Raw genomic sequence first — 48,965 nt, 5'->3', positions numbered from 1 at the left:
GATCCAGGCGCCAATGCCGCGGCCAGTATCCGGCACTGATCCTCTTCACTCCAACGACGACGACGCTCCGGCCCAGTCAATAACGTCATCTGGCTCATGCTGTGCTGCTAACCACGCTCGTAAGGACGACCTTAAGAGCGCAGCCTCGCTACCATGCCATGCTCGCGCAAGGCGGCCCTCGCCGGAGGCGTACGCTAGGGCGGACGTGTTGATTACATCGAACGCTTCTACAGCCCACGGCGAACGCATTCGACATTGGGATATATGAGCACTGTCGAGTTCGAGGAGAAAGCTATTTTGGCTTAACCTGGTGTCCGAAAAACCGGCAGCATGCCAGGTTCAGCGCTCCTGATTCAAGATTATTCCTCACCGGCACCGTGCCGATACGTCGAACAAATACATCCACCTCACACATGGAGATGAGGCAGATGACCCGTGAATTTGACGTTGCACGACTTTCCCACCTTATACGACGGCTGGTTCGCGAAACCGGCATTGGAGAAAACGACGCACGAAATCTCGTTGTGGCGATCGGAGCCGAATGGCCTTCGCTCGTTCGGGAAGCTCGCCTACGAACTGCATAGAGATCACGTAGGTTACGGAAGTCGCCAATAAGGCCGCGCCACCGCTCACGCTTTAGGCCGCCGAACTGCGTTCGGAACGCATGGCCGGCGCTCATCCGCGAAGCAGTGCAGCCGGTGATCCTCGTGCTTGACGTCCGGTCAGATGGCGGTGACATGCCCTCGTGTACTAAATAGCGCCGCCGTCGAAGAAATTCATGGTCAGCGGAAGTTCACGGTCGACGCAGAGGTCATCCCGTAGCGCGACCCGATGTCGGGAGTCCGGTCGACACGCGCCGGGCGCTAGGCCTGACTATCACCGGACCGCCGATCATGATACGAGGCTTAGGAAAAACCGCGAGACACGAAGGGTCGCGTCATCGTCCGTCCGTATTTCTAGCCGACCGACCTTGCCCAGCGGAGCACGGAGCGCTGCCCTTATGTCACCGGCGAACTCGTTGGTCTACGGAATTTGCAGGCGAGGATTTGCTGCCCCGCTCTGGCGTGCGTCGGTCTTGCTAACATACCGGTGCCGGTCACTTTGGCGTTAGCCGCGCAAGGGATTTTGTCCCTATGTGTTTCGCATGCTCGCGTGCCAAGACGACTGAAATAAATCGACTTTCATCATTTTCGAGATACGCTACCTTGGCGTGCGGGAAGTAGCTTGCAGCGGTCGGGAGTCCCGCCCCACCGTTGAAGGAGGAGAACGTCATGAATATGCGAGGACTGCTGGGAGCGATGATGCTTTCGGCCACTACCGCGCTGACCGTAGGCACGGCAACATACGCCCAAGACCAAGCGCCGGCGAAGCCGAACATCCTCGTCATTTTCGGTGACGATATTGGCCAGACCAACATCTCGGCCTACAGTTTCGGCCTGGTGGGCTACAAGACGCCCAACATCGACCGCTTGGCCAAGGAAGGCATGATGTTCACGGACTATTATGCCGAGAACAGTTGTACGGCCGGCCGCTCGACCTTCATTACCGGCCAGGTCTGCTTGCGCACGGGGCTTTGCAAGGTCGGCATCCCTGGCGCCACGGTCGGCCTGCAGGACCGCGATGTTACGATCGCCGAGGCACTGAAGCCGCTCGGATATGCGACCGGCCAGTTCGGTAAGAACCATCTCGGCGACCGTGACGAATATTTGCCGACGAAACATGGCTTCGACGAGTTTTTCGGCAACCTCTATCACCTCAACGCCGAAGAGGAGCCCGAGCGGCCTTATTATCCCAAGAATGATACCGAGTTCGTCAAAGGCAATTCACCACGCGGCGTGCTGAAGGCGAGCGCCGATGGCAAGATCGAGGACACCGGCCCTCTCAACCGCAAGCGCATGGAAACCGTCGACGACGAGACGACCAGCGCCGCGATCGATTTCATGAAGCGGCAGCACGCGGCGGGCAAACCCTTCTTCACCTGGATGAACACCACCCGCATGCATGCGTTCACGCATGTCCGCGAGTCCATGCAAGGACAGAGCGGCATGCCCGGCAACGAATATGCGGACGGCATGATTGAACATGACGGCGACGTCGGCGAATTGCTTAAGGCTCTCGACGACATGGGTATCGCCGACAATACGCTCGTCGTTTACACCACCGACAACGGCCCGAACCAATGGTCATGGCCGGATGCGGCAACCACGGCGTTCCGCAGCGAGAAGGATACGAACTGGGAGGGAGCCTTCCGCGTCCCGGCATTCGTGCGCTGGCCCGGCAAGATCAAGGCAGGCGAAATCTCAAACCAGATGGTTTCCGGCCTCGACTGGTTCCCGACCCTGCTGGCCGCCGCCGGCGACACGGACATCAAGGATAAGCTGCTGAAGGGCACGGACCTGAATGGCAAGCAGGCCAAGGTGCACCTCGACGGCTACAACCAGCTTCCTTATCTCACCGGACAGGACCCCAAGTCGGCTCGCAGTGAGTTCTACTATTTCAACGACGATGGCGAAATGGTCGCCTATCGCTACAACGACTGGAAGATCATTTTCTGCGAGCAGCGCAAGCCTGGCGGTTTTGAGGTCTGGGCCAACCCATTCACCTGCCTGCGCGCGCCAAAAGTCTTCAACCTGCGGATGGACCCCTACGAACGGGCTGACATCGTCTCGGATCAATACTACGACTGGCTCGCCAAGAACGCCTATCTGATCCAGTATGGCGTGTATCGGGTCGCTCCGTTCCTGCAGACCTTCAAGGACTATCCGCCTAGCCAGCGTCCCGCGAGTTTCAGCGTCGACCAGATGATCGAGGCGTTGATGAACTCGCTGGAAAGCACGGCCAACTAGCCGCGTCAAAGGCGGATGCACGGTGTCTCCCAAGCCTGGAGCCCGGATAATTTGCAATCGCCGGTGTGATCATCCCCAGCCGAGACCGATCGCATCGCGGGAAGAGAACGTGAGCCAACGCAGGGCGGCAAGCTGTGTTGGCCCAAGGTCCAACGCGCCTTGGCGTTTGACTTGCCATAACATTGCAATCGACAGTTGGCGCGTGGCTTACGCCAGAGTCGGAACCGGTGGCTGACCGAATCTTATCTGAGCTGCGAGGTACCTGGGTCTTTCGAAATAGTTGTTCCGCAGGTTGCAATGTCGGCGGTTGGGGCACTACTGAGGAGTGAAACATGGGTAGATCTCACAAACCGAACGATAGTGGAAGTGAGCAGGCCATTCCCCTGAACGTGGACAGGCGAAGCCTGCTGATGGGCGGCACGATCTTGGCGGCCGCGGCAGTTTCGGGGGCATCGACACGACCCGTGCACGCACAGACGCAGGCATCGACCGCCAACAGTAAGCCCCCGAACGTCCTGGTAATTTTCGGCGACGACATCGGTATTCCGCAAATCAGCGCCTACACGATGGGACTGATGGGCTACCGCACGCCGAACATCGACAGGATCGCGGCCGAAGGCGCGATCTTTACCGATTCCTACGGTCAACAGAGCTGCACGGCGGGTCGTGCCTCTTTCATCCTCGGCCAGGAACCATTCCGCACAGGCCTTCTGACCATTGGTATGCCCGGCGATCCGCACGGCATACAGGACTGGATGCCGACGATCGCCGATGTCCTGAAGACCAAGGGTTACTCCACCGGCCAGTTCGGCAAGAACCACCTCGGAGACCAGGACCAGCATCTGCCGACAAAACACGGCTTCGACGAGTTCTTCGGCAACCTCTACCACCTGAACGCCGAAGAAGAGCCGGAAGGCTACTTCTACCCGAAAGAGCCGGAATTCCGGAAGCAATACGGTCCGCGAGGTGTCATCAAGTCCAGCGCGGACGGAAAGATCGAAGACACCGGACCGCTGAACACCAAACGCATGGAGACGGTGGACGAAGAGTTCCTCGCTGCCGCCAAGGACTTTATCGACAGGCAGGCAAAGGCCGACAAACCCTTCTTTGTCTGGTTCAACACCACGCGCATGCACGTATTTACGCATCTCAAACCCGACTCCGTTGGCAAGACGGGCAAGGGCATCCATGCAGACGGCATGGCCGAGCATGACGGGCATGTCGGCCAACTGCTACAGCAGTTGGACGACCTCGACATCACTGAAAACACCATCGTGCTCTACACCACCGACAACGGGGCGGAACTAGCGCTGTGGCCGGATGGCGCACAGACGATGTTCCATGGCGAGAAGGGCACGACATGGGAAGGCGGCATGCGCATTCCGATGATGGTGCGCTGGCCGGGCGTCGTGAAGCCTGGCACGCAAATCAACGAGCCCGTCACGCTGATGGACTGGATGCCGACATTCGCGACTGCGGCAGGCGTAGGCGACGTCAAGGAGCAGATGAAGCAGGGCTTCCAGAGCGGGTCCAAGACGTTCAAGGTTCATCTTGACGGCTACGATCTTACTGCTTTGCTCAAGGGCGAAGCGAAGGAGCCGCCCAAGAGACGTCGTCTACTATTTCGACCAGGGTGGCAACCTCAACGCGATCCGCTGGAACGACTGGAAACTGAGTTTTGCCACTGCTGGCCATGGCAACATCGCGACCGCCACTCGCGAGGTGCCGAGCTGGGCATTGATCGCCAACTTGCGCATGGACCCCTATGAGCGCGGCATGGAAGATGGCGGTGGGGCCATCGAGTTCCTTGCCCGCAACATGTGGCTGCTGGTTCCGATCCAGGGCAAGATCAAGGACTTCTTCTCGGATTTCGACCAGTATCCTTTCCAGACGGGTAGTACGCTGAACGCGAGCGGCATCAACTATGGTTGGCTGCAGCAGCAGGCGGCGCTCAAGCGGCTCGGTGAACTTGAGCGACTGATGCCACAGTAGTCGCCGCAAGAACCGAGGAGGCGACCATGCCGCCTCCTCGCCGGATATGTGGTCGTGAACATCTGCGGGGTCGCGCAAGCCGGCGAAAACGCTTCGATGACCATTGGCGCCGGCGACGGTTGGAAAAATCGGGAAGGAAACCATGACCGCGCATGACGACATTGTCGCCCTGGGCACGCGCATCGGCCAGTCGATCATCGGCCAGGAGGCGATGGTCGAAAGGCTGCTGGTCGGATTGCTCGCCGACGGCCATCTGCTGGTCGAGGGCCTGCCGGGGCTGGCTAAGACGCGTGCCATCAAGAGCCTTGCCAAGAACCTCGATGCCGAGCTGTCGCGTATCCAGTTCACGCCCGACCTGCTGCCGTCCGACATCACCGGCTCGGAGGTATATTTCAGCGAGGGCGGCAAGGGCGAGTTCAAGTTCCAGCAGGGACCGATCTTCGCCAGCCTGATCCTCGCAGACGAGATCAACCGCGCACCGGCAAAGGTGCAGTCGGCGCTTCTGGAAGCGATGGAGGAGCGGCAGGTCACCGTCGGCGGCCAGAGCCACCCGCTGCCCGATCTTTTCCTCGTCATGGCGACGCAGAACCCGATTGAGCAGGAAGGCACCTATCCGCTGCCCGAGGCGCAACTCGACCGTTTCCTGATGCATGTGCAGGTCGGATATCCTGACGAGAAGTCGGAGGCCGCGATCATCAGGCTGAACCGGGCGGAAGAAAACGAGGCCAAGTCGGGCGGGGCCAAGAAACCGGCGGAGAAGTTGGCGCAGAAGGCGGTATTCGACGCCCGCGCAGAGATCGGCAAGATCACCGTTTCGCAGGCCGTCGAGAATTACATGGTGGCGCTAGTCTTCGCGACGCGCTACGCGGCAAAACTCGATCCGGACCTGGCAAAATGGGTACAGGTCGGCGTTAGCCCGCGAGGCGCCATCGGACTCGACAGGGTGTCCCGGGCCTATGCTTGGCTGAAAGGGCGCGACTACGTCACGCCGGACGACGTCAAGGCGATCGTCCACGACGTATTCCGCCACCGGCTGATTCTTTCGTATGAGGCGCATGCGGGCGGGGTCACCGCCGACCAGGCAATTGACCGCGTGGTGGAGCGCGTCGCGGTGGCCTGACGGAGGCAGAGATGGTCCAATCCCTTTCCGCGCTCGCACGATCGACGGGTGTCACCCGCGTTCGAAACGAGAGCGAACCCGGTGCCAAGGGGGTCTACGTCTCGGTCGAGGATCTCGTTGCGCTGGAGGCGGCGGCACGCGATTTCACCTTCCTGCGCAAGGCGCCGGTGCGCCGGCTGCTGGCGGGACGTCATGAATCGCGCATGCGCGGCAGGGGACTGTCGTTCGAGGAACTGCGCGAATACCTGCCGGGCGACGACATCCGTACCATCGACTGGCGGGTGACGGCGCGCACCGGAAAGCCGTTCGTGCGCGTCTATGACGAGGAGAAGGATAGGCCGGCACTGATCCTGGTCGACCAGCGCATCAACATGTTCTTCGGCAGCCGGCGTTCGCTGAAGTCGGTTGCCGCCGCCGAAGCAGCCGCGCTATGCGCCTGGCGAATCATGAATCTTGGCGACCGGGTCGGCGGATTCATCTTCAATGATACGGATATCGATGAGTTGCGGCCGCACCGCAGCCGCGACGCGGTGATCGCGCTCGCCTCCACGATTGCGCGCCGCAATGGCGAACTCACCGCCGCGTCCACCGTGCCGCGTACGCCCGCGCAGCTCGACCACGTGCTGGCGACCGCAAGCAGCATCGCCCGGCATGACCATCTGGTCATCGTGATCAGCGACTTCGACGGGCATGGTCCGGCGACACGCGATATGCTGCTCGCCCTTGCCGCCCACAACGACGTCATCTCCATCCTCGTCTACGACCCGTTCCTGCTGGACTTGCCGCAGTCCGGCGAGATCGTGGCGAGCGGCGGTGCCCTGCAGGCGGAACTTCCCTTCGCAAAAGGCGGTGTTCGCGCGGGCATAACGGCTTTCGCACGCGATCGTGGAAAAGAGCTGCGGTCCTGGCAGCAGGAGCTTGGCCTGCCAATGCTGCCGATCTCGGCCGCCGAAGAGGTCGCGCCGCAGCTTCGGAAACTTTTGGGCCAACTCGCTTCTCGGGGCAGGAGGCGCTAGCGATGAACGAAGACGCCGCGCCTGATCTCGACGCCGCGACGCGCGCCGCTCTGCAGAAACTCGCCGACATCGCGCAACCGCCTCCGGTTTCATGGATTCCGCAGACCTGGGGATGGGTGGTGCTCGCACTGCTGGCCGCCGCGCTGCTTCTCTGGGGTGCTTGGCGCTGGCACAGGCGTCGTGTGCGCAACCGCTACCGGCGCGAGGCCCTGGCCGAGCTCTCCGGGATTGAGGCCAAGCTGGGCGGACCGGCCGGACGCGTGGCTGCGATGGCCGAGGCCGCTGCCCTGCTGAAGCGCGTGGCGCTTGCTGCCTGGCCGCGCGAGGCCGTGGCGTCGCTTTCCGGGGCGGACTGGGTCGCCTTCCTGCGCAAGACCGCCGGCCCATCGTCCTTCACGAACGAGGCCGCCGCGCTGCTCGACGATGCCGAGTATCAGCGAGGTCAGGCCGTGCCGGAGGCCGCAGAAAGGGCTTTCCTCGCCGCGGTACGCCGCTGGATAGAGAGGCACCATGTACCAGCTTGACCATCCCTGGCTGCTGGCGCTGCTGCCGCTGCCATTGCTCGTCTGGTGGCTGCTGCCGGCCTATCGTGAAGAGACGGCGTCCGTGCGGCTGCCCTTCTTCGACGAGATCACGCGCGCCGCCGGCGTCTCGCCGACGCAGGGCTCGGTGGTGCCGCGCACCAACTGGATGCAGAAGCTGATCGCGCCGATGTGCTGGGCGCTCATCGTGCTTGCGCTTGCGCGGCCGCAATATGTCGAGCCGCCACTGGAGAAGACGGAACCGCAGCGCGACCTCATGCTGTCGCTCGACCTGTCGCAGTCTATGGACACGCGCGATTTCCGCGACACCACTGGCCAACTCGTCCCCCGCGTTGACGCCGTCCGCAAGGTTGTTGCCGATTTCGTCAACCGCCGTCCCGGCGACCGGATCGGGCTGATCGCCTTCGGCGACGCGCCCTATCCGCTGGTGCCATTCACGCTCGACCACAAGACCGTGCAGTCGATGCTGGCCGACACGCTGCCCGGCATGGCCGGCCCGCGCACGGCACTCGGCGATTCCATCGGCCTGGCGATAAAGATGTTCGCCGACAGCCCGGCGCCGGACAAGGTGCTGGTGGTGCTGACCGACGGCAACGACACGGCGAGCAAGATGCCGCCGGACAAGGCTGCCGACATCGCCAAGCAGAACAAGATAGTTGTCCACACCGTCGGCATCGGCGATCCGAACGCCACCGGCGAGGATAAACTCGACCAGTCGGCACTCCGCAAGATCGCCGAGACGACCGGCGGGCGCTATTTTTTCGGCGAGGACCAGAACCAGCTCGCCGACATCTACGCCACGCTCGACAGCATCACTCCGGCCAACCAGAAGACCCTGTCCTGGCGGCCACGCATCGAACTCTTTCACTACCCGCTGGGCGCGGCCCTCATCCTGCTGATCGCCTATCATGCCGCGATGTGGCTCGGGACTACGTTGCGGCGACCCTCGACTGCGCCGGTCCGCGAGGCCGAGGCATGATCGCCGATTTTCATTTTCTGCGCCCGTGGTGGCTGCTGGCCTTGATCGCGGCCGTCGCGCTGCCCTGGCTGTTGGCAAGGCAGACCGACGTCAGAACACGCTGGCGCGGCATGATCGCACCCAACCTGCTCGACCATCTGGTGGTTACGCGGCAGGCGGCTCGGCACCTGCATCCGGTGCATCTGACGGCGGCGGCAATCGCGCTCGGCGCGATCGCGACGGCCGGGCCGACCTGGGAACGCGAGCGTCCGCCTTTCGTCGAGGACACCGCGCCGCTCGCGATTGTCGTCGACCTGTCGCAGACTATGGACGCTACCGATATCTCCCCGTCCCGGCTGGAGCGTGCGAAACTCAAGGTCCAGGACATTCTCGACCGGCGCAAGGGCGCACGCACGGCTGTCTTCGCTTATGCCGGCTCCGCCCACATGGTGCTGCCGCTGACCGACGACGCCGCATTGATCAAGACCTACGCAGCCTCACTCGCTACGCGCCTGATGCCTGTCCCCGGCAAGGATACCGCCAAAGCGCTGCAGGCGGCCGAGGCTGGCCTCGCCAATGAAGGGGCGCCCGGTACGATTCTCTTCCTGACCGACGGCGTGGAGCAGGCTGCCCTCAACGCATTCTCCGGCTATCGCGGCCGTCAAGACCTGATTGTGCTCGGGATTGGCACGGCCGAAGGCGGACCGGTCAAGATCGGCGATAGCGAGTACCTGACCGATTCCGCCGGGGCGCGCGTCTTCGCGAAACTCGACGTGGACGCCCTGAAGGAACTGCAACGGCAGTCCTCCGTGCAGGTCGCGACGGTGACGGCCGATGACGCCGACGTCGAGTGGATCGTGCGGCGCATCCAGACCGCGTTCCAGCAGAAGGCCGCCGAAGGGGCGACCCGCTGGCGCGACATGGGCTGGTGGCTGACCATTCCGATCGCCGCCCTCGGCGCCTTCTGGTTTCGCCGTGGCTGGAGCGTGCAATGGAGCGGCGCCTTGCTCGCCGTCGTTCTCCTTGCCTCGCCCGACTGGGCGGATGCGGCGGAATGGAGTTTCGCCGACATGTGGCTGACGCCAGACCAGCAGGGCCGGTTCGCCTTCGAGCGCGGCGACTATGCAGGCGCGGCGGAACGGTTCCGCGACCCGGCCTGGCGAGGCGTCGCCCTCTATCGCGCGGAAAAATTTGATGAGGCGCTGGATGCGTTCGCACAGTCCGGAACGGCGGAAGCCTACTACAATCAGGGCAATGTGCTGATGCATCTCGCCCGGCCCGAGCAGGCCGTGGCCGCCTATGGCCAGGCGCTCAAGGCACGGCCGGACTGGGCCGATGCCAAGACCAATCTCGCCGTCGCGGAAGCGCTTGCCGCCGCCAAGAAAAAGGACGACGAAGAGCAGGAGGCACAGGATCCCAACGAAAAGCCCGACAAGATCCAGTTCGACGACAAGGGCAAGAAGGGCAAGGCCGGCACCGTCGACGCCGCCCAGCAGACCGCCGATATGTGGATGCGCAACATCCAGGTGACGCCGGCCGACCTGCTCGCCCGCAAATTCGCCATCGAGGCCAAGGGCGGCAAGCCGTGAGGCGCGCCATGCCAGCCATTCGGCATCTGGCGGCGGCCACGTTCCTGCTGCTCGCGTCGATCTCGGTGACCTATGCGGCGGATCCGTTCGCCCGCGCGACCGTCAAGGCACAGGGCACGATCTATCCCGGCCAGCAGATTACGATCGACGTCGACGTGTTCGTGCCCAACTTCTTCATGTCGCCGCCGCAATTCCCGCTGTTCGATCTGCCCAATGCCGTGGTGACGCTGCCGGACTCGGGCGCCGAGAACCTCAACGAGACCGTCGACGGCGAAAGTTTCGCCGGCGTCAGCCGCAGCTACCTGGTCACGCCGCAGGCGGCGGGCGACTATGTTCTGCCGCAGGCCGAGATTACATTCACCTATGCCGCCGTGCCGGGCCAGGCTTCGCCGGGCAAGGTAACGTTGCCTCCCACAAAATTCACGGTGACCGCCCAGCCTGGCGTGGAAGCGGGCGGCGCATTCGTGACGGCGGCGCGTGTCGGCGTCGAGCAGGCGCTCGACCGCGACACCCAGACAATCAAGGCCGGAGATTCGCTGGTTCGAACCGTCACAGTCACGGCCGACGGCATGCAGGCGATGTTGATCCCGGAGCCATCCTTCGACGCGCCCGATGACGTGCGAATCTACCGTCATGACCCCAAGGTCGAAGACCAGCGGACCGCGCGTGGCGAGTTCGTCGTCGGTAGGCGCACCGACACTGTCACCTACCTCTTCGAGAAAGCGGGGAGCTACACGCTTCCTGCCGTGGAGGTCCACTGGTTCGATCCAAAGAGCGGCAAGGATGAAACGGCATCCGCACCGGCAGTCGCCGTAACCGTGTCCGAAGCGGCGGCGAGCGAATCCGTGATCGCACCGCCAGCGCCGGTCGAAACGCCGAGATCCGCGTGGGCAGGCATCGACTGGAGATGGTGGCTGCCGGTTGCCGGTGTCGCTATGGCCGCACTCTTAGGGGCAGGCTGGTTTCTACTCTCGGGTTTGCCGCGGATTCAGACGCATCTTCAAGCAAGGCAGGCCAAACGGGAAAATTCGGAGCCCGCCTATTTCCGCCGCTTCGAGCAAGGCTGCAGAAACGGCAACCGCCGCACTGCGTACATCCTTCTCGATGCCTGGGCACGACGTGCCGATCTCGGACCGGTTTCGGAGTGGCTCCACCGTCACGGAGTAATCGAGGCGCAACGCGCCTACGCCGCATTCGAAAAGTCGATCTTTGGCAAAGAGGGCAGTGCGGCACCCGATGTCGGCGTGCTCTGCGCGGCTATAGCGCGAACGCGACGTTCATGGCTGGGGAAGCGGCAGCAAGATGCCCCGAATGTCCAATTCCTCGCGCCGCTCAACCCTAGATGGATCGGCGACACCGATTTTCACGACGATGCCTAGAGTGGGAGCTTTGGAAATGGAATGGAACATGAGATCGTGTATCTTCCGTTCCAATATTAGTCAAAGTAGTTCGGCCCCAATACCAAGATTCATTGATCAGAACCGTCGGGCCCGCGCGCGGAGGCCGAGCGACTTGATTCGCCATGGCTGCTCGACCAGTTTGTTCCAGGCGTGAGGCGCGGCAGGTTAGCATCAAGTTGTAGACGATGGCGCTGGCCCTCGCTCCGTCGACGGTATAGCTGAACAACCAACTTTTCCGGCCAGTGGCAAAAGTCCTGATGTCGCGCTCCAGAAGGTTGTTGTCGATCGGCATGCTGCCGTCCCGGTGCAGTCGGCCCGCAGATCTCCATTCCCGAATGGGCCGCATCGAGAAGGCGATGCCTGACATCTTGGAAGCGCCGACAACGGGACGAAATCAGCGTAACGAAGGACGAAAATTACTCTTGCCGATGCCCCGTTCCGATCAGTCGCCGGCTTGGGTGCGTTCATAGAGCGTGGCGCCGCCATCCGCGTCCACGCCAACCAGGCTGACGTCGTAGCCCCATAGCCGGCGAATATGGCGGAGGGTCGCGTCGCGGCCCGCTTCCTCCAACAGGATACCGTCCTTGACCTTATGCTGCAGGCGCAGGTGCCGGTCGCCAAGCAGGTTGACGTCCACTACCTGGATGTCCGGCCGGTTCGCTGCAATGTCGTAGCTGTCGGCCAGCGCCGCCCGTATCGCCTCGTAACCGCGTTCATTGTGGATCGACGCGACTTTGTAGTACGCCTCGCTGGCCTTATCGCCGAGAACGAAGAACCGCCATTTGCGGATCAGAGCTGGACTGAGATACTGGCGGATGAAGGATTCGTCGCGGTGGTTGGACCACGCGTCGAGCAGGGTTTCGCGCCAGTTGCCGCTTCCCGCGATGGAGGGAAACCAGTCGCGATCTTCAGGGGTGGGTTCCGTCGCGATGCGCTGAATATCCTGCATAATGTCGAGGCCCAGCGCATAGGGATTGATGCCTGAATAGCGCGGATCGTCGAAGTCCGGCTGGAAGATCACGTTGGAATGATTGGCGAGTATTTCTAGCATGGAGCCTTCACTGATCATACACCGGTCGAACAGCGTGTTCATCAACGTGTAATGCACGAAGGTCGCGCAGCCTTCGTTCATGACCTTCGTCTGCCGCTGTGGGTAGAAATACTGCGCGACAACGCGGACAATTCTAAGGATTTCGCGTTGCCAGGGCTCGAGTATCGGGCTGTTCTTTTCCAGGAAATAGAGCAAATTTTCCTCGGGTAGTTTGAGCGCGTCCCTGCGCTCGGCCGCGCTCTCCTCGGCGCCGCCATCCTTGCCGGCTTTCGAAGCAGGCAAGGTGCGCCACAGATCATTATAGGAGCGCTCCTCATAGTCGAGACGATCGCGAAAGTCCTGCTTCTGCTTTTCGAGGGAAAGCTTCGGCGGGCGGCGATAGCGGAACACGCCTTGCTCCATTAAAGCATGGGCTGCGTCGAGGACGACCTCCACTGCGGCAAGACCGTGGCGTTCCTCGCAGCGGGCGATGTAGCCCTTGGCGAAGTCCAAGTAGTTCAGGATCGAGCCGGCGTCGGTCCACTGCCGGAACAGGTGGTTGTTCTTGAAGAAATGGTTGTGGCCGAGCGCCGCATGGGCCGTCACCAGGGCCTGCAAGGCCATGGTGTTTTCTTCCATCAGATAAACGATGCAGGGGTTGGAATTGATGACGAGTTCGTAGGCAAGTCCCCGCCCGCCCTTGCGGTAGAGCAATTCTTCGTGGAGGAAATGTTTGCCGAACGACCAGTGACGATACATCAGCGGCATACCTACGGAAGAATAGGCGTCGAGCATCTGCTCGGACGAAATGATCTCCAACTGGACGGGGTAGACATCGAGGTGAAGTTTTTCGATGGCGATCGTCTCGATCGCGTCATAGGCGCGCGACAATGACCGGAAATCCCAGTCGGAACCCGAAAACAGCAAATCGGACCTGGCGGCACACCCTGCCATGAGCGCCTCCCCTTCAGCCGCTACGCGGCTTCGGTTGCCGGGTGAACAACTGGCGAAACACCGGATAGATGTCCGCCGCCTTGGCGATGCGACTCACGTGGAAATTTGGCCATCGGCCGTTGACCGCATCGTACGCGCGCCAAAGCGATGTTCCGTTGTCGGTGGAGCCGAAGATGTGGATTTCCCGTTCGTCTATGATCTCGACATAGGCGAAATACTGGCACAGGCGCATGATCTCGCCGTCCAGCAGTGATGTGCAGCGCTCGGAATCGGCGGCGGAATTGTCGCCGTCCGATGCCTGGGCGGCGTAGATGTTCCATTCGCCACTGGGATAGCGCGCCTCTATGATGCGGCGCATTTCCTCGAGCGCGGTGGAAACGACCGTGCCACCGCTTTGCGTGCTGTAGAAAAAGGTGTCCTCGTCCACCTCCTTCGCTTCATGGGTATGGCGGACGAAGACAATCTCGGTGTTGTCGTAGCGGCGCTTCAGGAAAAGATGCAGCAGCACGAAGAAGCGCTTGGCCAGATCTTTCTCGCGTTCGCCCATCGAGCCTGACACGTCCATGAGACAGAACATTACGGCGTTGGCATTCGGCACCCGCTGAGCGTCGAAGCGGTTGTAGCGAATGTCGACGGGGTCGACATAGGCAATCAGCCGGCGCCGGCGCTCCAGCCGTTCCAGTTCCGCGCTGAGCGCTGCGATGCGCTGGCTAGCAGCCCGGCCTGGCGGTCCCGCTTCTAAGTTTTCGATCTCTTGGCGGACCGCCTCGACAGCCTCCCGCCTAGGGCGCTTGAGTGCAATGCGGCGTCCTTGGCTATTGCGCATGGTACGGCCGACATTGATGTTGGTCGGCGAGCCGGTCGCGGAAAAGCCGGCGCGGCGCGGCTTGGAAAGAAGGACCTCCTTCAGATTGACCTTGACCATGTCCGGAAGTTCCAGATCCTCGAAGAAAAGGTCGAGCACTTCCTCGCGTGAAAGCACGAAGCGGAAATCGTCTTCCGACTCAGTCCGTCCGGGAGTGGAACCTGAATCGCCCTGGCCTGGTTTTGGAAGCCGGTCGCCCGGCGCGAAATGCTGGTTGCCCGGCAGCACATGCTTGCGCCGGCCACTATCCCTTGCATCGCCAAAGCTTGGCTCGTTCGTCCCCGTGGACGGTATCGAAACAGCATGCTCGGTATCGGCATCGGCTATCTTGCCGGTTCGGATCTGGTCTCGGATGCTTCGCTTGAGTTCGGCACGCGCGCGTCGGAGAAAGCGCTGGCGATTGCCGAGGCTTTTGTCCTTCGGATTCAGGCGGCGATCGATGAAGATTGGCATAACGAGGCCCGCCGCGACCTTTGCCCAAGCCGTCTCCGGCAGAATGCGTCAATCCGCACGGACATCACCTTCGCCTTATCCCGCTTTATTCACTCTCATATACCAATCCACCAATCGGCGGACCTGGCGCTCGGTATAGCCGCGCGCGATCATACGCTGGACGAATTCGGTATGCCGCTTCTCAGTGACGCCGTCTTGCTTAGAGCCGAAGCTGATGACTGGAAGGAGATCCTCGACTTGGCCAAACATACGTTTTTCGATCACCTCGCGCAGCTTTTCATAGCTGGTCCATGACGGGTTGCGGCCGTTGTTCCTGGCGCGTGCCCGCAGCGTAAATTTCACGACTTCGTTGCGGAAGTCCTTCGGGTTAGCGATGCCAGCCGGTTTCTCGATCTGCGACAACTCATTGTTCAGTACTTCACGGTTCAGGATCTGGCCGGTGTCGGGGTCCTTGTAATCCTGATCCTCGATCCAGGCGTCCGCATAAGCGATGTAGCGGTCAAAAAGATTCTGGCCGTACTCGCTGTAGGATTCCAGATAGGCTTTCTGAATTTCGTGACCAATGAATTCGGCATAACGCGTCGCGAGTTCGGATTTGATGAAGTTGAGATAAGTTGCTTCTGTTTCCTTGGGGAATTGTTCCCGCTTGATCGCTTGTTCCAGGATATACATCAGGTGGACCGGATCGGCGGCAACCTCTTGGGTGTCGTAGTTGAAGGTCTGCGACAGGATCTTGAAGGCAAAGCGCGTGCTGACCCCCGTCATGCCCTCGTCGACGCCGGCGGCGTCGCGGTACTCCTGGCCCGATTTCGCCTTGGGATCAATTTCCTTCAGGTTTTCGCCATCATAGACTCGCATTTTGGTATAGAGCGGCGAGTTGTCGTACTCGGCCAGCCGTGTCGAAACCGTGAACCGGCTGAGGATGTCGAGCACTTCGGGCGCACACGGGCTGCCGGCCAGCTCGCTTTCGCGCAACAGCTTTTCATAGATCTGCCGCTCTTCGGCGACCCGCAGGCAATAGGGTACCTTGACAACCAGGATGCGGTCGAGGAACGCCTCGTTGCTCTTGTTGTTCTTGAACTGCAGCCATTCCGACTCATTGGAATGGGCCACCACGATCCCTTGGTAGGGAAAGGCGCCGAAATTCTCGGTACCGTTGTAGCTGCCCTCCTGCGTCGCGGTTAGCAAGGGGTGCAGCACCTTGATCGGGGCCTTGAACATCTCGACGAACTCAAGCAGCCCTTGCGTCGTCCGGTTCAGACCGCCGCTGTATGAATAAGCGTCCGGATCGGACTGGCTGAAATTCTCCAGTTGCCGGATATCCACCTTGCCGACAAGAGTCGAGATGTCTTGGTTGTTTTCGTCGCCGGGCTCGGTCTTGGCGATCGCAATCTGGCGAAGCCGTGACGGCATCAGCTTGACTACGCTGAATTTGGAGATGTCGCCACCCACCTCGTCTAGCCGTTTCGCAGCCCACGGTGAAATCAAGCCGTTCAGGCGCCGTCGCGCGATCCCGTATTTGTCCTCCAACAGATCGGCCATGCGGTCGGGATCGAATAGACCGAGCGGCGACTCGAAGACAGGACTGACCACGTTGCCGATCTTCAGCGTGTAGGTCGGCCGCTCTTCCATCAGTTTCTTGAGACGTTCCGCGAGCGACGACTTGCCACCACCGACCGGGCCGAGCAGGTAGAGAATCTGCTTGCGTTCTTCGAGACCTTGTGAGGCGTAACGGAAATAGCCGGCAATGCGCTCAATTGTGTCCTCCATGCCGTAGAAGTCGGCGAAGGATGGATAGTGCTTGATTGTCCTGTTCGAGAAGATTCTGCCAAGCCGCTCGTCTTTGCTGGTGTCAACCAGAGTTGGTTCACCGATTGCGTCGACCATCCGCTCAGGCGCGGAAGCGTACAACGATTTGTCCTCGCGGCAGGCCAGGAGATATTGCTGGAGGCTCATCTCCTCCTGGGTCGCGCTGGCATAAAACTTGGAGAAGAGATCGAAGACGTCGGAGTTTTTCTCGATCATCGCAGCCTCGCCTCGGAACTGGTCCGATCGCCGGTCATTTGTGAATCAACTACTGGACACCGTCATGGTTCCCTCACATGACGGACATCTCGCCATGGCGGAGTACTGGTTGAGTCAACGAGCAGCCGAGCCTCGGTCGCGGGAGTGGCGCGTGCCCGGGCATCGAAATAGGGAACGATCATGGCGCAACGTGCTGAGCTGGCATCGGCCGCCATTATAGGTGCCACCACGGGCAGCCGTGAAGGAGCCGATATCGGTCAGCGCCCCGGGCAGCGTGCGAGCCGCATTCCATTCGATCTCCTTGCAGGGCAAGTCTTCGGATCCGGAGGCAACGACGTGATGATTCCACTAAAAATTGCCGATGGTGGAGTGATAGCGTCTCCGCGTGGTCCCTTCTTGATTTTTGGCTGGTGATTGGTCGGCGCCACCCATGAAAGAGTGCAGTTGCGGCGATTCCGTGCAGCTGCTTGGTGAGTGCGACACCAGTGTTTGCAAACGGCGGGGGTAGATGGTCTCGAGAGAGCTGGTTGACGAGCGGTTCATTGACAAACGCTCATAGGTGCTCGGCGGTTCAAGTGCGAACTGAAAATCCGCGCGTCGGTGTTTCGATTCCGCCCCCGGGCACCAACGAATCGCTAGAGAGTCAGCGTGTCCAAGCACTTAGCATCGAAGTCACGCAATTAACCCACCGCTGTGTCCACCCATTGAGTGGTGGTTGGCACGAAGGGGCGGATGCTGGGAACGACAGCGGGGAATCGGCCGGGGTGCAGAAATTAGCCTTCAACGTTGTGGCTCGATTTCGTGAGAGATCCCTAATTCCGATATGCGCCGCCACCGAGGTACCGGCATGTCACAGCCTTGGTTGTTCGGGCAGATCGGCTTGGAATTTGTGTAGAGAGCTCGGTCGAGCCGACCAGGTCGACGAACACTACGGTGAGCTGCCGGCGTTCCGGGCCGGAAGCCGTCGCCTTAGCCAGCTCCGGCGTAGGGCCGGCGTCATGTAGCTGCGGCTTCAGCTTTGCAATGGCTCGCAGCAGCCGCTTGCGATTCCCAAATGAAATGCCGAGCCGCTCAAGGTCGCTGTCGTCCAACTCGGGCAGCAGATCGAAATCCACGTCGTTTGCGACTAAGGTTTCGAAATACTTGCCAAGTTCGAGGTCATCCAGCCAGCTGCGCAGCTCGCGCGCCTCGCCACCCTCGCGGCACATTAGCCGTTGAACATACAAGCATCCAAACGCCGGGTCTATCGATGTCTAGGCAACGAGACTGCCTGTTCAGTGTGCGCCGCCGAGCGGCAGTTCGTCCTCGGCCACGCAAGCCGAAACGACCACAAAGTCGCGTTTGACCGAGCAAGATCTTTCGCTGTGGCCTAGGGGTCGACCTCGGTGGAGACAGGTGAGTTAGGAAACATGGATACCGAACTCGGTCTATGGCCTCAGGGTCTCATTTGGCTGGAACAATTTATCGGATCGCTGCCGAAATAGTGGCATCATTCGCTCTTTGCGCCGAAAGTCGCCGGCCGCTTCGACGTCAGTTTCGGCCAAACCAACGTCGCGCCATGGAGCGCGCGCAGGCCCACGGTCGCGAACTTCATGCAGATTAGTCTAGGTTTTTGAACAACAATCGCGGCGCGCAAGGGATGGTCGGCTTGCATTTTCACTGATACTGACAAGAATGAGCTGGCATTGAGACGACCTGACCAACAGGGAGGAATAATTGAACATGGGAGACAGGCTCGCCGGGCGCCGGGTGCTTGTTACGGAAGCAGACGACTTCATGGGGCCCGCCGTAATTGCGCTCTTCACTGAGGAGGGTGCGCAAGTCATCCCAGATTTCACTGACTTACGCCAACCGGGTCGATGTGAAGCTCTCACAAAAGAAGCGGGACGTATCGATGTCCTTGTCGTCAATTTGTCAATTCCCAACCCAAGAGCGCTGGCCCATGAAACGAGCGACAAGGATTGGGCGGCGGTGTTCGATAAGATTGTCCACCCGCTCCATCGGCTTGTGCGATCTGTCCTTCCTCAAATGATCGAACGTCGAAGCGGGAAGATTGTGGTGGTGGGCAGCGCAGCGGCACTTCGCGGCACTTCGAACAGGTCTTGTTATGCGGCAGCCCGCGGTGCCCAGCACGCTTATGTCCGCTGCGTTGGCGTTGAGGTCGCGCCGCACAATGTGCAAGTGAACGCGACGGGCCAAATCTTTGTCGAGAATCCTACATATTTCCCGCCTGACTACATCAACTCCCCAGAACTTAAGCAGCGATTGAAAGACGTGCCTGCGGGGCGCTTGTCGTCGGGTAGGGAGGCCGCGGCGCTGCTGCTCTTCTTGGCAAGTTCGGACAGCGATTTCTTCGTCGGTCAGATATTTCCCTATGCCGGAGGGTGGGTAGTCTAGAGGCAGGCTACGACTTGGCACTCGGCCAGGTCGATAACGAAAGTCAGCAGCAGAACAACGCCGCGGCGATCGCGTTCTCCAGTCTGGGGGACGCCATCACTGGGAGCCTCGTGCATTAACAATCTATCGCGCCTACGGCACCATCTCTTCGCACTCGACCATCGGCGCATGTGCCGAGGTGTCGATCATGTAGACGTTGCCGTCCTGCCCCAGCATGAACATCATGCACCACGGGATTGGCTTGGAGCTCTTCGTCAGTTCATCCAATTTCGCGGCGTCGGTTATGATGGATTTTGCCATGCGACCGTCCGGCATGACTGCGACGACTTCACCCTTCGCCATCGCCTGGATGGGCGTTCCACTTCCGGCGGCGGCCGCTCCAACCGATGCGGTCGTGGCAAATGTCCACACTATAGTCTGACAAGCACGCATAAGGCCCTCCTTTGATGTGAGCGGGATTCGTCCGCCCGTCGCAATGCACTCGAGTTCACTGCGTCTCGAACGGGAAAATTGTCTTCCAGTCGTTCCTCATGTCGACGACCAGCCAGCCATTTGGACCGGCTGCATCGAGCACGGCGTCGAGAAGGCCGAAATTGGTCTTACGGTCATAGGCGTATTCGCGTTGCGCGTCGGTGTGGTGGATGACGACGCCGAGCCGGGGTCCTGGAGCAGTAGTCGTCCACTGCAGCATCTCGAAGTCGATGTCCGCGTTGCCGAAGGCGGCGATGGGCCGGCGACCGATGCGCTCGTAGATGCCGGCGGGACGACCAGCGCCGTCGCCGATCATGCTCATCGCGGGCAACCGCGTTAGCCGGGGTTTGCCCCCGATGAACTCGTATCTTGTCGTGATCGCGGAGCCGATTACGTGATCGGGCTGCATGCCGTAAACCGCTGCCACCCATGGGCGCATGAAGTCGGCGCTGTTTCCGGAGACGATGTAGATCTCAAACTCGTTCGTCCTGAAGTAGTCGATCACCTCCAGCATCGGCTGGTAGACGAGGTCGGTCGCGGGACGACCAAATCTGGCATCGCGCGTGCCGGCCATCCAACTCATCAGAGTGGTCTGATAGTCGTCGGTATCCCACCCTTCGTGGGACTCGACAAGAATCTCTGCAAAGCCGCGCTCTCCGATTCCAGCGAGATAGCTGGTGTCTCCTTCCAGAGCAGCTTTGAACGGCTGAGTCATTTCCCAATCTGGATGTGTATTGCCGACGGCCGAGACGCAGGCGAGTTCGAACGCTACCTGGGCAGGCACCGGCTGCTCCACCCAGAGGGTGCCGTCATTGTCAAATACCGCGACTCGTTCGTGGAGCGGCACGAAATCTGAGGAGCCTTCAGTGGCGACTCGCTCTACGAAGGCGATGATCGCCGCCTTCGTGGGACCCTCGTTCCAGGATGGTAATGGATCGGTCATTGCCGACGCAACAGAAAGCACCGCGAGGGTGGCTCCCAGCGCGACACCGGTAAATGACGGCAAGCGGCAGTGGGTTGCGAACATGGCCCATCCTTTCTCATTGCCAGAACAGCGAGCGCAGTGCTTAGCTTTGCTGATGACGCCATCGTGTTCGCCCGCGGCCCGTTCGGTCACGAAGCTCTCCCGAAATTTTGCCGAAATCAGCCAGAAACTAGGTTAGACGATACCCAATGTCTGTGCCCATGGCAGCGCGGATGTGTTAACTTCCACTGGCGAAGGGTACGGAGGCGGCAATAGTGCCGGTGTGCGCCGGATGCAGATCGGCACTACATTCGCCATCAACGGGGTCACCGTCGATCTCGACAATGAATTGCTGACCGACGCGTCGGGAAGGCCAGTCGATCTGCGGAGGCAGTGCTTCGCGGTGCTGCGCCAGTTGAGCTGCCACGCCAACCAACTCGTCACGAAAGAGGAATTAGCAGCGGCGGTCTGGCCCGGGATCGCCGTCACCGACGACAGCCTCGTTCAATGCATTCATGAGATCCGGCATGTCTTTGGCGACGACGGGCACATCGTGCTGAAGACGATCCGCAAACGCGGCTATCGGCTCGTCGTAACGCCAAATGGGAAATCGCCGCCCGGCAGCAACGTGACTTTCGCTCCTCTTGTGGTGCATTCGCCAAGACTGGCCAGCGTCGCTGCTGGCGCCTTCGCCTGCCTTTTGGCTGCAATGGTCCTTTGGCCACTGAGCGTAGGGCCGGCGGCTATTGTTGATCGGGCCGACGGTGACGAAGGTCGCGCGGAGTTCGTTGAGACCACCAACCCGCAGGCCCATGACGCGCTTCAGCTCGGGTTGGAGCGCCTGCAGCTCGATACCCAGGAAGACACGCTCAAGGCGATCGCCTATTTTGAACAAGCTACTAGGTACGATCCCGAATATAGTCGCGCCTATGCGGCAATGGCGGCAGCGCAGCATAAGATAATCCAGTCAAGCTGGAGCACTATTGACGGCACCGAGCTGGACCGCGCCCACGTCAGTCTGCGTCTCAACCTTGCCAAGGCGTTGAAACAGCCGACCCCGCTTGCTTATGCCGTGGCGGCCGAGCAGGCGCTGCTTGCAGGACATCGTGATGCAGCCTTCGGTCTGATATCGGAGGCGAAAAAGGAGACTCCCAACGATCCGGATGTGCTCATGAGCGAAGCATCCCTCCTCTATGAGAGCGGCCGACCGGCCGAGGCGGAAGTGGTGTTACGCCGGGCCATTGACCTCGACCCGAAATTCGCGTCGGCCGCGCTACGACTTCTGTCGGCTACCCTGTTTCAGCAGAGCAAATACCAGGAGGCGGTCGCCACCGTCGAGCGCATTGCCGCGCAAGGCGCGGCGACTAGCGACGATTACATCACGCTGGTTGCAAGCCTCGGCCAGCTCGGCGTCGATGATGGCGTGAGCCGCGCCGTCGCCCGGTATAACGGCCTGGCAATGGCGGCCGGCAGAGATCCGATGACGGTACAGGAGGCGCAATGGAACTGGCACGGCAATGTGTTCGGCAACGGCCGCTCGGGCATCGACAGGCTGGCCGAAGGATTGCGGAGGGCGGGTGTGCGGGAAGGTGCCGGGACAGACCTGCCTCTCGGCCGCTACATTGACCTGGTGCAGAGAGGGGAGGCCGGCCAATTCACAGTCAGGGGCGCAACCGGACTCCAGGCGCTTGCGGCTGGAACACTGTTCGACCGCGGCGTCCGCTTCGTCGATGTGCGTGCGCACGCCGGCTACGCCAGCGGCCATGTCCCGGGAGCTGTCAATCTCTCGCTCGCGTCCGACCTGTCAAGGGAAGCGCTCCTGAAGGTCGTGCGCCCGGACGACCAGGTGGTCTTCTATTGCAACAGTGCGCACTGCGAATATGCGGCAATCGCTGCCGCGAAGGCCGTGCTCTGGGGCTACACGCGCGTCTACCTGCTAAATGGTGGCGTACCGGCCTGGGAAAGCGCCGATTGTCCGATCGAGGTTGCGTCGCGGTAGCTGGAGACCCGCATTAACCGTGCTGGTAGGGATGGAATTGTGATTCACTGCTTGTGTCGTGATTTGGAGACGGGACGATGGAGCAGCGGTCGCTATTGGGGCTTTCGGAACATCTCGACCGGCTGAGCAAGGATGGTGATCCGCTCGAGGTTCTGGAGGCGACGGTCAACTTTGAGTATTTCCGTGACTGGCTGGTCGAAGGACTTGGCTATGGCGAGGGTGGCAAGGGTGGTCGCCCGCCGTTCGATCCGGTGTCGATGTTCAAGGCGCTGATTTTGCAGGCGCAGCACAATCTGAGCGATGCCAGGATGGAGTTCATGATCCGGGACCGGTTGTCCTGGATGCGGTTTCTCGGCTTCGATCTTGGCGGCCCGACGCCGGACGAGAACACGATCCGGCTGTTTCGCAACAAACTGACCGAGACCGACACGTTGAAGCGGGTGATGAAAGCCTTCGACTGGCAATTGCACAAGAAGGGCTACATCCCGATGTCGGGTCAGATCGTCGATGCCTCGCTGGTTCCGGCGCCGAAGCAGCGCAACACCGAAAGCGAGAAGGCGGCGATCAAGGCCGGCAAGAGCGCCAGGGAAATCTGGCCGGACGAACCGGCGAAGGCGGCCCAGAAGGATACCGACGCACGCTGGACGCCGAAGATCGGCGGCAAGGTCCGCTACCGGCAGGACGGGACGCCTCTGCCGCAGATCGCCTTGCCGGTCTTCGGCTACAAATCCCATATCGTCATAGACCGAGGTTTCGGCTTCATCCGGGAGAGCGCTGTCACTTCGGCGGCACATGCCGACGGTCGCATGCTGTCGAAACTGGTGACGACGCAGAATACCTCGTCCGAGGTTTGGGCCGACAGCGCCTACCGATCGCAAAAGAATGAGAAATGGCTGTCATCGAAAGGATTGGTCAGCCGCATTCATCGTCGCAAGCCGGCCGGACACGCCATGCCGCAGCCTATGGCGCGCGCCAATGCCGCTAAGTCGTCGGTCCGTGCGGCGGTGGAGCATGTGTTCGCACACCAGAAGAACCGGTTCGGCCTGTTCATCCGCACCATCGGCATCGCCCGAGCCGAGGCGAAGATGCTGCTCGCCAACATCGCCTACACCTTCGATAGGCTGATCTTCCATGAGCGGGCCAAAGCCGCGGGATGACTCTGTCCGCAATCGTGGAACCGGCTCAAATCGACCTGACCTGGCTGCGAGCCCACAGCCAAAAGGTCGCCAAATCAGCCCAAATACCGGCCTTGCAATATTCTCAGCGCCAATCCGCCAAACCAAACCGGGTTAATGCGGGTCTCCAGCTCGTGCGGCCGCGTATCCACACCCGTACCTGAGGGACGATTTAGCGCTCTAGGCTCAGGACCTTTTGATTTGATCGGCCTCTGTTTGAACGTCGTGACCGAGCAGACTGTGGCTTGTGCGTCAGCCTACCCTCCGCCGTTCCAGTCCGTGCTGACGGTCCTAACCTCGCGGTTCTTGCCAATCAAAATCCGTAGATGTGGGAGAGTAGTCGGAGCGCGTTTTCTGAGCCCGGGATAGTACGCAAAGTATGCAGGTAGGAATGCCTCAACGAATGCCTTCGTCCGCCGCTTGGACATGGCAGTCCTGCCTTCGGCCCTTGCACGGTCCTCGGCTTCGATCCGCCAGTCGCGTACGAAGCCAGGATCTTCCGGCTCGATCCATATGAAGCCTCGGAGGAACGAATGCCAGTTTCGATATTCGGCCAATCTTGTATTGACCACCCCGAGATGCTTATCGCCAAGCAGTCGTTCTTCGACCGGCGTGAAGCCGAGCATCCATCCCTCAAGGATGATAAGGTGCAGAGGACCAACGATTACACGCCAGTTCTTTTGCTGTATGCGGTCGCCCTCGCCTTGATAAGCAAATCGGTCGTAGCAAGGCACCTTAGTGCTCTGATAGGATGTGAGCAGGCGCAGGCTTTGGAGCGTTTGTGCGCCCAGATAAACATCGTGCGTTCCAGGGTAACCGCGATGTTGGAGATAGGGATTGTCTGGGTGTGAGCGCGCAAGCGCGACTTGTTCCGAATGAGTGAGGTAGAAGTCATCGATTGATATGCTGACCGCCTGCAGGCCGTCTTCAGCCAAGGTATCGCAGAGCGCCTGCATGATAGTGGTTTTTCCTGCGCCCTGTGGCCCGGAAAGTCCTACGATCGGGACAGTGTCGGCCGCGACCGACAAAATCGGCGATCGCCTCAGCCAATCGACCACTATATCGCAAACTTGGTAACGGACCATCGGCGTGCACCTTCATGCAATAGGGTCCTGCCACCGGACAATATGGCTGCACAGGAGTTTCAGCAATTTCTTGTCTCTGAATAACCCTTCTGGATTGGCGCGCTGAGACCGGAAGATCGTGTCCCAGTGAGTGGTGTATCTGACGGCGCTGATCACCGAAGTCTCCGGCTTTGGCCGGGCTGATCAGCGCGCCACGGCCGGCAGGCTGATGAGGGGATCATCGCTCATCAAGCTGATGGTTTCCAGCGTCATGTAGCGGGCGCGCTGCACGGCCCATTCGTCGTTCTGTTTGAGCAGCAATGCGCCGACCAGACGGACGATGGCGTCGTCGTTGGGAAAGATACCGACGACGTCGGTGCGGCGCTTGATCTCGCCGTTGATGCGTTCGATCGGATTGATCGAATGCAGCTTGGCACGATGCTCCCTGGGGAAGGTCATGTAGTAGGCAAGCACGTCGTGCTCGGCCTCATCCATGATCGTTGTCAGCCTGGGCACCTTGGGCCGGATCTGGTCGGCAACGGCACGCCACTGGGTGCTGGCGGCTTCGGGTGTTTCCTGGGCGAAGGCGGTGGCGATGAAGGCCGAGGCGACGCGGCGCCCGCTCTTGCCGGCGTGGGCCAGCACGTTCCTCATGACGTGGACGCGGCAGCGCTGCCAGGTTGCATTGAGCACCTTGGCGACGGCCGCCTTGATGCCCTGGTGGGCATCGGAGACGACCAGCTTGACGCCGCGCCGGGTCAGCTTGCGCAGGAACTCCGTCCAGATCGGCTCGGCCTCCGAGGTGCCGACCTCCATGCCCAGCACCTCACGGCGGCCATCGCTGTTGACGCCGACGGCGATGATGACGGCGACCGAGACGATGCGACCACCGCGGCGCACCTTCAGGTAGGTGGCGTCGATCCACAGATACGGCCAGTCGCCTTCGATCGGCCGATCGAGGAAGGTCTTCACTTTGCCATCGATCTCCTCGCACAGCCGGCTGACCTGGCTCTTGGAGACGCCGCTCGCGCCCATCGCCTTGACAAGGTCGTCGACCGAGCGCGTCGAAATGCCTTGGATGTAAGCTTCCTGAATGACGGCCGTGAGGGCCTTCTCGGCCATGCGCCGCGGCTCCAGAAAGCCCGGGAAGTAGGAGCCCTTCCGCAGCTTCGGGATGCGCAGCTCGACGGTGCCGGCGCGCGTCTCCCAGTCCCTGTCGCGATAGCCGTTGCGCTGGGCCAGCCGCAGCGGGTTCTTCTCGCCATAGCCTGCGCCGGCGGCAGCGCCTACCTCCAGTTCCATCAGCCGCTCGGCGGCGAAGCCGATCATCTCGCGCAGCAGATCGGCGTCCGGGGTCTTCTCCACGAGCGCACGCAGGTTCATCATGTCGTCGGTCATCGGTCGTTCCTTCGAACCAGGTTGGTGTGAGCAACCCGACCTTATCGGAGAAACATCGATGACCACCCGCTCCGCCACTCGCTCGCTACAGCGCTGTTGAGGGCGCGCTCACGAGCGGCTGCGCTACCGCCGAGCTACACCAAGCGGTGGGACACGATCCAAGTCTCGCTTCGCTTTAACTTCGGCACGCATTCGTATTATCTCTTCAAGCCGGCAATAAGCGCAGTTACCCGTGCTGGATCGACCGAATTCCACCAGACCCCGCCATGCTTGAGGCTGCTTGCGATAATGACACCGTCGACGATGCCCAAAATGTCGTTGACATTCTCGGGCGTTACGCCACTTCCGACGAGCGTCGGCAGTCCGGCAGCCTCCTTGATCATGCGGATATAGCCCAGGTCGGCCGCGTGACCTGTACGCTGGCCGGTGGCGATGATCGCATCGGCATCAAAGAAAACCAGATCCTTGACCAGTTCCTCTACCGACCGGTCACCGACGATAGCGTGCGCTCCGTGCTTTACGTGTGCATCGGCGAATATCTTTATGCCGTTGGCGCGCAGCTTCGCTCGATAGCGAGCCGCACGGCCGGATTCGCCTTCGACGAAACCTTCATTGGCGACATAGGCATTCGCCCATTGGTTCACCCGGATAAAGCCGGCGCCAGAGGCGCTTGCGACAGCCAGCGCGGGGATTGCAGCATTTGCAAGCACGTTGATGCCAATTGGACGGCCGAGTTCGCGCCGGATGCGGTCGGAGATCACTGCCATATAGGCCGAGGTTTCCGGTCCGATGTCGTCCGGCTTGGCGAAGGGGATGTCGCCGTGGTTTTCCACGATCAACCCGTCGCAGCCGCCGTGCAGGTAGGCGCGTGCGTCATCCAGAGCGCGCTGGTAGATCGTCTCGACCGCCTCACCGCTATGGCGCGGCGCGCCGGGCAGCGGCAGCAGATGCACGACGCCGATCACGACCTTGGTGCGGCCAAACAGCGAGGCCAGCGCGTCGCCGCCTGTCTGTCCGATCGGCGTGGATTTCTCAGCCATGATGGTTCGCTTTCGTTCGATCGAGAAGTGCTGCCATTTCCGACGATGTCGGACAAGATGCAAGCGTACCGGGCCTCGTGACTGCAACAGAAGCGGCCGCCAACGCGAATCGGAGGCTGTCCGGAATCGCCATTCCCAGCGATAGGGCGCCAACGAAGGCACCACAGAAGACGTCGCCGGCGCCGCTGGTGTCGACGGCGGTGATGGCGGGCGCCGGAAGGCGATGGATCGTCGTTTCGTCCGCCCGGAGCCAGATACATCCCTCGGGCCCGAGCGTCACCACAACCATCGCAGGCCCACTGCTCGCCAGGTTGAGGGCTGCACGATCAATGTCCAATTGCTCGGCAATGGTTTGCGCCTCGCTCCGATTGACGACCAGGATGTCGGTGAACGCGAGGTGCGGCAGAGAGAATTCGTTGATAGGGCTAAGATTAAGCACGGTCTTTGCACCCCTCTCACGGGCCGCGCGCAGACATCTTTCCGTTGCCGGCGTGGTGAGATTTCCCTGAAGAACGAGGATATCATCCGGTTCAATTCCGGCTGAAATCTCAGCCTGACATAGCGGGTCGAAGCTTTTCGCGCACGCCACGCCACTGACGATCAGGTTTTCGCCTGTGGCATCCACCATAATGGTCGACCGGTCGCTCGGAAGATCGAACGCACTAACCTTCAGATCGAGGTTTTCGCCCGCGAGCGCCCCACTGATCGTCGCGCCTGTCGTATCCCTGCCGAGCGCCGTCCACAGCGTTACCGGCGCACCGGTGCGTGATGCCGCCACGGCTTGGTTCGCGCCTTTGCCTCCAAGTCCCTCACTGACGGTCGAAGCATTCAGTGTCTCGCCAGGCGAGGGAAACCGGCCAAGCCTGAATGTCGTATCGATGCAGGCATTGCCCACGACATGAACGCGCATCTCAGTCCTTGGCGGTTGCCCAGGCGAGCATGTTTTCGAACAGCGTCTTGTAGCCCGGCCAGGCGATGAACTGCGGCGGCAGCCAATGCGGCCCCACGTCCGATGTCCAGGCAATGGTACGGCCCTCGCCGTATCTGCCGGTCACCAGCAAGGGAAGCGAGCCGTAGTCCGACGAAACGGTTGCGAGCACCTCAGCGCCGTCCTTCACCACGACTTCGTTGAATCCGAGTAGGACTGGCCAGTCTGTGCCGAGACCCCTGAGGATCGGGTGCCCCGAGCCGTTCGGCAGGGGAGCAAAACCTTCCGGCACTTCGACGCGATCGTCGTTGGGAAGACACGTTACGGGCAGAACGTCCTCGACTGCCGTTTTGTGATAGCGCGCCCCGCCATTGATGCCCTGGAAACTGTAATAGCCACCGAACATCAGCAATCCGCCGCCGCCTCTCACATAGTCCCGCAACAGCCGCAGGCGATTGGGAGTCGTCTTCGAATGGATCCACGTGTCCGGATGCAGCAGCAGCGTGTTTGAGCCGAGGTCGGAAAGAACGACCGCGTCATAGGCGGACAACGCCTCCATCGTTTGAGGAAAATCGCGCTGTGCCTCATGTGCCGGCATGAAGGTCACGTCGAACTCAGTCTGCTTGAGCGCTTTGAGAAGCTCGTCCGCACCGGTGTGGTAGGTCACGGTCGGAAACTGGTCGAAGCCTTTAATGTGGGTCGCCGTAGACACCCAGGACTCGCCTGCCAGCAGGATTTTCTTCTTCGACATTTCTACTCTCGCAAATGAATTGTCTCAGGCGGAAAATACGGATCGCGGATTGTCGATCATCATCTGATCGATGACGGATTGATCGAGGCCATGTCGTCTCAGGCGAGGCACGAAATGCTTGAGGATGTAGCCGTACCCGAACCCGCCATACCGCGTCAGCATGATCTTCAGGAAGACATCCTGCGAAAGGAGCAGGCGGTCGGCAAAGCCGAGATCGACCAGCGATCGGATCGCGCGCGCGTTCTCCTCATCCGACGGCGACTGTGCATCTTGGTCGGCATAATAATAGTCCATGCCGATCATGTCGTATTCGAGAAATGCGCCCCGCCTTGCAAGGCTGGTCTGGTAGTCGAGATCCTTGTGGCTGGGATTCATGTGGCAAAGCACGGTGTGACGCAGGTCCGCGCCTTCTTGCTCGACGATGTCGAGCACCCTATGCGCCAGTCGCTCCCAGCCGGGCAGATGGATCGACAGCGGCACGCCAGTGATGCGCGCAGCGCGCGCCGATGCGCGCAATGATTTCATCTCCTCATCGGTAAAATCCTTGCTGACGCCGATCTCTCCGATCAGGCCTGCAAGAATGGCTTGCTGGGTTTCGCCACCGCCCACCTCGTCGACGATGAGTTGCGTAACCGCGTCGACATCCATCGCCTTCAGCCATTCGGGATGCGTGTGCTGCAGGTAGAACCCGGTCCCCATGACGATCTTCAGATTCGACATGCGGGCAATGCGCGCCAGTTTTTCCGGCTCGCGGCCAATGCCGATGTTGGTCGCATCGACCACCGTGTTTCCGCCAAGCGCCTGGTAACGCTTCAGCTCCGAGAGCGCCAGATCGCTGTCGTCGAGCGAGATGTTGTCACGGTTCATATAGGGATTCATCCGCAACTCGCCGATGATTTCCATCGAAACCGGTTGCAGGGCGATTGCTTTCTCGTCGGGATGGCATGGGCATTTCCAGGTGCGTGCGCCATCGAGCAGGATGTGCTCGTGCATCAGCGTCACGCCCATCGCATCGACCGGAACTGGGCCGGTGACAGTCATCACCTCGCCGGTCGCAATGCCGATCGGATGGCGCTTCGCGGGTGTTGTGTCGAAAAGATCGTCCATGCTCAGCGACTCCGCACCGCGCCGCGGAACAGACGGAAGTTTAGCCAGATCGCGACAAGGATGATGACGCCTGTGACGATTGGTGTCAGGAACGGTGACAGATGCGCGAGGATCAGTCCATTGGCAATGACGGCAACCGTCAACGCGCCGAGGATCGTCCCGGTGATCGTGCCTCGTCCGCCAAACAGGCTGGTGCCGCCGAGCACGACGGCGGCGATCACTTCTAGCTCGAAGCCCTGGCCCGCATTCGATGAGCCGGAGCCGAGGCGCGCAGCAACGATAATGCCCGCGAGCGCCGAGACCGCGCCTGAGATGACATAGACGAACAGCATATTGAGCTGCGTGTTAACGCCGGCGCGGCGTACAGCTTCCGCATTAGCGCCGATGCCGGTCACATAGCGGCCGAACGGCGTCTGATTAAACACAAGATAGGCAAGCGCCAGTACGACTACGGCTATCCAGGCCGGGGCCGGTACGCCCAGAATCCAGGCGCGACCGATCGCCACGAACGGGCTGGTCGCCTCGACAGGGATCGAATAGCCGCCTGTGATCAGCAGCGCGAAACCGCGAATGACGGACAGACCCGCAAGCGTAACAATGAAGGCCGGAATGCGCTCGTAAGCGATGAAGTAACCCTGGAGCGCGCCGAGCGCTGTTCCGATCGCCAGCATGGCCAGTATGGTCAGCGGCCAGGGCAGACCCAATTGCAGCAGCGTTGCCGAAAGGGTGGCGACCAGCGCCAGCACCGAGCCGACCGACAGGTCGATGCCGCCGGTGGTGATGACGAAGGTCATGGCGGCAGCGACGATCAGCAGCGGCGCGGACTGGCGCAGGATGTTGAGCAGGTTCGGCGCCGACAGGAACGCATCGGTGGCGAAAGAGAAGATCACGCAAACGACAAGAAAGAACAGTGCGATAGACACGACGCTCCCATTGGCGAGCACCGCGTCGCGCCAGGTGCTGTCGCGTACGCGCGGTGCCGCCGGGGTATGAAGCGGCGCGTCGCTCATGCCGGCGCTACGCTCTGATGCGCATGCTTGGCAGAGCGGGCGGCGAACTTTCGTCCGACGATCAGGTTGACGACATCCTCGATGTTGGTGTCTCCGATCAGTCGCTCGGCCACGTTGCGACCCTCATACATGACCTGAATTCGGTCGCAGACCAGGAACAGATCCTGCAATCGGTGTGTAATCAAAATGACGCTCACGCCGCGTGCGCTCACTGTCCGAATGAGGTCCAGGACTGCTTCGACTTCCGCCACCGCCAGGGCAGCGGTCGGCTCGTCCATAATGAGCACGGAAGGCTCAAACGAAGCGGCCCGGCCGATGGCGATCGACTGGCGCTGACCGCCCGACAGGTTCTCGACCTTCAATTTGGTATCGGCGATCACGATGCCCAGCCGGTCGAGCATGACGCGTGCTTGCTCGTGCATCTGCTTTTTGTCGAGGAACGGCAGGCCGGCAATGACACGGCGCGGCTCGCGACCGAGGAAGAGGTTTCCGGCAACATCGATCGTGTCACAGAGCGACAAGTCCTGATAGACCATCTCGACGCGGGCCGAGCGCGCATCGGCCGGTGATGTGAACGATACCGGTTTGCCGTCGATCTCAATCGTCCCGTTGTCCGGGACAACCGCACCGGACAGCACTTTGCTCAGCGTCGACTTGCCCGCGCCATTGTCGCCGACGAGGCCCAGCACTTCGCCGGGCTTCAGCGTCAGCGAAACGTTGTCCAGCGTCTGGATCGCATTGTAACGCTTCGAGATACCGCTCATCCGGACGCGATAGGTCTCGCTTTCGGTCATGCCATCCTCTTGTAAGGACGACGCCGCGCGAGGCGACGCCGCAGTTTGAGCGTCGATGGCTTCTACTTGAACATCGCCTTGTAGGGTTCGACGTTTTCCTTGGTCACGATGGTGATCGGGATGTTGATGATCGGCTCGACCTTTTCGCCCTTCTTGAGCTTGATTAGCGCTTCGACGGCCCCGGCGCCTTCGCCGGCCGGGTCCTGCTGAACCACTGCGGTGACCCATCCCGCGTTGATGCCTTCGATCGCCTGCTTCGTGAGGTCCCAACCGAACACCTTGACGTCCCCAGTACGGCCCTGGCTGGTGACGGCGGAAACCGCGCCGATCAGCGCCGGCTCACCTGTCGCGTAGAGAGTGGTCATGTCAGGGTTGGCGGTCATCAGGTTCTCAGACGCGCTGAGCGCCGTCTCCTGGACGTTCTGTCCGTCGACCGTGTCGAGGAAGGTCACGTCGACGCCGCTGTCGACCACTGCCTTCTTGAAGCCGTCCAGTCGCTGGTTCTGGATGAACGAATTGAGCGCACCGACGACACCGATCTTGGCCTTGCCGCCCATCTCCTTCTTTACGTAGTCGGCGTAGAACTTGCCGATGTCCGCACCGGCCTGGGTGTTGTCAACGCCGACAAAGGCGACGTTGTCGCCGTCGGGGATCTGCGCGTCGATGGCAATGACCGGGATGCCGGCGGCCTTGGCCGCCGTGATCGCAGGCTTCACGCCATTGACGTCGATCGCGACGAGAATGATGCCGTCGACTTTCTGCGTGATGTAGGTTTCCATCGCATCATTCTGCGCGCTCGGCACGTTGTTGGCGTTGAAGATCACGAGCTTGGCACCGGCGGCATCCGCCGCCTTTTGCGCACCGTCGTTGATCTGATTGAAGAAAAGAGCCTGTTGGTTGATGTTGACCAGCGCGAAAGTGTCTTGGGCGTAGGCGGCGCCGGCCGCCATGCTCAAGGCGATGGCTGTCGCGCAGCTTGCGAGAAGTCGATTCAGGCGCATTGCGGTTCCCTCTTTCTTTGCCGACCTTGGCCGGAGTTCCCAACTGTGAAAGGCGCTTCAGTTTTCAAGAGACTTGAATGGTTGTCAACGTTCTTGAACAAGCATTCGCATCAGAACGTCGCAGGCGTGTTGACCCAGAAGATGCTCGCCCGCTCTTCGCCGATGTTACGATAGTGGTGCGGCAGGTCCGATTTGAACACGAAGGTGTCGCCGGGGGCCAGCCGAAAGCTTTTTTGGTTGACCACCAACTCGACGTGGCCGGTAAGGACGTATCCAACTTCCTCGCCGACGTGTTGGATCGGCCCAGCACTCTCGCCATCTTTTTCGATATGATGGATGTTGCATTGCAGCAGGTGCCCGGCCGAATAGGGGATGACGCGTTCGAGCGATATGCCTTCGCCCCGCCGTAGCGGGTCAAGCGTGATCAGTGGGCGCATGCCGGCGCGGAATACGATGCCCTCGTCACCATCGACGTCCTCGAACATCCGGCCGATATTGGTGCCGAGCGCCTCCACAAGACGATGCAGCATCGGCAGGGAAGGAGACGCCTTGCCGTTCTCAATCTTTGAAAGCAAGCTTTCCGAGCAGCTTACCGCATTCGCCAATGTCTTAAGCGTCATACCACGGATCTGTCGCGCGAGTTTGAGCCGAGCCCCCAGCCGGCCAGCCGCCGCGGTAGCTTCCCTACTCGATCCAGGCTTTCTTGACTCGATCTTATTCATCCGCTCAGCAGACTACGGATTTGATCGTGTGACCGCCAGTGGCGGTGTATGGCCTCGTCACGCACTTATTCATTCAGCAGTTGTTGGTGACGGCTGGCAGTTAGTCGCTTGATTGCAGCCGTGAATGCCAAGTTCGCCGCTTCGTGGAAGCAGACATCGCGAGATACTGCGAGCATTTCCGTTTGGCTGTGAGCTGAGCAGCGTTGCAATGTCCGAAGCGCTTCGCAGCTATTCGGCTCTGGGCCTCGATTCGTCCGGCCGCATGAGCTTTATGGCGGCGCCGGCCGGCCAAGCGTTGAGGTCCTCGCGGCGATGGGCGGCCGCCATCATGCCGGGAAACAGGTCCGCGTGCAGAGCGAAGAGGCTGGAGGGTTTTCCGCATTCCGCGGGTTCGCATCGACTTGCCGATATGCGCAGCAAACGCCGATGTCGAGAGTCTCCACTAAAGCCATCTGAATCCCACAGCTTCCCGCTTGCTGCCCTGTGCTCCCGGCGATCACAAAAAGAACTGTCGGACAGCAGGATGACGCGTCGCCCGATGCTGTCGACGGCAAGCCTTGCGAATGGCACGAGCAGCGCCATGCTTAAGGATGGCGCCGTGACCAGGAGCCGCGTTAGTATGGCCACGTTAGGTTCGTCTTGAAACAGCCTCTGCAGTCTAGGCAGCGCGGGGCTGATCGTTGCGTTGGCCATCACCGTCAGCGTGGCCGCCATCAGCAGCGCGATCCTACGACCGTCCCGCCAAGTGGCCGGTTCCGTTGTCGCTTGGCCTCAATTTGGCTAGAAGTCGTAGCATTTCTAGAGCGAGCAATTTGGGCAGGAATACACAATGCAAACTCCATACGACATGAATATGATGGATGTTGGCGAGGTTGCGGAGCGCGCTGGCGTACAGCCATCCAGGCTTCGGTATTGTGAGGAAATCGGCCTGATCCGCTGAGAGGGCAAGCGCGGTTTGCGCCGGCAATTCGATTGTGAAGTTCCGTTAGGCTCTCGCATTGAAAATCCCGAAATCGCGCAGACTGCACCAAAGGCGAACACTTAGATCCGGATAGGCTCAGCGTCGTCGGTGCGCAGCATTAGCGTCTGTTCCCATCGAGACCGCATGGGTGCGATAATAATCGGTCCGCTAATGTACAGGGCATGTACCAGTCGGTTCACCGCGCCGCGAGCGCCGGTCGGGCTTGAGCGCAAGGTTGACGACCATTTCGACAAGGTGCGCCCTCAATGTCTGCTGTCCTTCGGGTGTGAAAAGCGCGCCACCGAAGATGCCCGAGAAAGTAGCTCGGTTGGAAACGTTGAAGAAACTCATGGCGCTGATGTGCCAGTGCAATTCCAGCGGCGCAACGTCGTCGCGAAACAGACCCGCCTCGCGGCCGCGGCGGCAGATCGCCTCCAGCTTCTGGATCGCACCGGCGTTGAGCAGACCGATAAGCTCGGACTGCTCGAGATAGGCACCGCGATGGATATTCTCGATCATAACTATGCGAATAAAGTCTGGGTGCCGGCTATGGTGCTCAAAGGTGAATTCGGCCAGCAGCGTAAGCGCTTCGACTGGCGGCAGGTGGTCGAGTTCTAGCTGCTGCTCGCCGGCGCGAACCTGCCGATAAGCCTCTTCGAGGACGCGGCCGTATAGTCCTTCCTTGTCATCAAAGTAATAGTAGATCATTCGCTTAGACGTGTTGGTCTTCGCCGCGATCTCGTCGATCCGCGCGCCGGACAGACCGTTGGCGGCGAACTCCTCCATTGCGACCGCGAGGATGTTTTTGCGCACGCCGGCGGGATCTTGCTTCCAGCCACTACCGCGATTGCCGGCCGGTCTATCGTCCATGACGGGTGCAAATCTTTCCGGTTCTCGCCCTGCTGCGGTATGCCAATAGCAAATTAACTGACTTGTACAAAGCAATTGACGAAATTAACCAGATGGTACAAAGTCCCCTTAGACCGGTGGGCCGACGGTTTAACGCCGCACGCCGGATCGCGGGGAGGTCTACAAAACCATGGCCGACGACATCGTCGACCTTTTGAGCGACCTGGCGGCACGCCGCCCGCCGAATCCCGGTCAAGGTGACCGGGTGGTTGCCGGCCTCGCCGGACGTGGCATCCAGGAGTCGCGTACGCCGGCCATGCATGAACGCGAGGCGGCGCGCCATGGCCTTCAATGCACCTATTTGCTGATCGACTTCGACCGTCTGGGACTCGTCGACGAGCAGATCGGAGCGGTCATTGCCGCCGCCCGGCATTGCGGTTTCCATGGGTTGAACGTCACACATCCATTCAAGCAGGTGGTTAGCGGCCATCTCGACGCCCTGGCGCCTGAGGCGGAGGCCATCGGCGCCGTCAACACGGTCATTTTCCAGCGCGACAGGACTGTCGGCCACAATACCGACAATTGGGGGTTTGCGGAGAGCTTTCGCGCCGGAATGCAGGGTGCCGCGTTGGGCCGGGTCTTCCAACTCGGCGCTGGTGGTGCGGGAGCGGCGGTAGCCCATGCCCTTCTCGATCTCGGCGCCGGCGAACTCGTTATCGTCGATGTCGACCCGGAGAAGGCGGAAGCATTGGCGCGACGCATGTCGCGCCGATTTGATGCGACTGTGAGTGCCGTGAGAAGCGCCGAATCCGCTCTCGCGGATGTCAACGGTATCGTGAACACAACACCGATCGGGATGGCCAAATATCCCGGCGTCCCCTTCAATGTCGACCGGCTCGACCCGCTCCAATGGGTCGCGGAGATCATTTACTTCCCGCCCGAGACCGAGCTCCTGCGCCAGGCGCGCGCCCGCGGATGCCGGACGCTGGCTGGCACCGGCATGGCGATCTATCAAGCCGTGCGAGCCTTCGAACTGTTCACGGGTCGCGTCGCCGACCCCAAGGCGATGGCAAGCCATTTCGAGTCGGCCGCATGACCGCGTTAGCCCGACCAACATGTCTAGGAGGTGTTGACGGCTCTATCCTACGTGGGCTCACCGCAACTTATCGCAGATATCTTGACGCCGCTGTCGAGGAATCAGCCGGCCGGAATTGGTCGCGGTTTTACGACTTAATTTTCAAAGGGAGGAAATGGCATGACGCACATCTTCACACGACGCTTGTTTCTGGCCAGCACGGTCGCCGCGACGGCGCTGGCGGGGCTTCCCGCATTCGCCCAGGACAAGCCGAAACTGCGTTTCTCGGCAGTGTTCTCGGAACAGGACATTCGCGCCGAAATGACGAAGATGCTGGCCGACGCCATCAAGGATGACTTCATTTTCGAGGGCTACTACGGCGGCAACCTGTTCAAGCAGGGCACAGAGCTTGTCGCCCTGCAGCGCGGCAACCTGGAAATGGGCAACATAGCGCCGCAGGACATCTCCAAGCAGGTGCCGGCCTGGTCGATCGTCACCGCCGGCTATCTGTTTCGCGACGCAGCCCACCTCAAGGCCTTCTTCGCGAGCGAAGCCGGCACCGAATTGAAGAAACTGGCCGAGGACCAGCTCGGCGTGGTGATCCTCGGCCCGACCTATTTCGGCGTGCGCCAGGTCGGGCTCAAGCCTGACAAGGAGATCAAGACGCCCGCCGATCTGGCAGGCATCAAGCTGCGCATGCCGGGCGGCGACGCCTGGCAGTTCCTGGGCACCGCGCTCGGCGCCAATCCGACGCCGATGGCCTATGCCGAGGTCTATACCGGTCTGCAGACCGGCGCGATCGACGGCCAGGACAATCCTCTGCCAAATGTGGAGAACATGAAGTTCTACGAGGTGATGAGCCAGATCGTGCTGACGTCGCATCTTGTCGGCTTCGACCTGCTCACGATCTCAAAGAAGGCCTGGGATGAGATGGGTGCCGAGAAGCAGGCGAAGTTCCAGGCCGCCGCGGACGCTGCGATCGACTTCTCCACCCAGAAGCATCTCGCCCGCGAGAAGGAACTGGTGGAGACTTTCAAGGCCAAGGGCCTGAAGATTTACGAGCCGGACGTCGCGGCCTTCCGCAAACATGTCCAGGAACAGTATCTGGAGTCAGACCTGGCCAAGGACTGGCCGGCCGGCATGGTCGACAAGATCAACGCGCTTTGATGCGCATTTTCTCCCGGCAAGCGCGCCGCTTGCCGGGAAGCCCGCTCGACATCCCGGTCGCCGCTTTGGGAGGCATTTCGTGACCCCGACCCCGCGCCGCATCGGCGGCTGGCTCTATCGCCGCGCGGAAAACGTTCTCGCCGCCATGCTGGCGCTGATGTTTGCGGCCTTCATCCTGCAGATCGCTTTCCGCTACCTGCTCAACCTGCCGATCGGCTGGACCAACGAGATCAGTGTGATCCTGTGGATATGGATCGTCCTGTTCGGAGCGGCCTTCGTGGTGCGCGAGGAGGAGGAGATCCGGTTCGACCTCATCTATTCCGCCGTCGGATCTGGCGGACGAAGGGTGATATTCCTCGTCTCGGCCGCGGCATTGATCGTTCTCTACATCATCTCGCTGCCGGCGACATGGGACTACGTCACTTTCATGAAGGTCGAGAAGACCGCCTATCTGAAAATCCGCTTCGACTGGCTCTACGCCATCTACATCGTATTCGTCGTCGCGGTTCTTGCGCGCTACCTCTGGCTTTCCTGGCAGGCCGCCTTCGGCAAGGCGCCGGAAGAATTCGACCCGACCAAGGCGGGGTCGGGCGTATGAACGTGACCAGCCCATTCTCGCTGACGGTTCTCGCCATCGTTGCCCTGTCGTTCCTCGGCCTGCCGATCGGCCATGCGATGATCGGCGGTTCGATCCTCTATCTGCTGCTGGCTGGGCTCGACATGGGCACGGCTGCCGAACAACTGCTCAACGGGATGTATTCCAATTACATCCTGCTCGCCGTGCCGCTGTTCATCCTGGCCGCGGAACTAATGAACATCGGCTCCATGACCGATCGCCTGATGTCGTTCTGCAACGCCATCGTCGGCAGGTTCCGCGGCGGCCTCGCCTACGTCAACATCGTCCAGTCCATCATCTTCGCGGGCATGTCGGGCTCGGCGATCGCCGACGCCGCCGGCACCGGCAAGATGATGCAGCAGATGATGACCAGGGACGGGAAGTATCCCGGCAGCTACGCGGCGGCATTGACCGCCGTCACGGCTGTCATCGGTCCGATCATCCCTCCGTCCATCCCGATGGTCATATACGCGCTCGTCTCCGACGCGTCGATCGGCTATCTGTTTCTCGCTGGCGTCGTTCCGGGGCTGCTGATGGCGCTGGCGCAGATGGTCATCGTCTTCTTCGACGCGCGCCGCAAGAATTTCCCCGTCGAGGCACCCACGCCGCTTCGCGAACTGCCGCTGATTACCCGGCGGGCGCTGCCGTCGCTGATGATGCCGGTCGTGCTGCTTGGCGGCATCTACACCGGCGCGACCACCCCGACGGAAGCGGCCGCCGTCGCCGCGGCCTATGCGCTGCTGATCTCCACGGTGCTCTACCGAAGCGTTTCCTACAGCGACTTCTATCGCTCGGTTCTGGCCAGCGCCCGCACGACGGCATCGATCGGCATGCTGATCGCTGGCGCGCTCGTGTTCAACTACGTCATCACGGTCGAGAACATTCCACAGACGTTGACGACGATCCTTCAGGCTTGGGACCTTTCTCCCACCGGGTTTCTGATCCTCGTCAACGTCATCCTGCTCGTCCTCGGCTGCCTGCTGGAAGGCACGACGATCCTGTTGGTCGTGGTGCCGGTTCTGATTCCTACCGCCCGAGCGCTCGGTCTCGACATGGTGCATTTCGGCGTGGTCGTGGTCGTGAATATAATGATCGGGCTGATCACGCCGCCCTACGGTCTGCTCCTGTTCATCATGACCCGCATCGCCGAGGTGCCGCTGCGCGACCTCGTGCGCGACACGCTGCCGTTCCTTTGGGCGATGGTCGGTTCGCTGGTGCTGATCACCTTCTTTCCGGGGCTCGTGCTGTGGCTGCCACGCCTGCTCGGATACCAGGGATGACGGGGAAAGAGATGAAGCAGATTTTTATCATCAACGGTCCGAACCTCAACCGGCTCGGTACGCGCGAGCCGGAAATCTACGGCCGCATCACGCTGGCCGAGATCGAGACGCTGTGCAGGCGGGCGGCTGGCGAGCGGCCGATGCGCTTCCATCAGTCAAACTTCGAAGGCGAGATCGTCGAATGGGTCCATGAAGCGATCGACCACGGCGCCGGCATCGTCATCAACCCCGCCGGCTTCTCCTTTACGTCGATCGCTATCCTGGACGCATTGAAGATGTTTTCCGGTCCGATCATCGAACTGCACATCTCCAACATCCACCGGCGCGAGGCGATCTATCACCGTTCGCTGGTGTCCACCGTGGCGACCGCGGTGATCGCAGGGCTCGGGCCTAACGGTTACGCGACTGCCGTCAACGCGCTGAGGGATTTGATCCGGGAATAGCTGCCCTCACCTGGCCGAGAGACTGAAGGACGAACGAGATAACCGCGCTGCGCGGCAGGAAAATCAACCAGCCCGGCAAGGGCTCGAAACGGGGAAGGAAAAGCTGAAATGTGCCCTCCGGGATGCCTGCATTCGATCTGCGAGAACGCTACGCGAAGAGGGCTGTTGAAGGCCGGATTTACACTCGGCCTCGGCGCGGCGGCAGCCACCGCCCTGCCGGCGATCCCGTCGGCCCGGGCTGCGCCCATCAGCTTTACCGATACGGTCGACCTCTCCCACGCCCTCTATGAAGGTTTTCCGACCTTCAGCGGGGATAAATGGGTCACCGTCGAAAATCTCGTCACCTTCGCCAAGGACAAGGTGAATCTCAACCGCTGGACGATCGTCGAACACAGCGGCACACATATGGACGCGCCTATCCACTTTTCCGCTGACGGCATGACGGCCGATCTCATCCCGATCTCGGACCTGATTGTTCCGGTAGCAGTCATCAATATCGCCGCGCGCGCCGCCGACGACCCCGACGCCGAGCTTACCCCGGACGACGTCAAGGCGTGGGAGGCCAGGAACGGGCCACTCCCCGAAGGATGCTGCGTTGTGATGAATTCCGGCTGGCACAAACTGGTGGGTGATCCGAAATTTACCGGCAGCGACAACGAGAAACGAAACCATACGCCGGGATTTCACATCGAGACGACGCAATTCCTCATCTCAGAGCGCAAGGTCAAAGGCATCGGGGTGGATACCCTGTCGCTCGACACAGGCCTCAATTCGAACGGCGCGTTCCCCGTACACTACGAATGGCTGGGCAGTGGCCGCTGGGGCGTCGAATGCCTGGCCAATCTCGACGCCATTCCGGAATCGGGCGCACGCCTTTTCCTTGGTATTCCCAAGGTCAAGGGAGCGACCGGCGGACCCACCCGCGCCATCGCGCTGCTTTGATGCGGGCACCCGACACAACATCAAGCGCTCCCCGTACCCTGACCGGTACGGGACACCATGGATTGTCGAGCGGATGAAGACCTCGATCGCCACCGTCTCGATCAGCGGCGACCTTCGTGAAAAGCTGGCGGCGATCGCTGCTGCCGGCTTCGACGGCGTCGAGATTTTCGAGAACGATTTCCTTGCTTTCGACGGCAGCCCGCGGGATGTGGCCGGCATGGCCCGCGACGCCGGCCTCGCCATCACACTTTTCCAGCCTTTCCGCGATTTCGAAGGCCTGCCGCAGCCCCAGCGCGGCCGAGCCTTCGACCGCGCCGAGCGGAAATTCGACGTGATGCAAGATCTCGGCACGGACCTGATGCTCGTCTGTTCTTCTGTGTCGCCGGCCGCGTTGGGCGGCATCGACCGCGCCGCCTCCGACTTTCATGAACTAGGCGAACGTGCGGCCAGACGTGGCTTGCGGGTTGGTTATGAGGCCCTGGCCTGGGGGCGGTATGTGAGCGACCATCGTGATGCCTGGGAGATCGTGAGGAGGGCCGATCACAAGAATGTCGGGCTGATCCTCGATTCCTTTCACACGCTGGCTCGTGGGATCGACTTGGCCTCGATCCGCGCCATTCCAGGCGACCGGATCTTCATCGTGCAGGTTGCCGACGCACCGAAGATCGATATGGACCTGCTCTACTGGAGCCGGCATTTTCGCAACATGCCGGGCGAAGGCGACCTTCCGGTGACCGATTTCATGCGTGCGGTGGCAGGGACCGGCTATGACGGCTACCTGTCCCTCGAAGTTTTCAATGACCAGTTCCGCCGCGGTTCGGCAAAAGCGATATCCGTTGACGGCAGGCGGTCGCTGACCTGGCTGATGGACCAGGTGCGTCGGCAAGACCCTTCGCTTGCGTTGGCCGTCCCACCCATGCCCGACCGTATCAAAGTCGAGGGGGTAGAATTCGTCGAGTTCACAGCCAACGGCGATGGCGGACAGGAGATCGGCGCCTTGCTCGGCGTGCTCGGCTTCATCGAGGCCGCGCGGCACGTCTCCAAGCATGTGACACTCTATCGGCAGGGCGGGATCAACATTGTCGTCAACACGGAACGCGAAGGATTTGCCCATTCCTCCTTCGTCGTCCATGGCACGTCCGCCTATGCGATCGGCCTGAAGGTCGGGGATGCCGCAGCCGCGGTCGAACGTGCGAGGACCCTGGGTGCGGAGTTGTTCATCCAGCCGGTCCGCCAAGGGGAACTTGAGATCCCCGCCATGCGCGGCGTCGGCGGGAGTCTCGTCTATTTCCTTGATGCCGCGACCGACCTCGGCAGGGTTTGGGATCTGGAATTCCGGCCGCTACGGGACACCGGCGACCATGGAGGCGTCGGCCTCACGCGGATCGATCACGTCGGCCAGACCATGCCGGGCGAAGAACTGCCGAGTTGGCTTCTCCTCTACTTGTCGCTGTTCCGCGCACGGAAAACAGGGCTTGTCGATGTGGCCGACCCTGCGGGGCTGGTGCGCAGCCAGGTCATAGAGGGGCTGGATGGGCGTCTGCGGCTGACGCTCAACGGCGCCGAGAGCCGCCGGACTTTGGCAGGTCACTTCGTTGCAGAGACTTTCGGCTCCAGCATCCAACACGTGGCCTTCCTGACCGCCGACATTTTCAATACTGCCGCGGCCCTCCGCTCGCACGGTTTCAGACCGCTGCAGATATCGCCGAATTATTTTGACGACGTCGAGGCCAGGTTCGGATTGGATCCGTTGCTTGCCGACCGGTTGCGCGAATGCAATGTTCTCTACGATCGTGACGACAACGGCGAATTCTTCCAGCTCTACGCCCCTGCCTTCGGCGAGGGTTTCGTCTTCGAGATCGTGGAGCGTCGAGGTGGATACGCTGGCTACGGCGCACCCAACGCGCCTTTCCGCATCGCGGCCCAAAAGCGCTTGATGAAGCCGGCGGGAATGCCACGGATCTATTGAACGGCATCGGAGGAACTAACCGCAGCGAATCAACGGCTTGTCGTAGTCGTTGATCAGTTGGGCCGTGTCTCTGATTGTCTTGGCCTTTTCGTCGATGCGCGCTTGAAGCCGATAGTCGATATTCTGCGATAGCGAGCTTGTGATCAGCCGCGACAGATGTGTTCAAATGTTCTAAGAATTTTTGATCGGCGCTTGGCGGCTAGCGGCATCGAGCGCGAGGTTCAACTTGAGAACGTTGACGGTCGGCTCTCCCATGAAGCCCAGTTCCCGCCCTTTGACCTGGCGGTGGACCAGTGCGCGCAGGGCATCTTCGGTCATCCCGCGCGCCTTGGCCACGCGAGGAATCTGGAACTGCGCAGCTTCAGGAGAGATGTGCGGGTCGAGGCCACTGCCGGACGTGGTAACCAGGTCGATCGGCACTGGCGTTCCAGGGTTCTCGGCCTTGAGGGTTTCCGCGTCCGCCTTGATGCGGTCGATCAGTTTCCGGCTGGTAGGCGCAAGGTTGGAACCGCTGGATGAGGTGGCGTTGTACCCGTCGCCTGCGGCCGACGGTCGGCCATGGAAGTATTTATCGCTTGTGAAGGCTTGGCCGATCAGTTCCGAGCCGATGACAACGCCGTCCCTCTCGATTAAACTGCCATTGGCTTGGCGAGGGAAAATCGCCTGGGCGAGCCCGGTCATGCCGAGAGGATAGATCAGGCCGCTGATTATCGTCAGGGCGGCGAAGACAACAATCGCGGGTTTTAGCTGCTTGAGCATGGGATTAATCCTTTACACGAGGCCAAAGGCGGTGATGGCCATGTCGATAGTCTTGATGCCGACGAACGGGACGACGATACCGCCCAGACCGTAGATGAGCAGGTTGCGGGAAAGCAGTGCGCCCGCGCCGATGGCCTGATATTTGACGCCCTTCAGCGACAACGGGATCAGCGCCACGATGATGAGCGCGTTGAAGATGATCGCGGACAGTATGGCGCTCTGGGGTGTTTGAAGGCCCATGATGTTGAGCGCGCCGAGCTGCGGGTAGAACGCCAGGAACATCGCCGGGATGATCGCGAAATATTTGGCGATGTCGTTGGCAATGGAGAAGGTGGTCAGCGCGCCGCGCGTCATCAAGAGTTGCTTGCCAATCTCGACGATCTCGATGAGTTTGGTCGGGTCGCTGTCCAAATCCACCATGTTACCCGCTTCCCGCGCGGCCACCGTGCCGGTGTTCATGGCGACGCCGACATCCGCCTGAGCAAGGGCAGGCGCGTCGTTGGTCCCGTCGCCACACATGGCGACCAGTTTGCCCTTGGCCTGCTCATCGCGGATCAGCGACAGCTTGTTCTCGGGCGTCGCCTGGGCGAGGAAATCATCCACTCCCGCCTCTGCCGCGATCGCTGCAGCCGTCATCGGGTTGTCTCCGGTGATCATCACCGTGCGGATGCCCATGCGGCGAAGTTCCGCGAAACGCTCGCGAATGCCGCCCTTGACGATGTCCTTGAGATGCACGACGCCGAGCAGGCGGTTGTCTCGCACGACTGCAAGCGGCGTTCCACCAGCCTTGGCGATTTCGTCGGCGATCAACTGAACTTCGCGGATGGTCTCGGCATTGGCGCGGTTGGCTCCAGCCGCCACGGTTGCAAGCTCCACATGCTTCAACACCGAGTCCACCGCGCCCTTGCGGATAGACGAACCGCCAAGGTCGACGCCACTCATCCGACTCTGCGCCGTGAACGGGACGAAGGTCGCGTGCAGGCTCTGCATGTAGCGACCGCGAATACCGTATTTCTCCTTGGCGAGAACGACGATCGAGCGGCCTTCCGGCGTCTCGTCGGCGAGCGAGGCAAGCTGCGCGGCATCTGCCAGTTCCTGCTCCTTTACACCGTGGACAGGCCGGAATTCCGTCGCTTGCCGGTTGCCAAGTGTGATGGTGCCGGTCTTGTCGAGAAGCAGCGTATCGACGTCGCCGGCGGCTTCGACCGCGCGCCCGGACATTGCCAGCACGTTGAAACGCACGAGCCGGTCCATGCCGGCGATGCCGATGGCCGAAAGCAGGGCGCCGATGGTGGTCGGGATCAGCGTGACGAACAGCGCAACCAGGATGACGACAGGGATATAACCCCCCGCATAGGTGGCGAAGCTCGGGATCGTCACGGTCGCCAGAACGAAGATCAGGGTCATGCCGGCGAGCAGGATGTTGAGCGCGATCTCGTTCGGTGTCTTCTGCCGTTCGGCGCCCTCGACCAGCGCGATCATTCGGTCGATGAAGGTCGAGCCGGCTGCAGCCGTGATGCGGACCTTGATCCAGTCGGAAAGTACCTGCGTGCCGCCGGTCACGGCCGAGCGGTCTCCGCCGGATTCGCGGATGACGGGCGCGGACTCGCCGGTGATGGCGGCCTCATTCACGGAGGCTATACCTTCGACCACCTCGCCATCGGAGGGAATGATATCCCCGGCCTCGACAATAACGACGTCGCCGACTTTGAGGTTGTTGCCAGGTATCACCTTGAAGGTCGAACGATTGCCATTGGTGAGAAGCTTGGCCTGCGTTTCGGAGCGGGTGCGCCGCAGCGAATCCGCCTGCGCCTTGCCGCGCCCTTCAGCGACGGCTTCGGCAAAATTGGCGAACAGTACCGTGAACCAGAGCCAGAGCACGATCTGGAACGAGAATCCGAGACCGGGAGCGCCAGTTGCAACATCTCTGATGAGCAGGACCGTGGTGAGCGCTGAAACCACGGCGACGACAAACATCACCGGGTTCCTGGCGAGGCTTCTCGGATTGAATTTCCGAAAAGCATCGCCGATGGCGGGAACGAGGATACGAGCGTCCATGATGCTCGCGGATTTGGACTGGCTCATCTTGAGGCTCCAGCGTGTGTTTCTTGTGGGAAGACCGCGATCAATCAGGCCGTTGTGAACCGGTGTCGCCGCTCTGCGCTACCAGCGCGACCCCGAAGAACAAGCAGCAGCATGCCAGTTTGATGCAGGACACTCGCGGCGGCTTGCCATCCTCCGCGCCCAATCGGCGCGGGGATATACGGTGCTGCGCAACCGATCGAACAGGTTGGATGCGCGATCGTTAGAACGTGTGCCCGAGGACCATCGCCAAATGCTCGACGATTGGCCCGACGGCGAGCGCCGGAAAGAAGGTCAGGCCACCGATAGTCACGATGACGCCGCAGAGCAGCCCGACGAACAGCGTGCCGTCCGTGGGGAAGGTTCCGGCCGAAGCCGGGACGGTCTTCTTCATCACGAGAGACCCGGCAATGGCCAGCGCGGGAATGATGATCAGGAATCGGCCCATCAGCATGGCAAGACCAATAGTGATGTTGTACCAGGGCGTATTGCCAGTCAGGCCGCCAAAGGCCGAGCCGTTGTTGGCTGTTCCGGAAGTATAGGCGTAGAGGATTTCCGAGAAGCCGTGCGGGCCAGGTGTGCCGATGGACGCGACACCGGCGGGAAGCACGACCGCGATCGCGGTGAAGATCAGCATGGATGCCGGCAGGCATAGAATGCCAAGGACCGCCATCTTCACTTCCTTGGCCTCGATCTTCTTGCCGAGATATTCCGGCGTGCGCCCGACCATCAGGCCGGCAACGAAGACGGCAAGGACAACAAACAGCAGGATACCGTAGAAGCCGGCGCCGACGCCGCCCACGATGATCTCGCCCAGTTCCATGTTGATCAGCGGGATCAGCCCGCCGAGCGCGGTAAAGGAGCCGTGCATCGCGTTGACCGCGCCGCAAGAGGCTGCCGTGGTAACGACGGCGAACAGAGCCGACAGGGCGATGCCGAAGCGGGTTTCCTTGCCCTCCATGTTGCTGCCATCGATGCCGAGCGTATGCACCAGCGGGTTGCCGGCGGCTTCGGCCCAGTAGCAGACGATAACGCCGGCGACGAACAACACGCCCATGGTGGCAAAGATCGCCCAACCCTGGCGTTGATTGCCAACCATGCGTCCGAAAACATTGGTCAGCGCTGCGCCGATGGCAAAGATCGAGACCATCTGGATCAAGTTGGAGATCGCATCGGGATTTTCGAACGGGTGCGCCGCGTTGGCGTTGAAGAAGCCCCCGCCATTGGTGCCGAGCATCTTGATGGCGATCTGCGAGGCAGTGGGCCCGACGGCTATCGTCTGCTGTGCCCCTTCCAGCGTGGTGGCGTTCACGTAGGCGCCAAGGGTCTGCGGCATGCCGAGCCAGACATAGACCAGCGTCAGCACGATGCAGATGGGCAGAAGCACATAAAGCGTGGCACGCGTCGTATCGACCCAGAAATTGCCGATCGATCTGCCCGAGGCCCGCGCGAAACCGCGGATCAGCGCCACCGCTATGGCGATGCCGGTCGCCGCCGAGACGAAGTTCTGGACGGCCAGCCCCACCATCTGGGTCAGGTACGACATGGTGCTTTCGCCGCCATAGTTCTGCCAGTTGGTATTGGTGACGAAGCTCGTAGCCGTGTTGAAGGCGAGCTCCGGCGGCACCGCCGCCATCCCCGCCGGGTTGAGCGGCAGGCCACCCTGAAACCGCTGCAGAAAATAGAGGAACACGAAGCCTGCAAGGTTGAAGAACAGCATCCCAGCCGCATAAGTCGTCCAGTGTTGCTCTTCTTGTTCGCTCGTTCCGGCGATACGGTAAAGTCCGCGCTCGATCTGGCCGAGAACCGGCGACAGCAATGTGCGCTCACCGCTGAAGACCCGGAACATATAGCCGCCGAGTGGCTTTGCGAGCAAAATGATGATCCCGCAGAAAACGAGGATCTGAATCCATCCATTGAGAGTCATGGGTCTAGCTTTCCGAGCGTTGCGCCTGTGCGATTAGAACCGCTCAGGCCGAAGCAGGGCGTAGGTGAGATAATCAAGCAGGAACAAAGTCATCGCTCTGCCTAAAATAAATTCGAACTGCATATTTCCGTTCTCCTATAGTTTTTCACAGACTTTGATGTAGGCGAATGTGAAAACGAAGAAGATCAGTCCAACTGTTATAAGGGCTATATCCACAGTCACAACTCCTTATTCTCGATTGTGAGGTGACACGTCTTTGCTGGAGCACGCAACAAATATGACGAAGCGCAAAGCGACATTATGAAGATTTCGCCAAGCGGGTTTGAATTTGTCAGGAATATGGCCAAAACCGCATAAAGGTTCGAGATGGCAGGGAGAAGAAAGAAATATGATTCTTATATATGCATTGGAAAAACGCGCTTATGAGTCCCTCGGAGGACATGCGAGCGAGGGTGATTTTATAGGGCGAGAGCCGAAACGGCTTCCAGCTTGCGCCAACGACTGACGCTCGCAGTACTCACGCCGAACCGCTGAGCAGCCTGGCGGTGCGTCAAGCCATCCGCAACTGCCGCTACAACCCGAACTCGAAGATCGACCGACAGCCCCTTCGATATGCCTGCCGGTCTCCGATCCGGCAAAGAGTCTGGATCACTTTCCAAATGATCCGGGAATCCAAAATTGTTTCTGTCAGTCCGAAATCCGCTCTCTCCGCCAACATATGGACCTAATTCGTTGTAATTACCTAATTCGTTGTAATTTATGCATTGTTTTGCACAACAGTGCCCTCTTACTGCACCTTTAGCTGCACCTTGATGATTTGATTGCCGGCCATAAAGGCGACCGCTTTCAATCCGCTGCGTCTGCCCTCTCACGGCGCAAACAGGGGTTCGATTCCCCTTGGGCGTACCAGCAATTTCAATTACTTAGCTATATTTTCAGAAATCCATCGAATATCCGTCGAATAAAGGGTGGCGGATGACCGTGTATTTCTGCGAACGTGGGCGTCGATCCGATGCCGCTCCCTCGCGGCACCTGCCCGTCAACGCGCGATCGCTGCGACACGTTCGCTCACTCAGTTCCAGCCAGCCTTGTTGATTTCCGCGAAGAACTGACCCGGGGTTTCCACTGAGAACTGACCCGGGTGGATGATGGGTCTGGGTCAGGTCGGGGTCAAGTTTTTGGTTTTCTCCTTCGCGGGTTTGACGGGTTTTGCCGAACTGTTCCTGAAGCGGAAGCTGTCGTTTCCGGTCTCCAGGATATGGCAATGGTGAGTTAGGCGATCGA

General features: G+C 60.8%; 42 protein-coding genes and 3 pseudogenes. 20 read left to right on the top strand and 25 right to left on the bottom strand.

Annotated features, from left to right (window positions below):
• Positions 1 to 1,277: 1,277 nt before the first annotated feature.
• The 8 genes and pseudogenes from ABMA59_RS32740 (at position 1,278) to ABMA59_RS32705 (ending at position 11,442) form a co-directional block, all read left to right on the top strand.
• On the top strand, positions 1,278 to 2,846 hold the full coding sequence (locus ABMA59_RS32740) for an arylsulfatase (protein WP_349009564.1): 1,569 nt from the start codon (positions 1,278 to 1,280) through the stop codon (positions 2,844 to 2,846).
• A gap of 332 nt (positions 2,847 to 3,178) precedes the next feature.
• Positions 3,179 to 4,838 (top strand): annotated as a pseudogene (locus ABMA59_RS32735) (arylsulfatase).
• A gap of 142 nt (positions 4,839 to 4,980) precedes the next feature.
• Positions 4,981 to 5,958 carry an AAA family ATPase gene (locus ABMA59_RS32730; RefSeq protein ID WP_349009561.1) on the top strand — a complete coding sequence of 326 codons (978 nt, stop codon included), beginning with the start codon at positions 4,981 to 4,983 and terminating at the stop codon, positions 5,956 to 5,958.
• An 11-nt stretch (positions 5,959 to 5,969) separates the two neighbouring features.
• Positions 5,970 to 6,974, top strand: a complete 1,005-nt coding sequence (locus tag ABMA59_RS32725) for a DUF58 domain-containing protein (protein WP_349009560.1) — start codon at positions 5,970 to 5,972, stop codon at positions 6,972 to 6,974.
• A gap of 2 nt (positions 6,975 to 6,976) precedes the next feature.
• Positions 6,977 to 7,498, top strand: coding sequence for a DUF4381 domain-containing protein (locus ABMA59_RS32720; RefSeq protein WP_349009559.1), 522 nt, complete (start codon positions 6,977 to 6,979; stop codon positions 7,496 to 7,498).
• Positions 7,485 to 8,495, top strand: a complete 1,011-nt coding sequence (locus tag ABMA59_RS32715) for a vWA domain-containing protein (RefSeq protein WP_349009558.1) — start codon at positions 7,485 to 7,487, stop codon at positions 8,493 to 8,495. The genes ABMA59_RS32720 and ABMA59_RS32715 overlap by 14 nt, the downstream gene beginning before the upstream one ends.
• Complete coding sequence (locus tag ABMA59_RS32710; RefSeq protein WP_349009557.1) at positions 8,492 to 10,063, top strand: VWA domain-containing protein; 1,572 nt, start codon at positions 8,492 to 8,494, stop codon at positions 10,061 to 10,063. The genes ABMA59_RS32715 and ABMA59_RS32710 overlap by 4 nt, the downstream gene beginning before the upstream one ends.
• An 8-nt stretch (positions 10,064 to 10,071) precedes the next feature.
• The gene (locus ABMA59_RS32705; RefSeq protein WP_349009556.1) at positions 10,072 to 11,442 is read left to right on the top strand and encodes a BatD family protein; all 1,371 of its coding nucleotides are present in this window, start codon (positions 10,072 to 10,074) and stop codon (positions 11,440 to 11,442) included.
• Between the two features lie 163 nt (positions 11,443 to 11,605).
• On the opposite strand, the pseudogene ABMA59_RS32700 reads toward ABMA59_RS32705, so the two are convergent.
• From ABMA59_RS32700 to ABMA59_RS32685, 4 genes and pseudogenes are all read right to left on the bottom strand, one after another.
• Positions 11,606 to 11,770 (bottom strand): annotated as a pseudogene (locus ABMA59_RS32700) (IS66 family transposase); the annotation flags it as partial.
• A gap of 135 nt (positions 11,771 to 11,905) precedes the next feature.
• A complete protein-coding gene (locus ABMA59_RS32695; protein WP_349009555.1) occupies positions 11,906 to 13,447 on the bottom strand; it encodes a SpoVR family protein in 1,542 nt (513 codons plus the stop codon).
• A gap of 13 nt (positions 13,448 to 13,460) precedes the next feature.
• Positions 13,461 to 14,765: a YeaH/YhbH family protein gene (locus ABMA59_RS32690; protein WP_349009554.1), complete on the bottom strand. Its 1,305-nt coding sequence runs from the start codon at positions 14,763 to 14,765 to the stop codon at positions 13,461 to 13,463.
• A 75-nt stretch (positions 14,766 to 14,840) separates the two neighbouring features.
• On the bottom strand, positions 14,841 to 16,790 hold the full coding sequence (locus tag ABMA59_RS32685) for a PrkA family serine protein kinase (RefSeq protein ID WP_349009553.1): 1,950 nt from the start codon (positions 16,788 to 16,790) through the stop codon (positions 14,841 to 14,843).
• A gap of 180 nt (positions 16,791 to 16,970) precedes the next feature.
• Here ABMA59_RS32685 and ABMA59_RS32680 point away from each other — a divergent pair, with 180 nt between their 5' ends.
• On the top strand, positions 16,971 to 17,204 hold the full coding sequence (locus tag ABMA59_RS32680; RefSeq protein ID WP_349009552.1) for a hypothetical protein: 234 nt from the start codon (positions 16,971 to 16,973) through the stop codon (positions 17,202 to 17,204).
• 398 nt (positions 17,205 to 17,602) lie between these two features.
• On the opposite strand, the gene ABMA59_RS32675 is transcribed toward ABMA59_RS32680, so the two are convergent.
• The gene (locus tag ABMA59_RS32675) at positions 17,603 to 18,016 is read right to left on the bottom strand and encodes an SAM domain-containing protein (protein ID WP_349009551.1); all 414 of its coding nucleotides are present in this window, start codon (positions 18,014 to 18,016) and stop codon (positions 17,603 to 17,605) included.
• A 496-nt stretch (positions 18,017 to 18,512) separates the two neighbouring features.
• Here ABMA59_RS32675 and ABMA59_RS32670 point away from each other — a divergent pair, with 496 nt between their 5' ends.
• Entirely contained in the window at positions 18,513 to 19,187 is a 675-nt protein-coding gene (locus ABMA59_RS32670) for an SDR family oxidoreductase (protein ID WP_349009563.1), read from the top strand.
• A 132-nt stretch (positions 19,188 to 19,319) separates the two neighbouring features.
• On the opposite strand, the gene ABMA59_RS32665 is transcribed toward ABMA59_RS32670, so the two are convergent.
• Together ABMA59_RS32665 and ABMA59_RS32660 are read right to left on the bottom strand one after the other, a co-directional pair.
• A complete protein-coding gene (locus tag ABMA59_RS32665) occupies positions 19,320 to 19,487 on the bottom strand; it encodes a hypothetical protein (protein ID WP_349009550.1) in 168 nt (55 codons plus the stop codon).
• Positions 19,488 to 19,674: 187 nt separating this feature from the next.
• A complete protein-coding gene (locus ABMA59_RS32660) occupies positions 19,675 to 20,685 on the bottom strand; it encodes an HAD family hydrolase (protein WP_349009562.1) in 1,011 nt (336 codons plus the stop codon).
• Positions 20,686 to 20,914: 229 nt separating this feature from the next.
• Here ABMA59_RS32660 and ABMA59_RS32655 point away from each other — a divergent pair, with 229 nt between their 5' ends.
• Both ABMA59_RS32655 and ABMA59_RS32650 read left to right on the top strand, forming a co-directional pair.
• On the top strand, positions 20,915 to 22,621 hold the full coding sequence (locus ABMA59_RS32655) for a rhodanese-like domain-containing protein (RefSeq protein WP_349009549.1): 1,707 nt from the start codon (positions 20,915 to 20,917) through the stop codon (positions 22,619 to 22,621).
• 77 nt (positions 22,622 to 22,698) lie between these two features.
• Positions 22,699 to 23,778 carry a transposase gene (locus tag ABMA59_RS32650; protein WP_349009548.1) on the top strand — a complete coding sequence of 360 codons (1,080 nt, stop codon included), beginning with the start codon at positions 22,699 to 22,701 and terminating at the stop codon, positions 23,776 to 23,778.
• Between the two features lie 275 nt (positions 23,779 to 24,053).
• Here ABMA59_RS32650 and ABMA59_RS32645 read toward each other — a convergent pair whose 3' ends face one another.
• The 11 genes from ABMA59_RS32645 to ABMA59_RS32595 all read right to left on the bottom strand — a co-directional run bounded on the left by ABMA59_RS32645 (position 24,054) and on the right by ABMA59_RS32595 (position 34,325).
• Positions 24,054 to 24,881: a nucleoside/nucleotide kinase family protein gene (locus ABMA59_RS32645; protein WP_349009547.1), complete on the bottom strand. Its 828-nt coding sequence runs from the start codon at positions 24,879 to 24,881 to the stop codon at positions 24,054 to 24,056.
• A gap of 183 nt (positions 24,882 to 25,064) precedes the next feature.
• Positions 25,065 to 26,258: an IS256 family transposase gene (locus ABMA59_RS32640; RefSeq protein ID WP_349009546.1), complete on the bottom strand. Its 1,194-nt coding sequence runs from the start codon at positions 26,256 to 26,258 to the stop codon at positions 25,065 to 25,067.
• Positions 26,259 to 26,455: 197 nt separating this feature from the next.
• Positions 26,456 to 27,298: a BtpA/SgcQ family protein gene (locus tag ABMA59_RS32635; protein ID WP_349009545.1), complete on the bottom strand. Its 843-nt coding sequence runs from the start codon at positions 27,296 to 27,298 to the stop codon at positions 26,456 to 26,458.
• Positions 27,291 to 28,208, bottom strand: a complete 918-nt coding sequence (locus ABMA59_RS32630) for a ribokinase (RefSeq protein ID WP_349009544.1) — start codon at positions 28,206 to 28,208, stop codon at positions 27,291 to 27,293. Before ABMA59_RS32630 ends, ABMA59_RS32635 begins: the two co-directional genes overlap by 8 nt.
• Before the next feature lies 1 nt (position 28,209).
• Complete coding sequence (locus ABMA59_RS32625; protein ID WP_349009543.1) at positions 28,210 to 28,977, bottom strand: glutamine amidotransferase; 768 nt, start codon at positions 28,975 to 28,977, stop codon at positions 28,210 to 28,212.
• Positions 28,978 to 29,001: 24 nt separating this feature from the next.
• A complete protein-coding gene (locus tag ABMA59_RS32620) occupies positions 29,002 to 30,084 on the bottom strand; it encodes a phosphotriesterase family protein (RefSeq protein ID WP_349009542.1) in 1,083 nt (360 codons plus the stop codon).
• Between the two features lie 2 nt (positions 30,085 to 30,086).
• Positions 30,087 to 31,094, bottom strand: a complete 1,008-nt coding sequence (locus ABMA59_RS32615) for an ABC transporter permease (protein WP_349009541.1) — start codon at positions 31,092 to 31,094, stop codon at positions 30,087 to 30,089.
• Positions 31,091 to 31,888: an ATP-binding cassette domain-containing protein gene (locus ABMA59_RS32610; RefSeq protein ID WP_349009540.1), complete on the bottom strand. Its 798-nt coding sequence runs from the start codon at positions 31,886 to 31,888 to the stop codon at positions 31,091 to 31,093. The genes ABMA59_RS32615 and ABMA59_RS32610 overlap by 4 nt, the downstream gene beginning before the upstream one ends.
• 62 nt (positions 31,889 to 31,950) lie before the next feature.
• Positions 31,951 to 32,889, bottom strand: coding sequence for an ABC transporter substrate-binding protein (locus ABMA59_RS32605; RefSeq protein ID WP_349009539.1), 939 nt, complete (start codon positions 32,887 to 32,889; stop codon positions 31,951 to 31,953).
• Positions 32,890 to 32,999: 110 nt separating this feature from the next.
• Positions 33,000 to 33,611, bottom strand: a complete 612-nt coding sequence (locus ABMA59_RS32600) for a cupin domain-containing protein (RefSeq protein WP_349009538.1) — start codon at positions 33,609 to 33,611, stop codon at positions 33,000 to 33,002.
• Positions 33,612 to 33,839: 228 nt separating this feature from the next.
• Complete coding sequence (locus tag ABMA59_RS32595; protein ID WP_349009537.1) at positions 33,840 to 34,325, bottom strand: hypothetical protein; 486 nt, start codon at positions 34,323 to 34,325, stop codon at positions 33,840 to 33,842.
• Between the two features lie 115 nt (positions 34,326 to 34,440).
• Here ABMA59_RS32595 and ABMA59_RS32590 point away from each other — a divergent pair, with 115 nt between their 5' ends.
• A complete protein-coding gene (locus ABMA59_RS32590) occupies positions 34,441 to 34,551 on the top strand; it encodes a MerR family DNA-binding transcriptional regulator (RefSeq protein ID WP_349009536.1) in 111 nt (36 codons plus the stop codon).
• 189 nt (positions 34,552 to 34,740) lie between these two features.
• Here ABMA59_RS32590 and ABMA59_RS32585 read toward each other — a convergent pair whose 3' ends face one another.
• Positions 34,741 to 35,442, bottom strand: a complete 702-nt coding sequence (locus tag ABMA59_RS32585; protein WP_349009535.1) for a TetR/AcrR family transcriptional regulator — start codon at positions 35,440 to 35,442, stop codon at positions 34,741 to 34,743.
• A 169-nt stretch (positions 35,443 to 35,611) separates the two neighbouring features.
• On the opposite strand from ABMA59_RS32585, the gene ABMA59_RS32580 reads away from it, so the two are divergent.
• The 7 genes from ABMA59_RS32580 to ABMA59_RS32550 all read left to right on the top strand — a co-directional run bounded on the left by ABMA59_RS32580 (position 35,612) and on the right by ABMA59_RS32550 (position 42,913).
• Complete coding sequence (locus ABMA59_RS32580) at positions 35,612 to 36,517, top strand: shikimate dehydrogenase (RefSeq protein WP_349009534.1); 906 nt, start codon at positions 35,612 to 35,614, stop codon at positions 36,515 to 36,517.
• Positions 36,518 to 36,676: 159 nt separating this feature from the next.
• On the top strand, positions 36,677 to 37,663 hold the full coding sequence (dctP, locus tag ABMA59_RS32575) for a TRAP transporter substrate-binding protein DctP (RefSeq protein ID WP_349009533.1): 987 nt from the start codon (positions 36,677 to 36,679) through the stop codon (positions 37,661 to 37,663).
• A gap of 79 nt (positions 37,664 to 37,742) precedes the next feature.
• Positions 37,743 to 38,261, top strand: coding sequence for a TRAP transporter small permease (locus tag ABMA59_RS32570; RefSeq protein ID WP_349009532.1), 519 nt, complete (start codon positions 37,743 to 37,745; stop codon positions 38,259 to 38,261).
• Positions 38,258 to 39,559: a TRAP transporter large permease gene (locus ABMA59_RS32565; protein ID WP_349009531.1), complete on the top strand. Its 1,302-nt coding sequence runs from the start codon at positions 38,258 to 38,260 to the stop codon at positions 39,557 to 39,559. The genes ABMA59_RS32570 and ABMA59_RS32565 overlap by 4 nt, the downstream gene beginning before the upstream one ends.
• A gap of 11 nt (positions 39,560 to 39,570) precedes the next feature.
• Complete coding sequence (locus ABMA59_RS32560; RefSeq protein WP_349009530.1) at positions 39,571 to 40,002, top strand: type II 3-dehydroquinate dehydratase; 432 nt, start codon at positions 39,571 to 39,573, stop codon at positions 40,000 to 40,002.
• Between the two features lie 165 nt (positions 40,003 to 40,167).
• The gene (locus tag ABMA59_RS32555) at positions 40,168 to 40,944 is read left to right on the top strand and encodes a cyclase family protein (protein WP_349009529.1); all 777 of its coding nucleotides are present in this window, start codon (positions 40,168 to 40,170) and stop codon (positions 40,942 to 40,944) included.
• A 73-nt stretch (positions 40,945 to 41,017) separates the two neighbouring features.
• Positions 41,018 to 42,913 carry a bifunctional sugar phosphate isomerase/epimerase/4-hydroxyphenylpyruvate dioxygenase family protein gene (locus ABMA59_RS32550; RefSeq protein WP_349009528.1) on the top strand — a complete coding sequence of 632 codons (1,896 nt, stop codon included), beginning with the start codon at positions 41,018 to 41,020 and terminating at the stop codon, positions 42,911 to 42,913.
• Between the two features lie 171 nt (positions 42,914 to 43,084).
• Here ABMA59_RS32550 and kdpC read toward each other — a convergent pair whose 3' ends face one another.
• The 6 genes and pseudogenes from kdpC to ABMA59_RS32525 form a co-directional block, all read right to left on the bottom strand.
• Positions 43,085 to 43,672, bottom strand: coding sequence for a potassium-transporting ATPase subunit KdpC (gene kdpC / locus ABMA59_RS32545; protein ID WP_349009527.1), 588 nt, complete (start codon positions 43,670 to 43,672; stop codon positions 43,085 to 43,087).
• Between the two features lie 12 nt (positions 43,673 to 43,684).
• Entirely contained in the window at positions 43,685 to 45,757 is a 2,073-nt protein-coding gene (kdpB, locus tag ABMA59_RS32540) for a potassium-transporting ATPase subunit KdpB (protein ID WP_349009526.1), read from the bottom strand.
• 220 nt (positions 45,758 to 45,977) lie between these two features.
• Positions 45,978 to 47,681, bottom strand: coding sequence for a potassium-transporting ATPase subunit KdpA (gene kdpA / locus ABMA59_RS32535; RefSeq protein ID WP_349009525.1), 1,704 nt, complete (start codon positions 47,679 to 47,681; stop codon positions 45,978 to 45,980).
• Positions 47,682 to 47,714: 33 nt separating this feature from the next.
• Positions 47,715 to 47,804 (bottom strand): K(+)-transporting ATPase subunit F, encoded by a 90-nt coding sequence (gene kdpF / locus ABMA59_RS37410; RefSeq protein WP_425476023.1) that lies wholly within the window; start codon positions 47,802 to 47,804, stop codon positions 47,715 to 47,717.
• Between the two features lie 365 nt (positions 47,805 to 48,169).
• Positions 48,170 to 48,295 (bottom strand): annotated as a pseudogene (locus ABMA59_RS32530) (helix-turn-helix domain-containing protein); the annotation flags it as partial.
• A 545-nt stretch (positions 48,296 to 48,840) separates the two neighbouring features.
• Positions 48,841 to 48,965 (bottom strand): ATP-binding protein (locus ABMA59_RS32525; protein ID WP_349007100.1); only part of this gene is annotated, 125 nt, incomplete at its 5' end.

Origin of the sequence: Mesorhizobium yinganensis (assembly GCF_040081985.1) — a bacterium.
Lineage (GTDB): Bacteria > Pseudomonadota > Alphaproteobacteria > Rhizobiales > Rhizobiaceae > Kumtagia > Kumtagia yinganensis.
Note: the sequence above shows the minus strand (reverse complement) of the source record. Positions and strands in the feature narration are given on the sequence as shown.

Excerpts from the sequence above, each read along its gene's own strand:
- ABMA59_RS32740 (WP_349009564.1), top strand. The coding sequence starts at position 1,278 with ATGCGAGGACTGCTGGGAGCGATGATGCTTTCGGCCACTACCGCGCTG.
- ABMA59_RS32730 (WP_349009561.1), top strand. The coding sequence starts at position 4,981 with ATGACCGCGCATGACGACATTGTCGCCCTGGGCACGCGCATCGGCCAG.
- ABMA59_RS32725 (WP_349009560.1), top strand. The coding sequence starts at position 5,970 with ATGGTCCAATCCCTTTCCGCGCTCGCACGATCGACGGGTGTCACCCGC.
- ABMA59_RS32720 (WP_349009559.1), top strand. The coding sequence starts at position 6,977 with ATGAACGAAGACGCCGCGCCTGATCTCGACGCCGCGACGCGCGCCGCT.
- ABMA59_RS32715 (WP_349009558.1), top strand. The coding sequence starts at position 7,485 with ATGTACCAGCTTGACCATCCCTGGCTGCTGGCGCTGCTGCCGCTGCCA.
- ABMA59_RS32710 (WP_349009557.1), top strand. The coding sequence starts at position 8,492 with ATGATCGCCGATTTTCATTTTCTGCGCCCGTGGTGGCTGCTGGCCTTG.
- ABMA59_RS32705 (WP_349009556.1), top strand. The coding sequence starts at position 10,072 with ATGCCAGCCATTCGGCATCTGGCGGCGGCCACGTTCCTGCTGCTCGCG.
- ABMA59_RS32695 (WP_349009555.1), bottom strand. The coding sequence starts at position 13,447 with ATGGCAGGGTGTGCCGCCAGGTCCGATTTGCTGTTTTCGGGTTCCGAC.
- ABMA59_RS32690 (WP_349009554.1), bottom strand. The coding sequence starts at position 14,765 with ATGCCAATCTTCATCGATCGCCGCCTGAATCCGAAGGACAAAAGCCTC.
- ABMA59_RS32685 (WP_349009553.1), bottom strand. The coding sequence starts at position 16,790 with ATGATCGAGAAAAACTCCGACGTCTTCGATCTCTTCTCCAAGTTTTAT.
- ABMA59_RS32680 (WP_349009552.1), top strand. The coding sequence starts at position 16,971 with ATGGCGCAACGTGCTGAGCTGGCATCGGCCGCCATTATAGGTGCCACC.
- ABMA59_RS32670 (WP_349009563.1), top strand. The coding sequence starts at position 18,513 with ATGGGAGACAGGCTCGCCGGGCGCCGGGTGCTTGTTACGGAAGCAGAC.
- ABMA59_RS32665 (WP_349009550.1), bottom strand. The coding sequence starts at position 19,487 with ATGGCAAAATCCATCATAACCGACGCCGCGAAATTGGATGAACTGACG.
- ABMA59_RS32660 (WP_349009562.1), bottom strand. The coding sequence starts at position 20,685 with ATGTTCGCAACCCACTGCCGCTTGCCGTCATTTACCGGTGTCGCGCTG.
- ABMA59_RS32655 (WP_349009549.1), top strand. The coding sequence starts at position 20,915 with ATGCAGATCGGCACTACATTCGCCATCAACGGGGTCACCGTCGATCTC.
- ABMA59_RS32650 (WP_349009548.1), top strand. The coding sequence starts at position 22,699 with ATGGAGCAGCGGTCGCTATTGGGGCTTTCGGAACATCTCGACCGGCTG.
- ABMA59_RS32645 (WP_349009547.1), bottom strand. The coding sequence starts at position 24,881 with ATGGTCCGTTACCAAGTTTGCGATATAGTGGTCGATTGGCTGAGGCGA.
- ABMA59_RS32640 (WP_349009546.1), bottom strand. The coding sequence starts at position 26,258 with ATGACCGACGACATGATGAACCTGCGTGCGCTCGTGGAGAAGACCCCG.
- ABMA59_RS32635 (WP_349009545.1), bottom strand. The coding sequence starts at position 27,298 with ATGGCTGAGAAATCCACGCCGATCGGACAGACAGGCGGCGACGCGCTG.
- ABMA59_RS32630 (WP_349009544.1), bottom strand. The coding sequence starts at position 28,208 with ATGCGCGTTCATGTCGTGGGCAATGCCTGCATCGATACGACATTCAGG.
- ABMA59_RS32625 (WP_349009543.1), bottom strand. The coding sequence starts at position 28,977 with ATGTCGAAGAAGAAAATCCTGCTGGCAGGCGAGTCCTGGGTGTCTACG.
- ABMA59_RS32620 (WP_349009542.1), bottom strand. The coding sequence starts at position 30,084 with ATGGACGATCTTTTCGACACAACACCCGCGAAGCGCCATCCGATCGGC.
- ABMA59_RS32615 (WP_349009541.1), bottom strand. The coding sequence starts at position 31,094 with ATGAGCGACGCGCCGCTTCATACCCCGGCGGCACCGCGCGTACGCGAC.
- ABMA59_RS32610 (WP_349009540.1), bottom strand. The coding sequence starts at position 31,888 with ATGACCGAAAGCGAGACCTATCGCGTCCGGATGAGCGGTATCTCGAAG.
- ABMA59_RS32605 (WP_349009539.1), bottom strand. The coding sequence starts at position 32,889 with ATGCGCCTGAATCGACTTCTCGCAAGCTGCGCGACAGCCATCGCCTTG.
- ABMA59_RS32600 (WP_349009538.1), bottom strand. The coding sequence starts at position 33,611 with ATGAATAAGATCGAGTCAAGAAAGCCTGGATCGAGTAGGGAAGCTACC.
- ABMA59_RS32595 (WP_349009537.1), bottom strand. The coding sequence starts at position 34,325 with ATGGCGGCCACGCTGACGGTGATGGCCAACGCAACGATCAGCCCCGCG.
- ABMA59_RS32590 (WP_349009536.1), top strand. The coding sequence starts at position 34,441 with ATGCAAACTCCATACGACATGAATATGATGGATGTTGGCGAGGTTGCG.
- ABMA59_RS32585 (WP_349009535.1), bottom strand. The coding sequence starts at position 35,442 with ATGGACGATAGACCGGCCGGCAATCGCGGTAGTGGCTGGAAGCAAGAT.
- ABMA59_RS32580 (WP_349009534.1), top strand. The coding sequence starts at position 35,612 with ATGGCCGACGACATCGTCGACCTTTTGAGCGACCTGGCGGCACGCCGC.
- dctP (WP_349009533.1), top strand. The coding sequence starts at position 36,677 with ATGACGCACATCTTCACACGACGCTTGTTTCTGGCCAGCACGGTCGCC.
- ABMA59_RS32565 (WP_349009531.1), top strand. The coding sequence starts at position 38,258 with ATGAACGTGACCAGCCCATTCTCGCTGACGGTTCTCGCCATCGTTGCC.
- ABMA59_RS32560 (WP_349009530.1), top strand. The coding sequence starts at position 39,571 with ATGAAGCAGATTTTTATCATCAACGGTCCGAACCTCAACCGGCTCGGT.
- ABMA59_RS32550 (WP_349009528.1), top strand. The coding sequence starts at position 41,018 with ATGAAGACCTCGATCGCCACCGTCTCGATCAGCGGCGACCTTCGTGAA.
- kdpC (WP_349009527.1), bottom strand. The coding sequence starts at position 43,672 with ATGCTCAAGCAGCTAAAACCCGCGATTGTTGTCTTCGCCGCCCTGACG.
- kdpB (WP_349009526.1), bottom strand. The coding sequence starts at position 45,757 with ATGAGCCAGTCCAAATCCGCGAGCATCATGGACGCTCGTATCCTCGTT.
- kdpA (WP_349009525.1), bottom strand. The coding sequence starts at position 47,681 with ATGACTCTCAATGGATGGATTCAGATCCTCGTTTTCTGCGGGATCATC.
- kdpF (WP_425476023.1), bottom strand. The coding sequence starts at position 47,804 with ATGCAGTTCGAATTTATTTTAGGCAGAGCGATGACTTTGTTCCTGCTT.